Origin of the sequence: Streptomyces sp. SID12488 (genome assembly GCF_010548275.1) — a bacterium.
Taxonomy (GTDB): Bacteria; Actinomycetota; Actinomycetes; order Streptomycetales; family Streptomycetaceae; genus Streptomyces.
The window spans coordinates 1-57,671 of the sequence record NZ_JAAGLT010000002.1 but is presented as its reverse complement, the minus strand read 5'-3'; the positions used below and the strand labels follow the sequence as shown (position 1 = coordinate 57,671).

The 57,671-nt window shown below is 71.3% G+C and carries 43 protein-coding genes and 1 pseudogene (1 of these 44 running past the window's edge); 24 read left to right on the top strand and 20 right to left on the bottom strand.

Annotation, left to right across the window (positions count from 1 at the left end; genetic code table 11):
• The 4 genes from fxsB to fxsT (G3I56_RS04415) all read left to right on the top strand — a co-directional run.
• A protein-coding gene (gene fxsB, locus G3I56_RS04430; protein ID WP_164407314.1) for a radical SAM/SPASM protein FxsB, inactivated metallohydrolase extension form crosses the window boundary here: on the top strand, positions 1-2,144 show its 3' portion. The gene continues 16 nt to the left of window position 1, outside the view; the window shows 2,144 of its 2,160 coding nt (coding positions 17-2,160); the start codon falls outside the window, past its left edge; its stop codon occupies positions 2,142-2,144.
• 136 nt (positions 2,145-2,280) lie between these two features.
• Positions 2,281-2,988, top strand: a complete 708-nt coding sequence (locus G3I56_RS04425) for an AAC(3) family N-acetyltransferase (protein WP_343239874.1) — start codon at positions 2,281-2,283, stop codon at positions 2,986-2,988.
• A gap of 93 nt (positions 2,989-3,081) precedes the next feature.
• Positions 3,082-4,443, top strand: a complete 1,362-nt coding sequence (locus tag G3I56_RS44975; protein ID WP_164407312.1) for a TIR-like protein FxsC — start codon at positions 3,082-3,084, stop codon at positions 4,441-4,443.
• On the top strand, positions 4,440-8,375 hold the full coding sequence (gene fxsT / locus G3I56_RS04415; RefSeq protein WP_164407311.1) for an FxSxx-COOH system tetratricopeptide repeat protein: 3,936 nt from the start codon (positions 4,440-4,442) through the stop codon (positions 8,373-8,375). The genes G3I56_RS44975 and fxsT (G3I56_RS04415) overlap by 4 nt, the downstream gene beginning before the upstream one ends.
• 104 nt (positions 8,376-8,479) lie before the next feature.
• Here the strand turns inward: fxsT (G3I56_RS04415) and G3I56_RS04410 are convergent, their stop codons facing one another.
• Positions 8,480-9,358 carry an alpha/beta hydrolase gene (locus G3I56_RS04410; RefSeq protein WP_164407814.1) on the bottom strand — a complete coding sequence of 293 codons (879 nt, stop codon included), beginning with the start codon at positions 9,356-9,358 and terminating at the stop codon, positions 8,480-8,482.
• A 284-nt stretch (positions 9,359-9,642) separates the two neighbouring features.
• Between G3I56_RS04410 and G3I56_RS04405 the strand changes: the two genes are divergently transcribed.
• Both G3I56_RS04405 and G3I56_RS04400 read left to right on the top strand, forming a co-directional pair.
• A complete protein-coding gene (locus G3I56_RS04405) occupies positions 9,643-10,740 on the top strand; it encodes a magnesium and cobalt transport protein CorA (protein ID WP_164407310.1) in 1,098 nt (365 codons plus the stop codon).
• A gap of 73 nt (positions 10,741-10,813) precedes the next feature.
• Positions 10,814-11,293: a hypothetical protein gene (locus tag G3I56_RS04400; protein WP_164407308.1), complete on the top strand. Its 480-nt coding sequence runs from the start codon at positions 10,814-10,816 to the stop codon at positions 11,291-11,293.
• 49 nt (positions 11,294-11,342) lie between these two features.
• On the opposite strand, the gene G3I56_RS04395 is transcribed toward G3I56_RS04400, so the two are convergent.
• The 4 genes from G3I56_RS04395 to G3I56_RS04380 all read right to left on the bottom strand — a co-directional run bounded on the left by G3I56_RS04395 (position 11,343) and on the right by G3I56_RS04380 (position 14,505).
• On the bottom strand, positions 11,343-11,852 hold the full coding sequence (locus tag G3I56_RS04395) for a DUF6174 domain-containing protein (RefSeq protein WP_239134703.1): 510 nt from the start codon (positions 11,850-11,852) through the stop codon (positions 11,343-11,345).
• A 107-nt stretch (positions 11,853-11,959) separates the two neighbouring features.
• On the bottom strand, positions 11,960-12,703 hold the full coding sequence (locus G3I56_RS04390; RefSeq protein ID WP_164407307.1) for a type 1 glutamine amidotransferase: 744 nt from the start codon (positions 12,701-12,703) through the stop codon (positions 11,960-11,962).
• Positions 12,704-12,737: 34 nt separating this feature from the next.
• On the bottom strand, positions 12,738-13,313 hold the full coding sequence (locus tag G3I56_RS04385) for a MarR family transcriptional regulator (protein WP_164407306.1): 576 nt from the start codon (positions 13,311-13,313) through the stop codon (positions 12,738-12,740).
• A gap of 112 nt (positions 13,314-13,425) precedes the next feature.
• On the bottom strand, positions 13,426-14,505 hold the full coding sequence (locus G3I56_RS04380; RefSeq protein ID WP_164407305.1) for a LacI family DNA-binding transcriptional regulator: 1,080 nt from the start codon (positions 14,503-14,505) through the stop codon (positions 13,426-13,428).
• A gap of 573 nt (positions 14,506-15,078) precedes the next feature.
• Between G3I56_RS04380 and G3I56_RS04375 the strand changes: the two genes are divergently transcribed.
• The 4 genes from G3I56_RS04375 (at position 15,079) to G3I56_RS04360 (ending at position 20,957) form a co-directional block, all read left to right on the top strand.
• Positions 15,079-16,278, top strand: coding sequence for a hypothetical protein (locus tag G3I56_RS04375; protein WP_164407304.1), 1,200 nt, complete (start codon positions 15,079-15,081; stop codon positions 16,276-16,278).
• A gap of 332 nt (positions 16,279-16,610) precedes the next feature.
• Positions 16,611-17,426 (top strand): hypothetical protein, encoded by an 816-nt coding sequence (locus G3I56_RS04370; RefSeq protein WP_164407302.1) that lies wholly within the window; start codon positions 16,611-16,613, stop codon positions 17,424-17,426.
• The gene (locus G3I56_RS04365) at positions 17,423-18,517 is read left to right on the top strand and encodes an ATP-binding protein (protein ID WP_164407301.1); all 1,095 of its coding nucleotides are present in this window, start codon (positions 17,423-17,425) and stop codon (positions 18,515-18,517) included. Before G3I56_RS04370 ends, G3I56_RS04365 begins: the two co-directional genes overlap by 4 nt.
• Positions 18,518-18,629: 112 nt before the next feature.
• Positions 18,630-20,957 (top strand): hypothetical protein, encoded by a 2,328-nt coding sequence (locus tag G3I56_RS04360; RefSeq protein WP_164407300.1) that lies wholly within the window; start codon positions 18,630-18,632, stop codon positions 20,955-20,957.
• A gap of 34 nt (positions 20,958-20,991) precedes the next feature.
• Here G3I56_RS04360 and G3I56_RS04355 read toward each other — a convergent pair whose 3' ends face one another.
• The 3 genes from G3I56_RS04355 to fxsA all read right to left on the bottom strand — a co-directional run bounded on the left by G3I56_RS04355 (position 20,992) and on the right by fxsA (position 26,164).
• Positions 20,992-22,005: a hypothetical protein gene (locus G3I56_RS04355; protein ID WP_164407299.1), complete on the bottom strand. Its 1,014-nt coding sequence runs from the start codon at positions 22,003-22,005 to the stop codon at positions 20,992-20,994.
• A gap of 127 nt (positions 22,006-22,132) precedes the next feature.
• Positions 22,133-25,804, bottom strand: coding sequence for an FxSxx-COOH system tetratricopeptide repeat protein (fxsT, locus tag G3I56_RS04350; protein ID WP_164407297.1), 3,672 nt, complete (start codon positions 25,802-25,804; stop codon positions 22,133-22,135).
• Between the two features lie 135 nt (positions 25,805-25,939).
• Entirely contained in the window at positions 25,940-26,164 is a 225-nt protein-coding gene (fxsA, locus tag G3I56_RS04345; protein ID WP_164407296.1) for an FxSxx-COOH cyclophane-containing RiPP peptide, read from the bottom strand.
• Positions 26,165-26,501: 337 nt separating this feature from the next.
• On the opposite strand from fxsA, the gene G3I56_RS04340 reads away from it, so the two are divergent.
• The 4 genes from G3I56_RS04340 to G3I56_RS04325 all read left to right on the top strand — a co-directional run bounded on the left by G3I56_RS04340 (position 26,502) and on the right by G3I56_RS04325 (position 31,307).
• Entirely contained in the window at positions 26,502-27,761 is a 1,260-nt protein-coding gene (locus tag G3I56_RS04340; RefSeq protein WP_164407295.1) for an FxsB family cyclophane-forming radical SAM/SPASM peptide maturase, read from the top strand.
• Complete coding sequence (locus G3I56_RS04335) at positions 27,758-29,158, top strand: HEXXH motif domain-containing protein (RefSeq protein WP_164407294.1); 1,401 nt, start codon at positions 27,758-27,760, stop codon at positions 29,156-29,158. Before G3I56_RS04340 ends, G3I56_RS04335 begins: the two co-directional genes overlap by 4 nt.
• Before the next feature lie 143 nt (positions 29,159-29,301).
• On the top strand, positions 29,302-30,405 hold the full coding sequence (locus G3I56_RS04330) for a cellulase family glycosylhydrolase (RefSeq protein WP_203689195.1): 1,104 nt from the start codon (positions 29,302-29,304) through the stop codon (positions 30,403-30,405).
• 29 nt (positions 30,406-30,434) lie between these two features.
• Positions 30,435-31,307, top strand: a complete 873-nt coding sequence (locus G3I56_RS04325) for an LLM class flavin-dependent oxidoreductase (RefSeq protein WP_164407292.1) — start codon at positions 30,435-30,437, stop codon at positions 31,305-31,307.
• A gap of 12 nt (positions 31,308-31,319) precedes the next feature.
• Here the strand turns inward: G3I56_RS04325 and G3I56_RS04320 are convergent, their stop codons facing one another.
• The 3 genes from G3I56_RS04320 to G3I56_RS04310 all read right to left on the bottom strand — a co-directional run bounded on the left by G3I56_RS04320 (position 31,320) and on the right by G3I56_RS04310 (position 33,813).
• Entirely contained in the window at positions 31,320-32,318 is a 999-nt protein-coding gene (locus tag G3I56_RS04320) for an RlpA-like double-psi beta-barrel domain-containing protein (protein WP_164407291.1), read from the bottom strand.
• A gap of 234 nt (positions 32,319-32,552) precedes the next feature.
• A complete protein-coding gene (locus G3I56_RS04315; protein ID WP_164407290.1) occupies positions 32,553-32,726 on the bottom strand; it encodes a hypothetical protein in 174 nt (57 codons plus the stop codon).
• A gap of 139 nt (positions 32,727-32,865) precedes the next feature.
• Positions 32,866-33,813, bottom strand: coding sequence for a DMT family transporter (locus G3I56_RS04310; protein ID WP_164407289.1), 948 nt, complete (start codon positions 33,811-33,813; stop codon positions 32,866-32,868).
• Between G3I56_RS04310 and G3I56_RS43575 the strand changes: the two are divergent.
• Positions 33,787-34,026 (top strand): annotated as a pseudogene (locus G3I56_RS43575) (hypothetical protein); the annotation flags it as partial. The gene G3I56_RS04310 and the pseudogene G3I56_RS43575 overlap by 27 nt on opposite strands.
• Before the next feature lie 100 nt (positions 34,027-34,126).
• On the opposite strand, the gene G3I56_RS04305 reads toward G3I56_RS43575, so the two are convergent.
• Together G3I56_RS04305 and G3I56_RS04300 are read right to left on the bottom strand one after the other, a co-directional pair.
• A complete protein-coding gene (locus G3I56_RS04305) occupies positions 34,127-34,342 on the bottom strand; it encodes a hypothetical protein (protein WP_203689193.1) in 216 nt (71 codons plus the stop codon).
• Positions 34,343-34,382: 40 nt separating this feature from the next.
• Entirely contained in the window at positions 34,383-34,958 is a 576-nt protein-coding gene (locus G3I56_RS04300; RefSeq protein ID WP_164407288.1) for a GNAT family N-acetyltransferase, read from the bottom strand.
• Between the two features lie 272 nt (positions 34,959-35,230).
• On the opposite strand from G3I56_RS04300, the gene G3I56_RS04295 reads away from it, so the two are divergent.
• The gene (locus tag G3I56_RS04295) at positions 35,231-36,847 is read left to right on the top strand and encodes an MFS transporter (protein ID WP_164407286.1); all 1,617 of its coding nucleotides are present in this window, start codon (positions 35,231-35,233) and stop codon (positions 36,845-36,847) included.
• Positions 36,848-36,880: 33 nt separating this feature from the next.
• On the opposite strand, the gene G3I56_RS04290 is transcribed toward G3I56_RS04295, so the two are convergent.
• On the bottom strand, positions 36,881-37,216 hold the full coding sequence (locus G3I56_RS04290; protein WP_164407811.1) for a hypothetical protein: 336 nt from the start codon (positions 37,214-37,216) through the stop codon (positions 36,881-36,883).
• Between the two features lie 318 nt (positions 37,217-37,534).
• Between G3I56_RS04290 and G3I56_RS04285 the strand changes: the two genes are divergently transcribed.
• Positions 37,535-38,935: a DUF2252 domain-containing protein gene (locus tag G3I56_RS04285; protein WP_164407285.1), complete on the top strand. Its 1,401-nt coding sequence runs from the start codon at positions 37,535-37,537 to the stop codon at positions 38,933-38,935.
• 63 nt (positions 38,936-38,998) lie between these two features.
• Positions 38,999-39,409, top strand: a complete 411-nt coding sequence (locus G3I56_RS04280) for an SHOCT domain-containing protein (protein ID WP_164407284.1) — start codon at positions 38,999-39,001, stop codon at positions 39,407-39,409.
• A gap of 49 nt (positions 39,410-39,458) precedes the next feature.
• On the opposite strand, the gene G3I56_RS04275 is transcribed toward G3I56_RS04280, so the two are convergent.
• Positions 39,459-40,943: a cation:proton antiporter gene (locus tag G3I56_RS04275; protein ID WP_343239860.1), complete on the bottom strand. Its 1,485-nt coding sequence runs from the start codon at positions 40,941-40,943 to the stop codon at positions 39,459-39,461.
• 27 nt (positions 40,944-40,970) lie between these two features.
• Here G3I56_RS04275 and G3I56_RS04270 point away from each other — a divergent pair, with 27 nt between their 5' ends.
• Positions 40,971-42,311, top strand: a complete 1,341-nt coding sequence (locus tag G3I56_RS04270) for a hypothetical protein (protein ID WP_164407283.1) — start codon at positions 40,971-40,973, stop codon at positions 42,309-42,311.
• 4 nt (positions 42,312-42,315) lie between these two features.
• Here the strand turns inward: G3I56_RS04270 and G3I56_RS04265 are convergent, their stop codons facing one another.
• Positions 42,316-43,512 (bottom strand): DMT family transporter, encoded by a 1,197-nt coding sequence (locus G3I56_RS04265; RefSeq protein ID WP_164407282.1) that lies wholly within the window; start codon positions 43,510-43,512, stop codon positions 42,316-42,318.
• A gap of 442 nt (positions 43,513-43,954) precedes the next feature.
• On the opposite strand from G3I56_RS04265, the gene lepB reads away from it, so the two are divergent.
• Positions 43,955-44,671, top strand: a complete 717-nt coding sequence (gene lepB, locus G3I56_RS04260) for a signal peptidase I (RefSeq protein ID WP_239134702.1) — start codon at positions 43,955-43,957, stop codon at positions 44,669-44,671.
• A gap of 115 nt (positions 44,672-44,786) precedes the next feature.
• On the opposite strand, the gene G3I56_RS04255 is transcribed toward lepB, so the two are convergent.
• Entirely contained in the window at positions 44,787-46,133 is a 1,347-nt protein-coding gene (locus G3I56_RS04255) for a polysaccharide lyase family 1 protein (protein ID WP_164407280.1), read from the bottom strand.
• A gap of 240 nt (positions 46,134-46,373) precedes the next feature.
• On the opposite strand from G3I56_RS04255, the gene G3I56_RS04250 reads away from it, so the two are divergent.
• Positions 46,374-47,435: a LacI family DNA-binding transcriptional regulator gene (locus G3I56_RS04250; protein WP_164407279.1), complete on the top strand. Its 1,062-nt coding sequence runs from the start codon at positions 46,374-46,376 to the stop codon at positions 47,433-47,435.
• A 60-nt stretch (positions 47,436-47,495) separates the two neighbouring features.
• Here the strand turns inward: G3I56_RS04250 and G3I56_RS04245 are convergent, their stop codons facing one another.
• Positions 47,496-48,980: a ricin-type beta-trefoil lectin domain protein gene (locus tag G3I56_RS04245; protein WP_164407278.1), complete on the bottom strand. Its 1,485-nt coding sequence runs from the start codon at positions 48,978-48,980 to the stop codon at positions 47,496-47,498.
• 872 nt (positions 48,981-49,852) lie between these two features.
• On the opposite strand from G3I56_RS04245, the gene G3I56_RS04240 reads away from it, so the two are divergent.
• Entirely contained in the window at positions 49,853-51,160 is a 1,308-nt protein-coding gene (locus G3I56_RS04240) for a DUF3500 domain-containing protein (RefSeq protein ID WP_343239859.1), read from the top strand.
• Complete coding sequence (locus tag G3I56_RS04235) at positions 51,157-52,587, top strand: HupE/UreJ family protein (RefSeq protein ID WP_164407277.1); 1,431 nt, start codon at positions 51,157-51,159, stop codon at positions 52,585-52,587. The genes G3I56_RS04240 and G3I56_RS04235 overlap by 4 nt, the downstream gene beginning before the upstream one ends.
• 79 nt (positions 52,588-52,666) lie before the next feature.
• On the opposite strand, the gene G3I56_RS04230 is transcribed toward G3I56_RS04235, so the two are convergent.
• Complete coding sequence (locus tag G3I56_RS04230; protein WP_343239858.1) at positions 52,667-55,999, bottom strand: BTAD domain-containing putative transcriptional regulator; 3,333 nt, start codon at positions 55,997-55,999, stop codon at positions 52,667-52,669.
• Between the two features lie 156 nt (positions 56,000-56,155).
• On the opposite strand from G3I56_RS04230, the gene G3I56_RS04225 reads away from it, so the two are divergent.
• Positions 56,156-56,863, top strand: coding sequence for a hemerythrin domain-containing protein (locus G3I56_RS04225; RefSeq protein ID WP_343239857.1), 708 nt, complete (start codon positions 56,156-56,158; stop codon positions 56,861-56,863).
• Positions 56,864-57,164: 301 nt separating this feature from the next.
• Here G3I56_RS04225 and G3I56_RS04220 read toward each other — a convergent pair whose 3' ends face one another.
• A complete protein-coding gene (locus G3I56_RS04220; RefSeq protein WP_164407275.1) occupies positions 57,165-57,503 on the bottom strand; it encodes a MerR family transcriptional regulator in 339 nt (112 codons plus the stop codon).
• Positions 57,504-57,671: the final 168 nt, after the last annotated feature.

The following is a 57,671-nucleotide window of genomic DNA, read 5'->3' as shown; positions in this document are numbered from 1 at the left end:
TCCAGCAGCTGGTTCTCAAGGTGCACAGCAGATGTGACCTGGCCTGCGACCACTGCTACGTGTACGAGCATGCCGACCAGGGATGGAAAGCCCGCCCGGTCGTCATCTCCGAAGAGGCACTCACCCGGACTGCCCGCCGGTTCGCCTCCTACGCCGAGGCCCACAAGCTCCCTTCCGTGGCGATCATCCTTCATGGGGGCGAGCCGCTCCTCTGCGGCCCCGCCCGGCTCAGAAGAATCTGCGCGGAACTCACACGGACCCTCACCCCGGTCACCACACTGGACCTCCAGATTCACACCAACGGAATCCAGCTGAGCCGGCGACATCTGGACGTCTTCGCGGAATTCGGCGTCAGAGTGGGCATTTCGCTCGACGGTGACCGCATGGCCAACGACCGGCACAGACTCGATCGCAGAGGCCGCAGCAGCTACGACCGGGTACTGCGCGGAATCGATCTCCTGCGCACCCCCGAATACCGCCCCCTCTTCGGCGGCCTGCTCTGCACGGTGGATGTCGCCAATGACCCCGTAACCGTCCACGAAGCACTCACCGCTCTCGACCCTCCCCGTATCGATTATTTGCTACCGCACTCAACATGGGAGCACCCGCCGCCGAACCCCGCCGGATCAGCGACCCCGTACGCGGACTGGCTGCTCACGGTTTTCGATCTCTGGAGCGAGCAGGGGCGCCGGATTCCTGTACGTACGTTCGAGTCGGTGCTGAGCACCCTGCGTGGCGGGCCCAGCCTGACCGAGGCGATGGGACTCGCCCCGTCCGACCTCGCGGTGGTCGAGACTGACGGCAGTTTCGAGCAGGCGGACTCCCTGAAGACTGCTTTCGACGGAGCCGCGGCCACGGGTTACGACGTCTTCCGGCACGGTTTCGAGGAGTTCGCCCGGCACGAGGGGGTGCTGGCCCGCCAGCGCGGGCTCGCCGGTGTCAGTGAAGCGTGCCGCCGCTGTCCGGTGGTCGACTCCTGTGGCGGCGGGCTGTACGCCCATCGCTACAGCGCCGAACGTGCGTTCGACAACCCTTCCGTCTTCTGCGCCGATCTGCGCGCCCTGGTGGACGGTATCGCCGAGCGGGTGACGCACCGGGCACTCGCTCCGGCGGTCTGCCGTTCGGACGAACTCAGCTTTTCCCAGCTGGAGTTGGACCGGACCCTGTTGCGGGTCACGCACGACGGCCCGATGCCGGAGCCGGGCTGGGACGACGCCTGGCGGACCCTGCTGGAGCTGGACTCCGGGTACGGCACCAGCAGGCACCTCGATGGCGTTCTCGCCCACCCCTACGTCCGCACCTCGCTGCTCCGGTCCCGGCACGAAGCAACCGTCGACCTCCCCCGGTTCATGGCCCTGGCCTTCGCGGCGGCAGTGCGGGCCGGCGCCGATGTGGTGCTCGGCTGGGACCAGCCTGATCGAGCCCTCCATCTTCCGACGCTGGGCACGTTCACGCTGGCGGAGCCGGGCCGGGTCGAGGTCAAGGCGACACCGGGCGGCTTCTGCGTGTTCGGCGCGTCGGGCCCCGTACAGGTACAGCTCACCGACGCCGCTGCCGCCTTCCAGTGGCGTCCGCTGGACACCGTGGAACTACCGGGCCGCCCGGCCCTGTTGGTCGACGACGCCGATCCCTACCGCGACTGTTTCCCCGTCCCCCTCGCCTCCGGGCCGACCCTCGCGTCCTTCGCCGAGCGCCTGCGGCGAGCGTATGAACTGCTCGACGCCCGGCTGCCACGGTGGTCCGAGGACCGCAACGCGTTCGTCGTCACCACCGTCACCCCGCTCGCACCGGGCAGCGGGCTGCGGCTCGGCACCCACGGACCGGGAGCACTGGGCCTGGCGGTCGACTTCACTCCGGAGGAGTTCGCGCGCGAACTGCCGCGTCTGGGGCGGCGGGTCAGGCTCGCTTCCCTCCGCGAGACAAGTGACCTGAACGTCCTGGGCAACCGGGCGGGTCGCCTTCTCGACGAGGCCTTCGAGCACCTCGGCAGCTCTCGTCGCGAGGACGCCGTACGCGCACTGGTCGAGCTGACCGCACTTCCCGAGCGTGAACTCACCGAAACGGGCGGGGTGTTGGCCGCCCAGCTGTGGACGGAATGGGCGGAGCACGCGGACACACCGGACATGCGGGCTCACCATGACTGACCGGCCCCTCCTCCCGGCGACCGCCCCGGACCACCCACCCCGACCGACCCCGTCAGCCTCAGCCCAGCCAACCGACCCCGCCGCCCGACTAAGGGACGTACTCGCCGAGTTGGGCATCCGCCCTGCCGTCCCCCTCATCGTGCACGCCTCCCTCCACGGCACCGGTCTCGCTCCCTTCCTCGTGCGGGACGCCCTGCTCGCCGCGTCGGGGGTTGCCGGCACTCTTGTCGTGCCTGCCTTCACGCCCGAGAACTCCGACACCTCGCGGGAGTACCGGGCCGCCACCCACGGGCTGACCGAGCGGGAGAAGGCGGCCTTCCGGGCTTCGATGCCGCCCTTCGCTCCGGACAGCTCGCCGTGCCACTCCATGGGTGCGCTGGCCGAATGTGTGCGGACCACCCCCGGTGCCGTGCGTAGTACGCATCCGCAGACCTCGTTCGCCGGACTCGGGCCCAGGGCCGCGGAGTTGCTCGGCGGGCACGATCCGCACTGTCATCTCGGTGAGCGCTCGCCGCTGGCCGCGCTGTACGCGGCGGACGCCCAGATCCTGCTGCTGCGCGTCGGGTTCGAGGTGTGCAGCGCGTTCCATCTGGCCGAGTACCGGACGACTCCGCCCGCGCCCCGGCGTACGTACCGGTGTGTGATGGGCGAGCGGGGAAACTGGATCTCGTACGAGGATCTCGCCCTGGACGACGGCGACTTCGGTGTGATGGGGCAGCGACTCCCGCGTGAACTGGTGATGGAGCGGGAATGGGCCGGAAAGACGGTCACGCTTTGCGCCATGCGCGCCGTTGTGGACCACGCGGTTGATCAGATGGCCGGTTATCGCTTCGGAATGACGTAAAACAAGCAACCCGGGCAAGCCGACCGTCGGGCACATTAGTTGGTTCCGGTCAGGTGACCCCGACGTCGGGGCGCACCACGGGCAGGGGGGCGTGTGGAGAACACCGAACGGGGTCGGGACCGGGTGCCGGACACCCAGCCCTACTTCTTCCTTTCCTACGCCCACACACCACCGTGGGGCACGGGCGGCGGCGGAGACCCCGATCACTGGGTGCACGTCCTGTACCGGGATCTGTGCAACCACATCATGGCGCTCACCGATCTGCCCGCCGGTTCCCAGGCCGGTTTCATGGACCGGGAGATGCACTCCGGCGAGGGCTGGCCGGAGAAACTCAGCGAGAACCTGGCCAAGTGCCGGGTGTTCGTACCGCTGTTCTCGCCGCGCTATTTCACCAGCGAGATGTGCGGACGCGAGTGGTTCGCCTTCCACGAACGGGTTCTGCACGCCAAGGCCACCGGCACAGGCTCCACGTCCGCCATCGTCCCCGCCCTGTGGACCCGGGTGGACTACGACCAACTCCCCGACTCCGTGCGGCACATCCACCTCGACCACGCGACCTACGGCGACCGCTACGCCGCCAACGGGATCTACGGCCTGATCAAACTCAACCGGCTCCACGACGAGTACGAGGAGACGGTGCTGGGCCTGGCCCAGCGGATCGTGCGGGTCGCCCACGAGTCGCCGCTGCCGCCGAGCAGGCCCCGCAACTACGAGAGCACGCCCAGCGCGTTCAAACCGCGCGGCACCGGCCCCAGGCACATCCACCTCACCGTGGCCGCGCCGACCCGGGACAGCGTCCCCGAGCACCGCGACAGCCGGCCGTACGGCGAGGACGCGCAGGACTGGAACCCGTACCACGGTGAGTCCAGGCGCTCGCTGCCGTCGCTCGCCGAGGAACTCATCCGTTCCCTCGACTACCGGATCACGGTCTCCTCCTTCGACGACGAGGACACCGAGGAGCCGTCGGAGCTACCCGCCGACGGCGCCCCGGACGACAGCGGCGGTCGTGGCGACAAGGACGACAAGGGGGTGGGCAGGCCGGGCATCCTCCTCGTCGACCGATGGGTGCTGACCGACGAGGAGCGTCGGCGGCGGCTGAAGATCTTCGACTCCCACGCCCGGCCGTGGGTGAGTGCGATCGTCCCGTGGAACCGCCTCGACCTGCAGTGTCACAGTTCGGAGGGGCGCCAGCTCACCGAGGAACTCGAGCGCACCCTCCCGCTGATCCTGGACCGGGGCCGGCGCACCGACTGCCGGATCGCGGTGACCGGGGTGCCCACGCTCAAGGCCTTCACCGACGTACTTCCCTCCGTCGTGGCCCATACGACCCGGCAGTTCCTCAAGCACGCGGAGGCACATCCACCACCGGGGCCGCACATCCCGAGGCCCCGCCTGATGGGCCCCGTCCAGCCGCAGCACCCGGAATCGGGATCCAACAACGGAGGAGAAGCATGACGGCCGTGCAGAACGGACGCATCATCACCTTCTACTCGTACAAGGGCGGTACCGGGCGCACGATGGCCCTGGCCAACACGGCGTGGATCCTCGCCGCCAACGGGTTGCGGGTCCTGGCCGTCGACTGGGACCTGGAGGCGCCGGGCCTGCACCGTTTCTTCCACCCGTTCCTGGAGCCCAACGCGCTGGTGGCGACCACCGGAGTCATCAACATCATTCACGACTTCGCGTGGGCCGCGACCACCGGCCCGCAGCGTTCCGGCGACTGGCAGGACGACTACGCGAACGTCGAGCAGCACGCCATCTCCCTCACCCCGGAACGGTTCGGGCTGAGTTTCAAGGACGGCGGTTCGCTCGACTTCCTGTCCGCCGGCCGTCAGGACCGGGCCTACTCGGCGACCGTGTCCTCGCTGGAATGGGACAACTTCTACGACCGGCTGGGTGGCGGCGCCTTCCTCAAGGCGCTGCGCACCAACATGAAGAAGTCGTACGACTACGTCCTCATCGACAGCCGCACCGGACTGTCCGACAACGCGGACATCTGCACCATGCAGATGCCCGACGTCCTGGTCGACTGCTTCACCCTCAGCGACCAGTCCCTGGACGGCGGCGCGGCGGTGGCGCGCAGCGTCGAGGACGGGTCCCTCCCGCATCCGATCCGGGTGTTACCCGTGCCGATGCGTATCGACGAGGGCGAGAAGGACAAGGTCGACGCCGGCCGGGCACTGGCCCGGCTGCGCTTCCAGGGGCTGCCCAAGGGTCTCAAGGGCGAGAAGCTGGGCCCGGACGAGCTGACGGCCTACTGGGGCAGCGTGGAGATCCCCTATCGGCCGTACTACGCCTACGAGGAGACCCTCGCCACCTTCGGCGACGCGAAGGGTGACCCCAAGTCGCTGCTGTCCGCGTTCGAGCGGCTCACCCAGGTCATCACCGACGGCGACGTCACCTCGCTGCCGCCGATCCCCGAGCCGGTGCGGCTGCGCTGCCGCGACGCGTACCTCAGGCGACGCCCGCTGACCAGCACGGCCAATGTGGTCGTCGCGTACTCGGCGGAGAACCGGATGTGGGCCGACTGGGTCGAGTCACTGCTCAAACGGGTCGGCTGCAACGTCGTGGCGCACGACATCTCCGGCGGACCCGTCGAGCGCGCGGACGGGGCCACCCGCACCCTGGTCCTGCTGTCGACCGCGTTCCAGAAGTCCCGGTACGCCGACACCGTCTGGCGCACCCTCACCGAGAGCGGCGTGAACTCCCCGCCCGGTACGACGGTTCCGCTCCGGGTCGACGAGGTGCGGCTCCCCGAGGCCTACCTCGACCACAACCCCGTGGACCTGCACCGGTTCGACGAGGCGCAGTGCGCCGCCGCGCTGCTGCGCGCCCTGGGACTGCCCGGGCAGGCGCCGGAGGCCGGCCCGCACGCGGCCCGCTTCCCCGGCAACATTCCGGCGTATCTGAGCGCACCGCAGCGCAACAACACGTTCACCGGGCGCAATGTCATTCTGGAGCGGATCCGCGACCAGCTCGGCGGCGGTGTCCCCGCGGGACCCTCGCAGCCCCAGGTCCTGTTCGGGCTCGGCGGTGTGGGCAAGACCCAGGTCGCGCTGGAGTACGTACACCGCTTCATGGGTGACTACGACCTGGTGTGGTGGACGTCGGCCGAGCACGAGGACGACGTCGTCGCCTCGCTCGCCGAACTCGGCACCCGCATCGGCGCGCCCGGCCGCGACGACATCACCATGGCCAGCAAGGAAGCCCGCCAGATGCTGTCCCGGGGCACCCCGACCAACCGCTGGCTACTGGTCTTCGACAACGCGGACGACCCGGCCGCGCTGACTCCGTACTTCCCGACCGGCGGCAGCGGGCACATCCTCATCACCTCCCGCAACCAGGCCTGGGCACAACAGGGTTCGGCACAGCTCGTCGACGTGTTCCTCCGTGAGGAAAGCATCGAGCACCTCACCCGACGGGCCAGGGGGCTGACCCCCGAGGCGGCCGACCAGGTGGCGCTGGCGGTGGGCGACCTGCCGCTGGCCGTCGAGCAGGCGGCGGCCTGGCTGGCCGAGACGGCCACACCCGTCGAGACGTATCTGCGGCAGCTGGCCGAGCAGACCACCGACGTGCTGGACCTCAACCAGCCCGCCGACTACCCCAAGACGGTCGCCGCGACCTGGAACGTGTCCATCTCCCGGCTGAAGGAACGTTCTCCCGCCTCGGTACGGCTGTTGCAGCTGTGCGCGTTCATGGCCCCGGAGCCGATCTCCTCCGACCTGCTCTACAGCAAGGAGATGATCGACGCCCTCAAGCCGTACGATCCGGCGCTCCAGGAGCCGCTGCTGCTCGGCCGGGTCGTCCAGGAGATCGGGCGTTTCGCGCTCGCCAAGGTCGACCAGGTCAGCAACAGCATCCAGGTCCACCGTCTGGTCCAGGCCGTGATCCGCGCGCAGTTGACCGAGGAGGAGCAGCGCCACGCCCGGCACGTCGTGCACACGGTGCTCGCGGGCGCCCGTCCCGACGGCGACGAGCCGATCGACGACCCCGAGAGCTGGCCGAGGTTCGGCGTCATCTGGCCGCACCTCACCGCCTCCGACGCCCGCAACTGCACCGAGTCCGAGACTCGCCGGCTGCTCATCGACCGGGTCCGCTACTACTGGAAGCGCGGCGACTTCCCCAACGCGCAGAAGCGTGCCGAGGACCTGCTGGAACACTGGAAGCCGCTGCGCGGCGAGGACGACGTGCAGTATCTGTATCTGCGCTGCCAGCTCGCCAACGTGCTGCGCTCGCAAGGGCGTTACATCGAGGCCCGGGACATCGACACCGCGCTTCTGGATCGCCAGCGCCGGGTTCTCGGCCCCACCCACCCGCACACGTACGTCACCACGTCCAGCCTCGCCAGCGACCTCGCCGCCCTCGGTGACTACCGGTCCGCGGTGGATCTCGCCCGCGAGGCGCACGACGGGTTCAGCGAGATCTTCCACGAGTCCCACCCCAGGACCCTGAACGCGGCCAACAACCTCGCCCTCGCACTGCGCATGGTCGGCCGCTACGGCGAGGCCCGCGACCTGGACCAGGAGACGCTCGACCGGCGCCAGCGGGTCCTCGGACCGGACCACCCGTACACACTGGCCTCGGCCGAGGGGCTGGGCCGCGACCTGCGCGAGGTCGGCCGGTACGCGGAGTCGGTGGCGGTGCTGTCACAGGCGTACGACACGCACAAGCGGATCCTCGGCAAGGAGTTCCCGGGCACCCTGCGGTGCGCCAAGTCCCTTGCGGTGTCGCTGCGTCGGGCCGGGCAGTTCGAGGACGCCCGCCGGCTGACGACGGCGACCCAGGACCAGTACCGGAGCCAGTACAAGGAGCCGACGCCGGACTCGCTGGCCTGCGACCTGAACATGGCGGCCGACCTGTTCGCGGCGGACGAACGGGAGCGGGCGCGCGAGGTCGCCCGGGAGGCGCTGGCCAGGTACATGGAGGTACCGGGCGAGGCGCACCCCTACACTCAGGCCGCGTTCAACAACCTCGGTATCTACCACTGGGGTTGCGGCGACACGGAGAAGGCGGACACGGTGTTCCGGCAGGTACTGCGGCGCATGGGTGAGGTGCTGGGCCCGCAGCACCCCCACTCCCTGTTCTGCGGCGTCAACTACGCCAACGTGCTGGCCGGCCAGGGCCGTCTCGACGAGGCCCGGGAGCTGGAGGAGACCGCGATGGTCACCCTGCGTCTGGTGCTGGGGCCGCATCATCCGGAGACACTGGCCGTGGTCGCCAACTCCGCCCTGACATTGAGTGAGTTGGGCCACGTGGTGGAGGCGGAACGGCGGCACGCCGAGGCACTGACGGAACTGCGCATGCTGCTCGGCGACGAGAACGGGATCACCCGGTTCGCGCAGAGCAGGCGGCGGGTGTACCGGGACCTGGAGCCGCTGGCGGTATGAGCCGGGGTGAGGCCGGCTGAGGCGCGGCGGCACGGGGGCACGGGAGGGGTGGCATCGCCGACGGCCGTTCCGGCAGCGGGCTCAGGCCTGAGTGGCGAGCGGGCTCAGGGCCGAGTGGCGCCCGAGAGCAGCCAGTTGAGGGCGGTGGGCAGTGCGCGCAGGGACGCGAAGTGGGCCGCCGCCGGTTCCAGGACGGCCGTGACACGCGGGATACGGGCCGCGAGCCAGGAGGAGTGCGAGGCGGGCGAGAAGACGTCCTTCCCGCCGTGCCACAACAGCACCGGCACATCGATCTGTGCCGGGTCGAATCCCCACGGACGGGTCAGCGCGAAGGCGTCGTCGATCCAGCCGTACGGTGAAGTGCGCAGCGCCTCAAGGTAGTTGCGCAGCAGCATCGAGCGGATGGCGTTGTCGGAGACGATCATCCGGTCGTCGTCGGTGAGTTCCAGGCGCAGTTCCTCGAGCAGCTTCGCCGGGTTGCTCCGGATGGCCGCCGAGCGTGGGATCAGCCGGGCCGCGAACCGCTCCGGATCGGTGAACGCGGTCTGGAACTCGCTGACGTTGGAGGGGGCCATGCCCGCGAACCAGTCGAGGCCTTCCGCGTCTCTCGGCGCGAGCCCCACCAGCGCGGCGACCCTGGTCACCCGGTCCGGCAGCAGGGCGGCGCAGGCAAGGGCGTGCGGGGCGCCGCCGGAACGCCCGGCCACCGCGAACCGGTCGAGCCCGAGGGCGTCGGCGACCACGGAGACGTCCTGCACCACGTCGGCGATCCGGCGACCCGCCTTGCGGTCCGAACCGCCGTATCCGGGACGGTCGTAGCTGATGAGGCAGGCGCCGTGCTGATAGAGGAACATCGCGCGGGGCCGGGGACCGACCCGGCTGCCGGGTGTGCCGTGCAGGAGGAACACGGGGTGCCCGTGCGGGTCGCCCGAGATCTCGACCCGTAGTCGCCGCCCGTCCGCGGTCCGCACATGGTCCGACACCACCGGCGCGTCTCCCTCCCCCTGGCCGATTCACTCGACCGGGACCACGCTGCCCGATCCCTGCCCGGATGCACAGAGGGCGAAACGGGTATGTCCGGCGCGGGACGCCCGGGCCCGGGGCGGCCGGATCTTCGTTCAGCGCGGCCCGGGGGTCTGGGGGCAGCGTCTCCGGGTACGGGACGGGACAGGTCGAGCGGCGAGGGCGAGGTCTCCCGGCGCCTCCCCTGACCACGTCTTTACCCCCACCTGGCACACTGTCCGGACCCGGAGAAGGAGCAAACCGCATGTCGATGGTCGGCAGCCTGCGCAAAGTGGCCCGCCTGGCTCGGCGTGGGCGGCGGCGGGTGGACCTCAGTCACCCCGCCCGCTCACCGCTCGGCTCGACCGTCGTCAACTGCGTGATCTACCGCGAGGGTGTACGCCAGCCCACCGCCCCCTCCGTCGAGGAGTCCGTCGCCCGCGTCCGCAAGCACAACCGCGGTTTCGTCTGGCTCGGACTGCACGAACCCTCCGAGTCGGAGTTCGGCCGCGTCGCCGAACTGTTCGGGCTGCACCCGCTCGCCGTCGAGGACGCCGTCCAGGCCCATCAGCGCCCCAAGGTGGAGCGGTACGGCGACGTCCTGTTCGCCGTGTTCAAGACGGTCTGCTACGTCGAGCACGAGGAGCTCACCGCGACCAGCGAGGTCGTCACCACCGGCGAGATCATGGTCTTCGCCGGCCCCGACTTCGTCGTCACCGTCCGACACGGCCGGCACGGCTCCCTCGGCCCGCTGCGCGAGGACCTGGAGTCCGACCCGGAGCAGCTGGGCAGGGGCCCGGCCGCGGTGCTGCACGGTATCGCCGACCATGTCGTCGACGACTATCTGCACGTCACGGACTCCGTCCAGGACGACATCGACCAGGTCGAGTCGGACGTCTTCTCCCCGCAGAGCCCGCGCACCGCCGACGCCGGCCGTATCTACCAGCTCAAGCGTGAACTCCTCGAACTGAAACGGGCGGTGGTCCCCCTCGGCCGCCCCCTCCAGCAACTGGCCACCGAGCCGATGCCGTCCGTCGAGCCGTCGATACAGGCCTACTTCCGTGACGTGTCCGACCATCTGATCCGCGCCACCGAGCAGATCCACGCCTTCGACGCGCTGCTCGACTCGATCCTCCAGGCCCACCTCGCCCAGGTCACCGTCGGCCAGAACGAGGACATGCGGAAGATCACCGCGTGGGCCGCGATCGTCGCCGTACCGACGATGGTCTGCGGGATCTACGGCATGAACTTCGAGCACATGCCCGAACTCCGCTGGCGATACGGCTACCCGCTCGTCCTCACCGTCATCGCCACCGCCTGCTTCTTCCTCCACCGGGGTTTCAAACGCAACGGCTGGCTGTGAACGTGGCCGACCGCCCGCTCGTACCTTCTGTCGAGTCGTACGTCCGCCGTACCACCCGATCTGGAGCAGCGCAGTGTCCCAGCAGCAACCCCGGCGATCGTCCTCCCGGAGGGCCGTCGCGCTCGCCGCGCTTCTGACGGCCGTCGCCCTCCCCCTGGCCACGGCCTGTACGGCGGACTCGGACACGGATCTGGGCACCGGGAAGAAGGCGTCGGCGTCGGAGTCCGTGCCGCCCGCTCCTGTGGCCGCCGTGGTCGCGCCGGCCAAGGTCGAGGTGATCGCCAAGCTGACGGGCTGCGAGGTGACGATCCGTACCGACGCGGACGAACTGCGCGAGGGTGTCTGCCACACCGCCGGCGGCGACTACCTGATCACGACGTTCCCGGCGGAGAAGTACAAGCTGACCTGGCTGGACAGCGCGGCCATCTACGGCGGCAAGTACCTGGTCGGCCCCAAGTGGGTCATCAGCGCGCCCCCGAAGCTCCAGGAATCGCTGCGCCAGAAGGTCGGCGGCACGTTCGAGGACCTCAACGACCACGACGCCCAGAACTAGACGCCCGGAACCAGACGCCCGGAACCAGGGCCGATCCCCGTCAGGACTTTCATCCCCCGGGCACCGGATCCGGCTCGTAGCCGCTGATGACGTACGACTGCTCGTCGTCGATCGCGTTCTCCTCGGGGTCCAGGGTGATCCGTACGGGGTGCCCGTCGGGCGCGTACTCCGCCTCCGCCGTGTCCGCGCGCTCGTCGTGGGCCCGCGCCAGCTGGTCCAACAGCCCGCCGATGGTGGGCACTTCCTCGGGTGCGCGCTCCACCGCGCCCCGCCCGCTCTCGTCGAGCCCGACCACCTTGGCCACCCTCCCGTCCCGGACCGTCACCCGGAACGTGCCGATCAGGCTGCGCTCGCCCTCGCTCGACGTCAACGTGTAGACGTACGAGGCGGGTTCCTCCCAGGACTCCGCGAACGACGAGAACGAGGAGGAGGGGGCGGGCGAGCCCACCGACGAACCTTCCCCCGACACCGAGGCCCCGGAATCCCCGTCGCAGCCGACGGCCGTGCACACCAGTCCCGCGACCAGTACGACGGACGACAGCAATCGGACCGAAGCCATGGTGATCCCCCTGAACAGTGAACGAGTGTGCGGCTACCGATACCGATTACCGCTAACCGCTACGACGCGTCCTTGCCGGGAAACGTTCATCCGAGAGGCGGAGGCTCTCAGGCCGCGTGTCCCCGCTCGTCGGCGGCCGGGCCCGTCGTCACCCCGGCGATTTGCGCGAGGAACGCGTCCACGAGGTCGTACGCCCGCTGCCGTGACTCCTCGTGCCGGGCGCGGGTCTCGGCGAGCAACCGGTCCGGATCCTCGCCGTGCGCCCTGGCCTCACGGCGGCCGGCGGCGTCCAGCCACCGGAGCAGGGTCTCCTCGTCGAGCTCGGGGTGGAACTGCACCCCGAGAGCCCGCCCGGCCCGGAAGGCCTGTGGACCGACCGCGCTGCGGGCCAGCTCCACCGCGCCCGGCGGGACCGTGAACCGGTCGAAGTGCCACTGGAACCACGGTCCCGCCGGAATCAGCCCGGGTACGTCGGACTCGACGGCCGTCCAGCCGATCTCGTGCCGGGGCGCCGCCTCGACGCTCCCCCCGAGGGCGGTGGCGAGCGCCTGCGCCCCGAAGCAGATGCCGAGCACGGGCAGCTCGGCGGCGTACGCGGTGCGCAGCAGCTCCAGCTCGCCGTCGATCCAGGGCCCGACCGAGGCCCTGTCGTAGACCGACCAGGGCGCGCCGAGCAGCACGACCAGGTCGTAGCCGACCGGGTCGGGGAAGTCGAAATCGACGCCGGGACTGTCGTACCGCTCGGCCGGTACGACGGTCAACTCATCGATGTCATAGCCAAGTTGGGCGATACGGTCGCCGACGGGACCGGACAGCGAGAGATGGTCGTGACGTATGACGAGGGCGCGCACGGGGTTCTCCACTTCACTTCTGAACGACAGGGGATCAGCTTTTGGGGCGCCGTCCGCTGCGGCGCGGAGCGGGTTCGGCGCCGTCGAGCAGCTCCAGCCGGCGATCCTCCCCGTGGGTCTCGACCTGGACGACGATCTTGCGCAGCGCGTCCGCGGTGGCCCGGCATTCCTCGGCACTCAACGGGGCGGCGACGAACGCCTCCTCGGCGTTGAAGTCCGGGAAGAGCGTCCGCATCAGCGCCTCGCCCTCGTCCGTGAGGCCGAGCAGCACCCGCCGCCCGTCCGAAGGGTGCTCGATACGCCGGACCAGTCCACGCGACTCCAGCGTCCGGGCCACCCCGGTGAGTGTCCCCTTGGAGATCCCGGCCTCCTCGGCCACGAGCCGTGTCTCGGTCTCCCCGGAGATCCAGACGACCCACAGCACGACGAACCCCGTCCACGTGAGATCCACCCCGCGCAGCACGGAGTTCTCGACATGCTGGCGCACTGCGGAGGCGGCCCGGTGGATGTTCGCGACGACGGCCATCTGGTCGTGCCGGATCGAAATGTCCCCGAGCTTGGCCTTGACCAACTGCTCGGTCTCGACGATCGGTCGCTGCGTCACCGGCATTCCCCTCCAACGACACGATGTCGTTCGGTACCAAATTGTACGGAGGGTGCGACGAGCCACATCACCCACCGCACCGGCATCAAGGATGTGCGTTCGTCGACGAGACGCCGGGTCAGGCAGTGGTCGTCGAGGTCCGGGCGGCCGGGGGCCGCGAGGTGGCTTCCAGGTCCCGGCAGCCGCAGGACGCGCGGACGACCAGGCGGGACGGGAAGCGGCGGGTGCGGTCCGTCTCGCCGGGGGTCGCCGCGTCGAGTTCCGGGTCGAGCGCCATGTCCACCGCCGTACGGGCCATCGCCTCGCGGTCGGTGGCGACCGTCGTCAGCGGCGGGTCGGTCATCGCCGCCTCCTTGAGGTCGTCGAAGCCCACCACCGCCAGCTCGCCCGGTACGTCTACGCCGAGTTGACGGGCCGCCCGCAGCAGGCCGATGGCCTGGTCGTCCGTCGAGCAGAACACGGCGGTCGGCCGGTCCGGGGCGGCGAGCAGGCGCAGGGCGGCCTCGTAGGTGTCGTACCGGTTGTAGGGGGCGTGGAAGAGCAGCCCCTCGGTGGGGCGGCCGGCGTCCGCCATCGCCTTGCGCCAGCCCTCGACATGGTCGGCGACGGGATCCCCGGCCACGGGAGCCGACTCGGGGCCGCCCAGGCAGGCCACGGCGGTGTGACCGTGCTGGAGGAGATGCCGGGTGGCGAGCCGGGCACCCTCGACGTCGTCCGTGACCACGGCGAACTTCCGTACGGACGCGGACCGTTCGTGCATCAGCACGACCCGGGTGTCCATGGTGTCGAGCTCGGCGGCGATCCGGTCGCCGAGCCCCAGACTGACCAGGATCAGCGCCGACACCCGCATCCCCAAAAAGGCGTGCAGGTAATGGATTTCGCGCTCCTCCTGGTAATCGGAGTTGCCGACGAGCACCATTTTTCCCCGGTCGGCGGCGGCACGTTCCAACGCGTGGGTGATTTCCCCGAAAAATGGCTGACGGGCGTCCGGAACGATCAGCCCCAGCAGGTCCGTACGGCGACTGGCCATGGCCTGGGCCACCCGGTCGGGCCGGTAGCCGAGTTCCCTGACGGCATCGAGAACGCGTCGGCGCTTCTCCGCGGATACGGGCCGGGGGCCATTGTTGACGACGTAACTGACGACCGCGCTGGAAGTTCCCGCGAGCCTGGCGACGTCGTCCCGTGTCACCTTTGTCACCGGGTGAGTCTACGGGCGTCAAATAGCTTGCTGGAAAGGACCGTTGGCTTTCGGCCAGGGTGCCGAAACGGTTTCGCGGGTGGCCCGGGCCGGGCATCGTGAGGACAGGACGGACAGGAACGGACAGGACGGGACGGCGGGGGCGCCGGCCCGTCGGGTCGTGCACCGGCCGGGGGGCGTCGCCGGGCCGGGGAGGACAGACCGGTGTGCGGCTTCTCCCCCGGCATCAGGGCCCCTGGGGCCTGTCGTCACATTCCCGTCGTCCGCCCGGAGGGCGGGCCGGGCGCCCGCCGCGGCAGCGGCTGATGTCCGGGTAGGTGCGTGCTCTCGGCGTGCCGGGCGCAGGCCCTCGTACTGGTTGTACGTGGGTCTGTGTCCGGTGCAGCGAGTGGGGGTCCCCCCTCTGGGGGAGCGTGCATGGCGTCGCCCGGCAGGCGGGAATTTGGCGACAGGTCCTAGCATTCACCTGCCCCACGTCGGTCGCACACGTACCGCCGGGCGAACCTCTCCGGCTCGTGCCGGACGGCGCGCGGGGCCGGAGCGGAGGGGGGGGACAAGGCCATGGGGACATCCTTGCGCACCCGTTTACGAAGGCTGCCGGAGGTGGTCCCCGGGATCGTGCTCGGCGCGGCGGGCCTGCTGGCCGTCGGAGTGCTGGCCGGTCTGGCGGTGGACGTCTCGGCGCTGGTGCGTTCCGACGGCTATGCGCTCGGGGCGGCGCTGCTGCTCGCGGTCGGCCTGTACGGGAGCACGTACTCGATCGATCTCAGGGCGCTGCGGGCCGATCTGCCCGGTGTGGTGGCCGCGGTCACCCTGGGCGTGGTCCTGAAGGCCGGGCTGATCGCCGGCACGATGGTGCTGGTGTTCCGGCGGCCGGAGTACCTGGTGCTCGGCATCGCCGTCGCCCAGATCGACCCGCTGTCGGTCGCCGCCCTGACCGGCAAGGGACGGATGTCGCCGCGCGCCCAGTCGCTGCTGACTGCGTGGGCGTCGTTCGACGACCCGATGACGGTCCTGCTGACGCTGTATCTGGCGGGGTACGCCTACACCGCGGCGGGCCACGAGGGCGCCCCCGGGATCAGCCGGGGCGCGGGCGGCGACTACGCGACCGGTCTCCTCTTCAACGCCGTACTCCTGGCCGTCGTGGTGCTGTTGTGGTGGGCCGGGCGGCGTGCGGTGTCCAGGCTGCCGGACGTCCCGGCGGTCCGGCGCGCGAAGGCCGGCGGCGCGGTGCTGCTCGTCGGGACGATGGTGGTGCTCGCGGCGCTGAACCAGCTGATGCTCGGGGTGGCGCTGGCCGGTCTCGTACTGCGTGCCACGGTGCTCGACAAGGCGGTCGGCCGGGCGGTGGGCGGCGCGTTCCTCGCCGCGTTCCTGACCCTCGGGCTGCTGCTCGCGCACGGGGTGGCGCTGTGGCCGGGGTTCGTGCTCGGCGTGGCGGCGTTCGCCGCGCAGGCGGTGGTGGCGCTGGGCGTACTGCCTTTGTTCGTACGGGGGTTGGAGCGCCGTGACCGGATCGCGCTCGGCCTCGGCCAGCAGAACGGCATCACGGCCGTGCTGATCGCCCTGACTCTGGAGCGGGACTTCCCGGGCACCGCCGCGACCGTCGGCCCGGCCGTCATCACCGTCAACCTGCTGCACGGCACCTCGCAGGCACTCCTGGCGCATCCGCCCCGGCGATGGCGGGCGCGCTCCCGCCGGGAACTCTCCACCGACGCCGGGCGTCACTCTCCGTACGACCAGCATACGGAGGACGAACAGCCGGTCGCGTAACCGGAGTACGGAGTTCTGGACCACAGGGTTCCGGACTGGGGAGTTCCGGAGTGCGGAGCGCAGAGTTCCGGCGGGCCGGAAATGTAGGACGGGCGGCGACCGCGGGGAATGCAAGACGTACGAGACCTACCAGGCGTGTGAAGTGCCGGCACCGGACGGGGGAGACGCTGATGAGGCGGGCGAGGAGATCAGGTGTGCGAGGGGTGCCCTGCGACGGCACCCGGCCACTGACCCGGAGCGGCAGGAACAGCAGGAGCACCCAAAGCACCCAGAGCACTCGAAGTGTCCCTTCCCCGGACCGCCGGCCGCGCGCACGGTACGCCCGGCACACGGTGACCGGGGCGGCTCTCCTGCTGCTGGCCGCCGGTGCCGCGCCGGCCTTCGCCGCAGCCGCCGGGGGCGCCGACTCCCCTGAGCGGGATGCCCAGTTGGTGTACTGCCTCGACCCCGTCCACCGCACCGACCTGCTCACGGCCGCCGTCCGGCTGGGGCTACTGAAGGCCGACGCGGAGGTTTCTCCGGAGCGGTGGGCCAAGGACCACGACAAGGACTTCGGGCGGGCCTGCGCCGCGCTCATGGCCGCCGGGTCGGACTCCCCGGCGACGGCCGCGCGGGAGGACAAGGGCGCCGGCGAGGACGGCTGGGTCGTGACCCTGCTGAAGCAACTGCCCCTGCTCCTGGCGGGTGCGCTGCTCACCCTGGGCGGCCAGTCCTACGAGCGCGGGCAGTCGGAACGGCGTTCGCTGCGGCAGGAGTTGGGGACTGCGGAGAGCGCGTACCGGGCTGCTGTACGGGAGTACCTCGCCGACTACCGGCAGGACGAGCGGGCGGACCACACGGCGGTGCGGGCCGCGCGGGACGCCCTGGCCGTCACCCTGTCCCGGGTGCCCGATCCCCCGGCCCGGCGTGCGGCGGCCGAGCGGCTCGCCGACGGGCTGCCCCTGGCCGAGCCGTTGCCGCGGACCGCCGGCCTGTATCTGCCCGACTCGCAGACCCGCGCTCGTACGGCGACCGGGGAACAGGAGTCCGTGGACCGCTGCCTGCGCTCCCTGCCCGCACTCAACCGCACTTCCCTGTACTGGAGTTGGCGCACCGTCCGAAACCGTCCGGCACTCCCGGGGACAACTGGAACGGGGGGCGCGCGATGACCGGGCCGCAGGACGAGTACGACGAGAACCCGTTCGGCGTTTTCCTGCCGGAGATCAGGGACCTGCTGCCCGCGGGGCACGCCCGGCCGCAGGACGACCATCCGCTGGTGCCGTGGAAGGACGGGAGCCACGTCCACCAGTGGGTGGACGTCGACCACGCGCAGGAGCAGCTCGACCTGTTCGAGGAATGTCTCCGGGCCCAGCTGACCGGACTGCTGCTGCCGGGCGTGGGCGGACATCTGGTCGTGGTGACCGGGCCGGTGGGCATGGGCAAGACCACCCTCATCCACCGGTGCGTGCACCGGGCGCACGAGTATTTCCAGGAGCTCGCGCGGCAGTTCAGGGAACAGGAGCGGCCCCACCTCGCACCGCGTCCCATCGTGGCGATGGCCGGCGGGTACGTGAACGGCGGTGAGGACGTCAGCTGGGACGGCAGCGGACACTTCGCCAGCACCCAGAAGATCAACGCCGCCATACGCAACAAGCTCGTCGAGACCCTGGAGGCGGAGTTTCCCGGGGTACCGCTCGACCCGTCGGTCACCGGGGACGACATCCGCGCGGCGTTCAGGGGCATCAGCAGACTTCTCGTCCAGCAGAACAGTCTGCTGTTCGCCATCGTCCCGCACATCGACTGGCGGGACGCCGGGGGCGAGGTGCGGACGAACTTCCTCAAGACCTGGCTGAGCCACGCACAGAGCCGGATCGTACTGTTCGTCGAGATGAGTCACCAGGACCGGAGTACGGCGCGTGAGGTGATCGCGGGACTGCCCATGGACACGGCGGTCACCCTTCTCTCGCTCGGTTCGCTCGCCACGGAGGACACCGTGAAGTTCACCGAGGCCGCTCGCGGCGGCCATCCCGACCACGGGAACGCACCGCCGCCACCCGCGGTTCCGGGGCAGGCGCAGGACCCGAAGCCGGACCCCGACCCGTGGTGCGATGCCGACGTACGGTACCTGCGCCAGCAGTGCTTCCGGATCGCCGAGCAGCAGAGACTCGCGGACGGCCGGGTGCGGGTGACCGCCCGTCATCTCACCCCGCCCGGCCTCGTCCTCGGGGACCTGACCCGCGCGAACCTCAGATCCGACTAGCCGCAGGACTCCCGACGCGCCCGTTCCGCCCGTACACAGGAACCGAACAGATGTCCCGCCGCACCCGCTCGCCGCTCCCAAGGCCGACACCGGACACACGAGGAGTGCCATCGTGACACCGACCAGTGGACACACCTGGCACCGGAATCCCTTCCCGCTGATCCCGGTCGTGCGCCTGGGGCCCTCGTCCGACCTGGGGGACGCGCGGGTCCAGGCCGCCAACTCGGGCAACGCCCACATCGACACCCCGCTGATCACGGACGTCGAGTCGCTCGTCGACGACTACTTCGCGCCGCCGGCCGCCGGTGGCCGGCGGGGCCGGGCGATCGCTCTGGTGGGCGAGTTCGGCCTCGGCAAGAGCCACGCCCTGCGCCGGACCTACCAGACGATGCAGAGGCAGCACCCCGAGGCGGCGACCTGGATCGTGGACGAACCGGCACAGGACATGGGGCGGCTCTACCGCGACCGGCTGCGCGGACCCGGCGACACCGACCAGGGCAAACGGTCCTTCGAGGAGCTGGTGCGGGACTACTACGCGTATGTGACGGCCGGCTGGGTGGGCACCGATGACGACGACCCGCGCCGTGGCACCCTGAACGACATCGCGACCGGGCTGCTCAGCCGTGAACTCGACCCGGACAAGGTCGTCTCCGCGCTGCGCTACGACCCCGAGGTGATCCACGCGGATCTGCGCGGCAAGCTGGGCGAGGTCACCGAGCACCGCATGTTCTCCACCGCGCTCGCCCTGCTCCTCGAACCGCCGTTCAACCGGATGGTGTGGAACTGGCTGAACGGCGCGGAGCCCGCCGAGCCGCTGCGCGAGCGCGGCATCACCGAGGCGATCGGCCCAGCGGGCGGGCGCCCGGACCTCGCGGCCGGTATCGACCGGGTCTTCGACGCGCTGGCCGTGCAGGGCTTTCTGCACGGCCGGGTCGGGCGCCCGTACGTCCTGCTCCTCGACTCGCTGGAGAAGGTGCTGGACTGGCCGGACGACAACCGGCGCGCGTTCATGGACGCCTTCGAACGCCTCATCAACATCTATACGAGCCTCGGCGGTCTGTTGGTGTTCTGCACCTCGCCCGACGGACTGCGGGCGCTGCGCCAGAGCGTGCACGAGCGGGTGGTGCAGCTGTGGCCGACGGGGCTCGCCCAGGAAGGCACCAGGGACCTGGTGGCGGGCTATCTGGCCACGGGTGACGAGGCGACCGGCGGAACGCCCGGCGGGGAACCGCCGCCCACCGGGCCCTTCGACGACGAAGCCATGCGCCTCCTCCACGAGTTGACCGAAGGCGTGCCCCGCGAAGTGCTCAAGACCTCCCGGCGCGCCTGGCAGCTCAGCGAGGAACCCAACGCGCCCGACGACAGCGAGCCCGTGGTGCGCCGGGTGCCCGGTGCGACGATGCTCAGGGCTGTCCGGGAGCTGCACGAACTGGTGTCGTACCAGCGGGTCCTGGGCGATGTGCACGACGCCCTCGACCTGGGCCAGTGGCGGATCGCCTCCCGCGATCCGGTGCCGGCGAGGCTCACGCGCTCGGCGGGCGGCCGGGAGGAGGTCCTGTACTGGCTGTCGCCGGCGCCGAACGCCTACATCGCGGTGGTCTACGCCCGCTCCCTGCTCCTCGCCGACGACGTCGAACGGATCGTCACCCAGGTGAACGGGCTGCGGAGCGCGGTGCGCCCGGGGCGCTTCGAGGCACTGCTGGTGGTCAACGGGCTGGTGTCGCACGCGATGCAGGACCGGCTCGGGCGGTCGATCGGCTCCCGCCCGCTGGTGTACCGGCAGGGCGTGTTCCCGAAGAGCGTGCACGAGGCGCTGCTGCAGCTGGAGCGACGGCTCGTGGAGGAGGGCCGGGAGGAGGACCTCGCCGAGCTGGGCGAGCGGATGCGCCGCAACCTGGACCAGCAGACGGCCCACCTCGACGAGATGCGCCGCAACCTGGCCGCGATGACGCTGGAGGTGCGTCCGGGCTCGACCGGGCCGGCGGGGGTGCCCGCGCTGGTGGCGCGGCCCGGTCTCGCGACCGCCGACGAGGAGCCGGCCGAGGAGCTGCCGGGCCCGGTGCGGCGGCGGTTCCGGGACGCGCTGGCGATGCTGGAGTCGGTGACCCGGCGGGTGGCCGGCCGGAGCGTGAACCGGCGGGCGACGGCGACCTCGGCGGATCTGAGCGTGCTGGGCTGCGCGACGCTGGTGCGGGCGCTCACGGAGGAGTTCCGGGGCGCGGTCGCGACCTGGGCACGGGCCGCGACTCCGGGTACTCCGACCGAGGTCCAGCTGCGCGAACTGCGCCGGATCTGCCGCGAGTACGAGAGCGCGGTCGAGGTGCTGCCGGTGCATCTGCTGGGCAGCGCGGAACATCAGCACCCGCTGACCCCGGCCCGCACGGTGGAGGTCCTCGCGGAGGAGGTCTGGGGCACCCTGAGCACTCCGGCGGTGCCCTAGAGACCGGCGCAACTCCCTTATCCTGTAAGGGTGTTCAGCGCGGCGGCGGCACGGTCACAGCGCCCGTGGCCCGGGCGAGGGCCGCGAGCCGCTGTTCCGCGTTGGCGACCTGGCGCTGGTCGAGGGTGACGCCGAGGAGGAAGGCGCGGGGCGAGGTCCAGTGGACGTACACCGCCCCTTCCTGGACGTCGAGGACGAGCCGCTCGACGGAGGCGCCGTTGACGGGGGGCGGGGCGATCAGGTCGAGCGCGTCCTTGAGGCGGATCAGATGGCCGCGCAGGCTGCGCGAGAGGTCCCGGTAGGCCGTCCGCCGGGTGCGCACGCTGACGTCCATGAAGCGCGGGCCGAGTTCCTGGCTGTCGAAGACGTCACCGACACAGACCAGGGTCCAGTCCCGGTAGTAGCCCGCGTACTGCAGGTCCGTGGTGTTCACCTGGGTGCGCCACAGATCGCGCAGCCGCTGCTCGTACACGGCGTTCGGGGCGGCGGCCGTCCCGAAGTCGACATGCGGGCCCGCCGGTGCCTCCCCGCTCTGGAGATGGGCCTTCGCCTGCGCGTCGCCGCCGAGCAACTCGTCGGGCAGCCCGTGCACTTCGGTGCGGATACGGGTGACGAGCCGGTTCATCGCGTCGTCCATGTCGGGCACGCCGCCGGGTACGTCCGTCACCGCCGCCAGGAACTCGTCGGGGCGGGCCCGTCCGCCCCACAGGCCGGCGCGGGTGCCCGCGAGGACCGTGCGCATCAGCTCGCCGGTCTTCAGCGGGCGCAGGACGGCGCCGAGGTCCTGGGTGCACAGCAGCAGCCTGGAGCCGGGCAGCGACTCGTTCTGCGCGTCGTCGCCGATCTCGGTGACCAGGCTGGAGAGCGGGGCGCGGTCCGCCCTCAGGGCGACGAAGTCGAGGATGCCGTTGCTGTAGTGGGCCAGGGAGCGGATCGCGGGCGTCCGTTCGAGGGTCTCCTCGCACAGCGCGGTTATCAGGCCGTGGCGCTTGGGAGTCCAGTGGGACTCCTTCAGCGTGGTGCTCCGGTGCGGTACGGGGGCTGCCACGGGTGCTCGCCTTTCACTGGTCGGTGCGTTGCTGATCAGTGCGTTGCCGGTCGGTGCCTTGCCGATCGGTGCCTTGCCGGTCGGTGCCTTGCCGGTCGGTCTCCGGGAGGGCCGCCGTACGGGCGGGTCACACGTCGGGCAGTTCCAGGTCGATGTCGTAGCCCGAGGGCGGGACGGGGCGGGTGGGGTCGACGCCGGTGAGGCGTTCCACGTGGGCGCGGACCCGGCGACCGCCGACGCGGTGGGCGATGCCCAGGTCGCCGAGGCGGGCCAGGGCGGTGCGGGCGAGTTCGACGGCCTCCTCGTCGCGGCCCGCCGAAGCGAGCGTGGCAGCAAGGGAGTTCTCCGCGATGGCGACCCAGGGGTGGGCCCGGCCCAGCTTGTGGGTGAGGAGGTTGAGCGTGCCCCGGCCGACCTCCTCGGCCAGCCGCAGCTCCCCGGTGGCCCGCAGATAGACGCCGTGGCGCACCTGCGCGACGCCCGTGTAGGGGTGCCCCGGCCCGAACCAGCGGGCGAGGGTGTCCACGCACTGCCGGGCCTGCTGTTCGGCCTCGTCGGCCTTGCCGAGGGCGTGCAGGTCGGCGGCGTAGCTGAACCGGCAGCGCACGGTGTCGAAGCGGTCGGGGCCGAACCTGTCGACGTAGAGGCCGAGGGCGCGCAGGTCGCGCTCATGGGCGAGTTCGTAGCTGTACAGGGGGTCCTTGAGGGCGGGGAAGCCGTCGGCGAGCCGGCGTTCGCTGACCGCGAGACCGACCTCGGTACGCAGCCGGACGAGGTCCCAGGTGTCGCCGTACCGGCGCAGCTTCTGACGCAGCAGGTCGCGGGCCTCGCCGTCGCGTCCGGCGGAGCGGTACAGGTAGGCGAGCAGTTCGGCGGCGTTCCAGGCGACGGGGTCGTCCGTGCCGCCGACGGCCTGCCGGTAGCGGAAGCGGTCCTGGATCGCGGTCAGGGCGGGGGCGACCCGGCCGGTGAGCGCCTCGGTGAGGGCAAGGTTGTGCTCGGCCTGGATGGTGGCCGGGTGCTGCGGGCCGAGCAGCAGGGTGAGGCCCTCCAGGACGGGCCGCAGTTGCAGCAGGGCGTCGTCGAAGCGGCCCAGTGCGCGCAGGGTGGCGGCGTAGGAGTCGGCAGAGAGCAGGGTGCGCGGGTGGGTGAGGCCGAGGAGCCGGCGGTGGCCGCGCAGGGCGTCCTGGGCGATCCGGCGGGAGAGGTCGTAGTCGCCGCGCAGCCGGTGGGCGCGGGCGACGAAGTTGAGCAGGCGCAGGTACTCGGGTGACTGTTCGTCAGCGTCTGTGTCGTCGTAGGCTCGCCACTCCTCACGGGCCCGGCCTGCGATGTCGAGGAGGCGGTCGAGGTCGGCCGCCTCGGCGCGCTGGCTGAGGGCGTTGAGGTGGCGCAGCAGTGAGCGGCGCACCCGTGGCCGGGGGTCCTCCCACAGCCGAAGCGAGAACACCTCGCGGGCCCAGTCGGCGGGCAGGTCGGGGCCCTGCGGGGCGTGTTCGGACAGGACGCCGCGCAGGACGGACTCGATGTGCGCGCGTTCGGCGGGGTCCATGCCGGCGCGGATCAGGTCGCGCAGCCCGTGGTGCTGGACGAGCGGCTGCCGGGTGCGGTCGAAGTCGACGTCCAGCAGGCCCACCTGGGCCAGGGCCCACAGGGCGACGCTCACCATGTGCTCGTCGGGCAGCAGGACCTCGGTGCCGGCGGGTGCGGGCGCCGACGACTCGTCGTCGCGGGCGAGTTCGGACAGGATGCGGCGCGAGCGCAGCAGCTCCAGGCCCATGCCACGCCCGGTGAGCAGGGAGGCGGCGCCCAGCAGCCAGCCCACGGCGTCGTGTTCGGGGCTCTCGGCGCGCCAGGCGACGGCGCCGGGGGTGGCCTGTACGACACGCCGGGCGACCTGCACCATCACGGCCACGGGCGACACGGCGTCGGTGGTGCGCAGCAGTTCGGTCTTGGCGGCGCGGTACTCGGCGAGGAGGTCACCGACGGCGGCGCGGACGGCGGCGTCCTGGTTCATGTGGTCGTCGCGGCGGTGCGCGGCGGTGCGCTCGGCGAGGCAGTGGGCGGCGAGGTGCAGTGCCTGCGGGACGGAGTCGACGACGCTGCCGATCTGCCGGGCCTGCCGCTCGCCGATCTCCGGCACCTTCTCGGCGAGCAGCGCGCGGCTCTCCTCGGCGTCCATCGGGCCGATGGCCAGGGGCCGCAAATGCGGCGGCCGTGGCTCCTCGGCGGCGTCGCTCTCGGCCGGTGCGGTCCGGCTGGTGATGAGGACGTGTCCGCGCTCGTGCGGTACGGGCAGCAGGCCGTGCAGTTCGGCGGGGTCGGTGACACCGTCGTAGACGATGAGCCAGCTCTCCGCCTCGGCGTCGGTGCGGGAGAGCCGGGACAGCAGCCGGGAGATGCCGTCCCCGTCGGTGCCGAGCCGGTCCTCGGGTGCGCCGAGGCGTCCGGCGAGCCGGCCGAGGCCGCGCTCGACGCGGGTGCGCTCCCAGGCGCGCACCCACCACACGACGTCGTACGAGGCCCCGATGCGGTGGCACAGTTCGTGCGCGGTGTCGCTCTTGCCCCAGCCGCTGGGGCCGTGCAGCACCAGGCAGGCGCCGTCGCGGGCGGCGCCGCGCAGCTCCTCGTGGAGCGTGCCGAGCAGTCCGGCACGGTCGGCGAAGGCGCTGTCGCGCGTCCCCACGTTGGTGGTCTCCGGCAGCCGTGGGAACCCGGCCCCGCCGGCGCTGTCGCCGGGTTCGGGCGCGCCGAGGCCGAGACCCGTGTACAGCAGCCGCAGCGCCTGGTCCTCGGTGGTGTCGCGCAGGTCGATCCGCTCGTGGTGGGCGGCCGCGGTGTGCGGGAACGGCTCGTCGACGAGCAGGATGCGGACGTCGGTGTGGGAGAGGGCGCCGATCTGTTCGAGCAGTGTGTCGTCGGCGTCGTCGGGCGACAGGAAGAGCAACGCCGCACCGGAGCCGGGGCGTTCACCGGCGTAGGTGTCGGCGCGGCGCAGCTCCGTGCGCACCCCCTTGAGGGCGAGCCGGTCGCGCAGCCACGCGGCCCACAGGGCGTGCCGGGCCGAGTGGACGACGGTGACGTCGGTGAGGCGGGCGGCGCGGCGGGCGCGCAGCTGGTCTGCGAGCTGCTCGTAGTAGGGGCGCAGTCCGCTGATCGTGCCGGCGTCCTCCGCGTCCACGGCGAGGCTGAGGCTGTCCTGGTAGAGGGGGTTGTACGGGATTTCGAGGAAGGGGATGTCGGTCCTGCCGAGCGCGGCGGCGACCGGGGCGAACTTCCTGCGCACCCGTTCACGGGAGTCGCGCAGCCGGTCGTGCACGCCGGTGTCGCTCTTCAGGCCGAGGGTGAGCAGCCGTACGGGCCGGTCGCCCCGGCGGACCATCAGGTCCTCGGCGAGCGCGGCGGCCCCGTCGATGGACCAGGCGGTCATCGCGAAACAGACGACGAGCGTGTCGGCGTACGCGGCGGAGCGCACCGGTTCCGTCTCCTCGGAGGAGTCCGGTACGGGGGCCTCGACGAGGAGATGGTCGTACGCGGCGGCGACGGGGTCCTCGGCGAGCGCGGCGAGCGCGGGGCCGCCGGGGGCGGTCGCGGTGTGCACCCGGCCGGGTTCGGGGCGGGGCGGGAGCGCGCTCGCGTCGGGTTCGCCGGAGCGGCCGTCGACGAGGAGGACGCTGCGGTTGGTGTCGGCGAGGATGTCGGCGACGTTGCGCAGGGTCGTACTCAGGCCGAGGTTCTCGGAGGTGGCGAGGAAGACCGCGAACGGCCCTGGACGGTCAGGGGTGTTGGCGTCTGGCATGGCTTCTCCGCTCGGCACGTCTCTGCTCGGCACGGCGGTGAACAAGGGGGACAAAAAGGGCGGCCGAGGGGCGCCAGTATAGGACGCCGCGCACCTGGCGCCCGGCGTCCGGACCGCTCCCGCGTGCCCCGTGTCTCATACGCTCTCGCTGTGCCCGGTGACGAAGGGATTGCCCTCGGCGCAGCTGCCGTACACCTGGCGCAGCAGCGCGCCGAGCACCGAGTCGGGCAGGGCCCCGATGTCCTCGGGCGACAGGGCGACGAGGTCGAGAACGACCGACTCGACCTCGGAGGCCGGGCCTTCGCCCGCTCCCGCTCCTGTGCACGCCCCGGTGGGGGCGGTGCCGTCGGCGACTGCCATGCAGGTCACTCCAGAGGTGTCGGAGGATCTGGTGTCGAAGAACTCGTGTCGGAGGATCTCAGGAAGGCCTTCCAGCGTAGCGCCGCCAACTGCCCTTACGGCAGAAGCCGGAGGCCGTGAGCGTCGCTCAACTTCCGAGCAGTCGACCTTCGTTGGCTCATTCGTGATGTTGACGCTGAAGTTGACACGCCCGAATACTGGTCGCACGTCGGACAAGTGTGCCGTCGGCAACGCCCGGACGGGTACAGGACAGGCACTGGACGGGCACTGGACGGGCGGGCAGGACAGGCCCCGGACAGGCCCTGGGTCCGCGACGTACGCCTTCGGGGGGAAGCGGATGAGTCGACCGCCACTGGGCCGCGCCGAACCGCCCTGGCCGAGGGCCGCCGACGTGGCGGCGCGCCGGGCGGCGGGCTGGCGGCCGTATCCGCTCGACTCCTTCGTCCTCAAGGTGCACAGCCGCTGCGACCTGGCCTGCGACTACTGCTACATGTACCGCTCGCACGACCAGAGTTGGCGCGCCCAGCCCCGCACGATGACCCCGGCGACCCTCGCCCGCACCGCCGAGCGGATCGCCGAGCACCTGTCCGCGCATGGGACGACCGAGGCGGGCTTGGTCCTGCACGGCGGCGAGCCGCTGCTGATCGGCGACGAGGCGCTCGCGCGGACGGTCCGTACCCTGCGCGGTGCGGTCGGCGACGGGATACGCCTGCACCTGACCCTCCAGACCAACGGCCTCCGCCTCACCGAGCAACGCCTGGATCTGCTGGGCGAGTTGGAGGTCACGGTCGGGGTGAGCACCGACGGCGGCCGGGCCGCCCACGACCGGCACCGGCGGGGCGCCGACGGCCGCGGCAGCCACGCCCGGGTCGAGGCCTCCCTGCGCCGCCTGGCGAGCGAGCGCCACCGCCGTCTGTTCGGCGCGCTGCTCTGCACGATCGACCTGCGCAACGACCCGGTACGCACCTACGAGGCCCTGCTCACCCACGGTCCCCCGGCCGTCGACTTCCTTCTCCCGCTGGGCAACTGGCAGAGCCCGCCGCCCGGCCTGGACCCGCGCGGCCGGCGCACGCCTTACGCGGACTGGCTGTGGGCGGTCTTCGAGCGCTGGTACGACGCCCGGACCAAGGAGACCTCGGTCCGGTTCCTGGACAACCTGCTCGCCCTGCTGCTCGGCGCCACCCCGCGCACCGAGGCACTCGGTCTGTCGCCGGTGCGGTACGCGGTGGTCGAGACGGACGGCTCCCTCACCCAGGACGACACGCTGCGCACCGCGTACGACGGCGCCACCCGCACCGGCCTCGACGTCCACCACCACTCCTTCGACACCCTGCTGCTCCACCCCGGCATCGCGGCCCGCCAGTGGGGCATCGACGCCCTGTCCACCCCCTGCCGCGCCTGCCCCCTGCACCGGGTCTGCGGAGGCGGCCACTACGCGACCCGCTACGCCCACGGCACGGGCTTCGCCAACCCGAGCGTGTACTGCGCCGACCTGACCGAACTGATCAACCGGGTCCGGGGACGCGTGAGCGCGGACCTGGAGACCCGCGGCATGTCGATGTCGTCTACGTCGTCTACGTCCTCGGGGCCCGCATGAGCCCGTCGCCGTACCGGATGCCGGGGGCGCTGTTCGACGCCGTGGCCGCGGGGGGCGGTGGGGCGGCGGCCCTGCGGCTGCTGGGGCGTGCCGAGCACAGCAGGCGGCTGGCCTGTGCGTACGCCGTGACCGTGGCGGCTCGGGAGTTCGGGGGCGCCGTCGCCGAGGCGGCCGAACACGCCTGGGGTCTGCTCGGCGACGCCACACGCAGCTCCCCCGAGGCGGCGACGGCTGTACTGACCCACCCGTCGGCGGGCCCCACCCTGTTCGGCCTGCTGGCCCAGCTGCACAGCCCGGACGGTCAACTCCCGCCACCCGTCCACTGGTTCACAGGCCTGGCCGTGTCGGCGGCGGTCCGTGCGGGCCTGCCCACCCGGGCCGGGCTGCCCCTCACCGGCCCCTGGGCCGTCCTGCCGTCCCTGGGTCGCGCCCGCTTCCCCGGGGCCCGCCCCGGCGACCGCGCCGAGGTGCGTATCGACCGGACGGGCCGCTGCCGCGTCACGACGGCGGGCGAGACAGTCACGGTGCCCGGACTCCCGTACACAGGAGGCCCGTTGGGCAGCGCGCCGCACGGACCCGCCCGCGCCGACGGCTTCCACGGCACCACCGGCCGCTGGTTCGGCGCGCATCTGCTCGCCACCCTCGACGGCGGCGCCCCGCTGCTGCTGGACACCCTCGACCCGCCCTGCTTCCCCCACTCCGCGCGCCACCCGGACGGCATCTCCGCCGCCGAGGCGCGCCGCTGGGCCACCCCGGCCCGGGGCGCCTGCCGCCTCCTGCGCGCCGACCATCCCGAGGCGTACGCCGAACTGGCCGCCGGACCACACCTGTTGGTGCCGTTGACCCGACCCGGCCACGGCAACAGGAGCGGGAGCAGCGCGGAGACGTTCGGCTGCATGGCACTGTCTCCGCCGACCTCGGCGACGGGCCTCGCGGTGACGCTCACGCACGAGACCCAGCACAACAAACTGGCGGCGCTGCTCCACCTCTTCGACCTGTTCGAACCGGGCGGCCCCGAACGCTTCTACGCCCCCTGGCGCCCCGACCCGCGCCCCCTCCCAGGCCTGTTCCACGGGGCGTACGCGCATCTCGGCGTCGCCCGATTCTGGGAGCGCCGCCGGGAGACGGAACCCGACCCGGCGCTGCGCGCCACCGCGCACGCCCAGTTCGCCCGCTGGCGCCTGGCCTCCCACGAGGCGACCACCGTCACCCTGTCCTCCGGCCGCCTCACCCCTCTCGGCCACCGCTTCGCCGCGCACATGCTGACCACCCTGGACCTCCTGTGCAGTCTGCCGGTGCCCGCCCCGGCCCTGCATCACGCCGAATCGGCGGCCCGCGCGCACCGCGCCGACTGGCAGAACCGGAACGGAGACACGGCCCGCAGGCTGTCGGCGTGAGGATCACGGCGTTCGACCTGTCGACATTCGTTCCACCTGCCGGACGCGTAACGCGCCGGAAACCTTGACGGTCTCTGTGTCGGGTGCAACGATTCCGGCGCCACGATGTTTACGTAAACATCGCCCCTCGGTCCCTGACCGGCATGCGAAAGGGCAAGTTGATGCGCAACATCCTCGGCGGCACCCGCCCCTCCCCCCGACTGCGTGCCGCTCTGGTGGCGCTCGCGATCGCCGCGACCAGCGGCACGGCCGTCGCCGCGAGCCCCGCCTCCGCCTCCACCCCTGCCACCGCCCTCGCGGGCGGCGCGCCGAGCAAGGACACGACACAGTTCAAGGGCGTCAACTGGGCCGATCCGCGCGACAACTTCGCCGACGACCTGCTCCAGCTGTCCGGCCTGTCGACCTCCGAGAACTACGCCCGGACCTACTCCAAGGCGAGCCGGATCATCTCGGCGTTCCGCGCGAACCTCGGCGCCAACACCGTGCGGCTGCCGATCAACCCGTACACGGTCAACGGCTCCTACTGGAAGTCGTACCGCGCGGTCATCGACGCGGCGTCCGACCAGGGCTTCAAGGTGATCGTCTCCTACTGGGAGGGCACCGGCGTCCAGAAGGACGGCTTCATCGACGACACGGCCACCTTCTGGCCCATGTGGGACAGGGTCGTCAAGACCTACAAGAAGGACAAGCACGTCTACTTCGAGCCGATGAACGAGCCGCACGGCTACACCGACACCGAGTGGGCCGACATCGCGGCGAAGTGGCTCGCGAGGTACAAGTCCGTTCCGCGCAACCAGGTGTTCGTCAGCGGCGCCGGCTACAACGACCACGTGACGTCCGTCTGCGCCGACCCGCGGCTGAAGGGCACGTACCTGTCGCTGCACCACTACGGCTTCTGGAAGGAGTACGCGACCTACGACCAGTGGGTGGCCGACCTGAAGGTACGTATCGGCAACTGCGCCAACCGGACCGTCGCGGACGAGTTCGGGGCCTTCATGACGACGGGCCTCGACTACAACAAGAAGACACCCGACAACAACTTCATCAACTTCATGCAGGCGGTCACCGACACCTTCCGCGAGCTGAAGATGGGCTCCGTCTACTGGCCCGGCCTGCGCACCGACGACATGTACTCGGTCCAGAAACTGGTCGGCGACCCCAACCGCCCCTGGCTGGCCACCACCAACCAGTCCGGCGCCGACCGCCTCGCCTGGGGCTGGGGCCGCGGCAAGCCCGTCAAGGGCTGACCCACTGCCGACCACGTAGGTTCGGGAGCATGACGAACCTTCGGATCGGTGTGATGTACGACCGCGACTGGGCCCCGGAAGGGCTGCCCGGGTTCGCACGGCAGGCCGAGGCCCTCGGCGTGGACGATCTGTGGGTGGTCGAGGACCTCGGCTGGAACGGCGGCGTGTCCGCAGCCGCCGTGGCGCTGGGCGCGACGGAGCGGCTGCGGGTGGGCATCGGGATCACCCCGGCTCCGTTGCGCAGCCCGGCACTGCTCGCGATGGAACTGGCCACGCTGGCCCGGGTGTTCCCGGGCCGGCTCGTCGCCGGGATCGGGCACGGGGTGCGGGAGTGGATGACGTCGGTCGGCGTCGCGCCCCGTTCACCGCTGGCCCTGCTGGAGGAGACGATCACCTCCGTACGCGCTCTGCTGCGCGGCGAGCGGGTCGAACTGGAAGGGCGCGAAGTGCGCCTGGACGGAGTCCAGTTGGTGCACCCGCCCACTCAACCTCCGCCCGTGGTCGCGGGGGTGGTGCGAGCCCGCTCGCTGGAGCTGTCCGGCCGGGTCGCGGACGGCACCCTGATCGCCGAGGGCCACGGCCCCCTCGACCTGGAGAACACCCGGGTACTGACCGCGAAGGGCGGCGCCGGTCCCGAACACACCCTGACGGTGCTGGCCTTCGCTTGCGTGGGCGACGACCCCGGCGAGGTGGCGCGGAGCCTGCACCCGCTCACCGAGGGCCAGGGCAGCTGGCTGGGCCGCCCGCAGGAGGACTTGTTCACCGTGTCCGGCAGCGCCCAGCAGGCCGCCCAGGACATCGGCGCGCTGTCGGCGGCGGGCGCGGACACCGTCGTCCTGCGTTTCGCGGGCGCCGAGCCGCTGCGCCAACTCGAAGCCGTACTGGGCGCCTTGGGGCGCTGACGGCCGGTCGGGTCAGTGGGCGGCGAACTGGACGCGGGTGGCCTGGACGACGTCCGGCCGTACCGCGATCCCGTCGAGGGTCAGCTGCTCCCCGTAGATGTCGCTGATCCTGATCGAGCCGCCGCATCCGCTGCCCTGCTCGGAGAGGAAGTAGTTGTACTCGGTGCGCGCCAGCCGGGTCCAGCCGCTGCCGGTACGGACTTCGAGGCGGGCCAGCGGATTGCGGTGGCCGATCACCTGGATGCCGCACCAGTACTGGCTGGACCCGGTCTTGTAGCGGATCGAGAGCGGCTCGGCCGTGGCCGGGCTCAGCAGGCTCCACGTGATCGGGATCCGGCCGGCCACGGGGTCGGCGATCTTGGCGAAAGCCGGGGCGCTGAGGTCGAGTTGACCGGGGGCGCAGTCCCCCGGGCACTCGTTGGTGATCCGGACCGTGACGGAGGCCCCGCTCGCCGCGCGGACGAGGACGTACGCCCCGCACGCCTTGGACGTCTCGTAGTCGGCGGTGTTCATCGCGGCGGTCATGACGTCGGCGCTCGGGCCGTACGAGCAGGCGTGGCCGTCGCCGTTCCCGGCACCGTAGAAGGTGGCGACCCCCTGGTAGGTGGTGCCGGGCCGGATCCGGCCGGCCAACGGCGCGTCTCCCGAGGCCGGGCGGACCGCGGCACCGCCGCCGCCCCCTCCGCTCGGTGCCGAGGGCGTGGGCGTCGGCCTGGGCCTCGCCTTCGGAGCCGCCGCGACGCTCGGGGTGGCCCTCGGGGTCGGGGACCGGGTGACCGAGGGCTTCTTCGGGGAGGACGTCGTCGGCTCCGGCGTCGTGGGCGGGAGGATCACCCGGGCGCCGGCAGCGGACGCGGCGGCCCCGTACCCGTCGTCGGCCTGGTGGTCCGGACGTAGAGCCATGACCAGGGATATGACGAGCGCGACGGCCACCGCGGTGGCACCGACGAGAACGCCGCGCCGCCGAAGAGGAGCGGGGCGCGGGGAACGGCGCGGGGAGTGGGACGCCACGGCAGAGGTCCTTACCTGGTCCGGGAGGTGCGTGTGCGCGATGCGAGGCTCCAGTCGAGGCAGCTTCCGGCCCATAGTCTCCACGGCGCCCGAAAAGGTTGCCCCGGTTTCACAGATCCCGTGACCACCCTCACCTCGGCGGGGCCTTGGCGGGACCTCTTCAGGACGTCAGCCGGATCGAGCTCCGGCTCCGGCGCCCGCGTTCCATGGCCCAGCGGCGTGCCGTCCCGCAGGTCACAGGCGTATCTCCCGTCCCGTCGCCCCGATCCGGAGCTGGAGGATCCGCTGCGGGACGGCCGCTGCGGGCATGCCCGGAATCCGGAATCCGGAATCCGAGGGCTCCCGGCCGATGCGCCTGTACGGCACCACGGCCGGCCCCGGCGTGCCCGGCGTGCCCGCATTGGCCACCAGGACCGTCTACCGGAAGACGGAGGGAGACCTGCGGGTTCTCCGGGTCGGCGAGGTGCTCCGTCGACCACCAGTGCGTCGACAGCAGGGCCGGCCCGGGCCGCGACCGGGGTGGGAGAGCGGCACGGGCTGCCGGGTTTCAGCTCCTGGACACGCCCTTCGCGGTGCCGGCCGGGGCGGCCAGCAGGACCAGGCCCAGCGCGAGGACGGCCAGCCCGCACCAGGAGGCGGTCGGCAGGCGCTCACCGAGGACGGTGACACCCAGGACCGCGGCGACGGCGGGTTCGGCCAGGGTGAGCGAGGTGGCCGTCGACGCGGGGGTGCGGCGCAGCCCGTACCCGAAGAGCCGGTAGGCCAGATAGACGGTGAACAGGGCGAGGTACCCGGCCACCGCCGTGCCCCGGATGGTGGCGAGCCAGTGCGTGTCGACGCACAGCACCAGCGGCAGGACGAGCAGCCCGGCCGCGCCGAACAGCACGCCCATCACTGCGCCCGAGGGGTGTCCGTGGGTGATGAGCCTGCCGCCGATCAGCGAGTAGACGGCGTAAGACAGCCCGGCGCCCGCCGCGAGCGCGATGCCGCTCGGGTCCATCGGCGTGGCGTGTCCGGTGAGTTCGGGGCCGAGTGCCAGCAGGGCGCAGCCCAGTACGGCGGCGGCGGTGGCGGCGCTCCACCGGGCGGTCGGCCGGGCCCCTCCGGTGATCCAGGACAGCAGTCCGGCGAAGACGGGCGCGCTGCCCAGTGCGATCACGGTGGCCACGGCCACGCCGGTACGGGCGACCGCCGGGTAGAAGGTGACCGGATACAGGGCCACGGCCACCGTGCCCAGGACGAGCAGCCATCGCTCGGGGCGGGTGCAGGCGGCCGGCAGTGCGCGGGCGCGGCGCGAGGTGAGGAACAGCAGGATGCCGCCGAGGGCGAGACCGGCGCACCCGATGGCCGCCGCCGGTGCGCCGGCGGGGGCCAGGGAACTCGCGGTCCCGGTCATGCCCCACAGCACGGCGGAGGTGAGGATGGGCGCGGGCCCGCCGAGGAGCGGGGTGCGGGAGGGGCGCGGGCCTGGTGCGGCATCCAGGCGATCGGTCACCGCAACCCGCTCGCCCGACTGGAGGTCCGCTCCGGCAACAGCTGGCGCAAACTGACCCGCACCAGCTACAACTACTTCCTCTCCCCCAACGGCAGCGGGTGCGGCGGCGCGATAAGGATCACCGACATCTACGGACAGCAGCTGACCGTCAACGGGATCGCTCTGCGCCCGGATGTCGTGCAGCCGACCCGGGTCCAGTTCGCCCACCACTGACACCGGCCCGGTCTCTCACCTCAGGAAGGCCGACTGGTCCCGCCGACGGGCGCCATGCGGGCGAACCAGGTCCGCGACTCGCCCGCGGTCAGGACGCGGGTCACCTCGGCCGCGCCCGGAAGATGCGGAGGAATCGGTCGGCGTTCCAACTGCGCTTATATGTCGGCTCGTCGAGCAGGAGCAGACGATGCCCCTCCACCATGGGGATGCGGTCGGGCAGTCCCTCGTTCCAGATCCGCTCGCCGTCCGGGGCGAGGAGTTCGAAGGCCCCGGTCTCGACGGTCCGGGTGCGACCCTCGGCCGACTCGATCACCAACGCCGCTCCACTCATTGCTGACCGATTTCGTGGAACGATCTCAGAGGTGGCCCGCAGGTGCGGCGGCCTCCGCTGTGAGGTCGTCGGGCACCAGGGAGAACAGGACGGCATCGATGCGGCCGGCGTGGATGACGTCCGAGTTCCGCAGGACGCCTTCGCGATGCAGCCCGGCCTTGAGAGCGACCTTCTGGGAGGCGATGTTCTCGGTGGCGGCTCGTAGTTCCAGACGCTGGAACTTCTGATCGCCCAGGAGCCACTGGGCCAGGGACCGAGTGGCTTCGGCAGCTATGCCGCGGCCTCGTGCCCAGGGGGCGACCCAGTAGCCGACTTCGCTCACCAGTGCTTGCCAGTTGGTCTTCTTCAAGCCGATGGTGCCCATCAGCCGTTCGGTGTCGGAGTCGACGATCGCGAAGTGGATGCCGTCACCGGACTCACGCAGTGCGTGGGCGACGGACGTGCACCAGGAGGTGGCGTGATCCAGGGTGTAGGGCTGGGGAAGGGGCAGCCATCGCTGGGTGAGCGGATCCGCGCAGCTGGCCTGTGTGTCGGGGATATCGGTGCTGTTGAACGGGCGCAGGGTCAGTCGTTCTGTGTGAAGGGTCGTCTCGGGGAACATGTTCGGCTCCGCTCTTTCATGATCGCTGAGTGCGGAAGACGGTAACAGCGGCGGCCGGTCCCAGATCCGGCGGGCAGCCGCAGCCGCAGCCGCAGCCGCAGCAGCAGCCGCAGTCGCAGTCGCAGTCGCAGTCGCAGTCGCAGTCGCCAGGCATGGCGGCCGTGTCGGGGGGGTGTCGCAGAACCAGGGGCTCCCCGCACGGGAGTCCACCAACCGGTTGACTTCGCGGCGGGTCGCGGTGCGCCCTCCGGGGCCGCTGGGACGATTCGCGGATGGCACCCACGGCAGGCACTGCTAAGAGTTCCACGACGGCGCGCGTCGTCCTGCTGACGCTCGCGGCGGGGCAGTTCCTGATGGCGCTCGACAGCGCGGTCATGAACGTGTCGATCGCGACGGTGGCCGACGACGTGGGCACGACGGTGACGGGTGTTCAGGGTGCCATCACGGCCTACACCCTCGTGATGGCGATGTTCATGATCCCCGGCGGCAAGGCCGGTGCGCTGATCGGCCACAAACGCGTGTTCATGATCGGTTGTGGCGTCTACGGCTGCGGCTCCCTGGTCACCGCGCTCGCGCCGAACCTGCCCGTGCTGCTGTTCGGCTGGGCGTTCCTCGAAGGGATCGGTGCAGCGCTCATCCTGCCCGCGATCGTGACGCTGGTGGCGAGCAACTTCCCCATGGAACGCCGTCCCGCCGCCTACGGACTCGTCGCGGCGGCAGGCGCCGTGGCGATCGCGGTCGGACCGCTCATCGGCGGTGTGGCGACGACGTACTTCTCCTGGCGGTGGGTCTTCGCCGGTGAGGTGCTGATGGTGCTCGGCATCCTGGTGCTAGCCCGCCGTATCGCGGACGCCCCGATCGGCGCACGTCCGCGCATCGATCTCGCCGGCGCCGCGCTCTCCGCGTGCGGGCTCGGGATCTTCGTCTACGGCGTTCTCCGCGCGGGTGAATGGGGCTGGTTCCGGCCGAAGCCCGACGCGCCCTCGTGGCTCGGGGTTTCGCCGGTGGTGTGGCTGATGCTGGCCGGTCTCCTGCTGATCTGGCTCTTTCTCCACTGGGAGGCCCGCCTGGTGGAGCGGCGGAGGGAGCCACTCGTCGACCCGGCCATGTTGCGGAACAGGCAGCTCACCGGCGGGCTGACCATGTTCTTCTTCCAGTACCTCGTCCAGATGGGCGTGTTCTTCGTCGTACCGCTCTACCTGTCGGTGGCCCTGGGTCTGTCCGCGCTCACGACCGGCGCCCGCCTCCTGCCGCTGTCGGTCGCCCTGCTGGCGACCGCGATCCTGATCCCCCGTTTCTTTCCGGACGTCTCTCCTCGGCGGGTGGTGCGGCTCGGGATTCTCGCGCTGCTCGCGGGCGCGGTGGTCCTGATGGCCGCGCTCGACGCGGACGCCGGTGCGGAGATCATCGCCGTCCCGCTCCTGCTGATCGGGCTCGGAATGGGCGCCCTGGCGTCCCAGCTCGGGGCGGTCACCGTGTCCGCGGTGCCGGAGTCCCGGAGCGCCGAGGTCGGAGGCGTCCAGAACGCCGTCACCAACCTCGGCGCCTCGCTCGGTACGGCACTCGCCGGCTCGATCATGATTGCCACGCTCACGACGTCGTTCCTGACCAGCGTGGACCAGAATCCGGCGGTCCCGGCCGACGTCAGCAGCAGGGCGACCGTGGAACTCCGCAGCGGTGTGCCCTTCCTGTCGGACGCCCAGCTCAAGACGGCCCTCGACGAGGCGGGCGTGAGCCCGGAGACGGCTCGGGCGGCGTTCGACGCGAACGCCGCCGCCAGGATCGACGGTCTGCGCGCCGCACTCGCCATCCTCGCCTTCACCGCTCTCCTCGCGATGTTCTTCACCCACCGAATTCCGAGGACCCAGCCCCGTTCGACGGGGCCATAGCCACGGGACGTCCGGAACCGAGTCGTCCTCGCCTCACCGCTCCGACGGGCTGGGAGCGGTGCACAGCGCCCAGATCACGAAGCCGTTGATCGCGATCAGGACGACGGCCCACAGCGGCGCGTACGGGATCCAGAGGAAGTTCGCGAGCATGGCCAGGCCGGCCAGTCCCACGCCGACGACCCTCGCCCAGGTGGCGCCCTGGAAAAGGGCGACACCGGCGAGGGTGATGACCACGCCCATGATCAGATGGATCCAGCCCCACCCGGTGATGTCGAACTCGTACACGTAGTTCCGGGTGGTGACGAACACGTCGTCGTTGGCGATGGCGGCGATGCCCGCGAGGAGGGTCATCAGGCCGCCGAATACCATCAGGACGGCCGCGAAGACCAGCCAGCCGCTGCCGAGCCCGATCCCGGTCCCGGTCCGCGCCGAACTCCGTACCGCCGCACCCGAGCGGCTCCCACTCGCATGACTGGCCATCGCAGGCTCCTTCGTGTCGTACGGCCTCACCCGACCGCGCGTGCGCGCTGGACCGTTCGGGTTACTTCCAATCTCGTCCCGTGGAGTGCGCCGCGCACCTCGAGATGCCGGCCGGTGCGGGTTGTGGAACGGTGGGAGGGCCCAAAACGGGCCGGGACCGGGGCAGGTGTCCTCCAGGGACGGCTCCGTTCAGGAGGTGGTGGCGTCATGACCGACCAGGTCGGCGGAGGACTTCCGAAGGAGCGGGCGGCGCTGGGCCGGGCCGCGCGGGCCGACGCACCGCGTTCCGCGCACGCGGACTACCAGCCGTCGGTGAAGCGACCGGACCCGGTGGACGTCATCGAGACGCAGTCCGCCGCCCGGGTGCCGGAACTCGTGCCCATCCGCTACGGCCGGATGCTGGAGTCCCCCTTCCGCTTCTACCGGGGAGCCGCCGCCATCATGGCCGGTGACCTGGCCGACACTCCGCGCTCGGGATTCACCGCGCAGCTCTGCGGAGACGCGCATCTGCTGAACTTCCGGCTGCTCGCCTCGCCCGAGCGGCACCTGATGTTCGACATCAACGACTTCGACGAGACCCTGCCCGGCCCCTGGGAGTGGGACGTCAAGAGGCTGGCCGCCAGTCTGGCCATCGCCGGCCGCGAGAACGGCTACACGGATGCCGAGCGGGCCTCCGTCGTACGGACCGCCGTACGGTCCTACCGCGAGCGGATGCGCCACTTCGCCGGCCTGGGCCATCTCGACGTCTGGTACGCAAAGGCCGACACGGACGTGCTGTGGGAGCTGGCGGACCGGAGGGTGGGGGCGCGGGCCCGCGAGCGGACCCGGCGGGCCATGGCCAAGGCGCGTGGCCGCGACAGCCTCCAGGCGTTCGAGAAGCTCACGCGGATGATCGACGGCCGACGCAGGATCGCCCCCGACCCGCCCCTGATCGTGCCGCTCCAGGATCTGCTGCCGGACGTCGAACGCGACGCCCTGGAGGAACAGCTGTACGAGCTGATCGAGCTCTACGGTCACAGCCTGCAGTCCGACCGCCGCCATCTGCTGCGGCAGTACCGGGTGGTCGACATGGCCCGCAAGGTGGTCGGGGTCGGCAGTGTCGGCACCCGCTGCTGGGTCATCCTGCTGCTCGGCAGGGACGACGAGGATCCGCTGCTGCTCCAGGCCAAGGAGGCCGACCGGTCCGTGCTGGCCCCGTACGCCGGGTCGAGCGTCTACGACAACCAGGGCCATCGGGTCGTCGCCGGGCAGCGCCTCATGCAGGCCGCCGGCGACATCTGCCTCGGCTGGGCACGCGTCACCGGGATCGACGGACGCCGACGCGACTTCTACGTACGCCAGTTGCGGGACTGGAAGGGCATCGCCGCACCCCAGCTCATGACCCCCAAGGACATGCGCGCCTTCGGTGAACTCTGCGGCGCCACTCTCGCCCGCGCCCACGCCAGATCCGGGGACCGTATCGCCATCGGCGCCTACCTCGGCGGCGGTGACGTCTTCGACCGCGCGCTCGCCGTCTTCGCCGAACGCTACGCGGACCAGAACGAACGCGACCACCAAGGACTCACCGACGCCGTACACACCGGCCGGGTCCGTGCCCTGAACGCGTAGCGCGTACAGGGGGCCGGCGACGACTGTCGCGCCGCGAGGCACGGCACAGGCAGGAGGACGACCATGAGGGACAACCTGTACCTGGCATACGACTATCCGCTTCTCGGCGCGTTCTGGACGATGATGTGGATCTTCCTGTGGATCCTGTGGATCTCCCTGCTGTTCCGCGTCATCGGCGATGTCTTCCGCGACGACTCGCTGAGCGGCTGGGCGAAGACGGGGTGGACCTTCTTCATGATCGTCATGCCGTTCCTCGGAATCTTCGTGTACCTGGTCGCCAGGGGCCGTGACATGGGCAAGCGGGAACACCAGGCCGCCCGGGCACGGCAGGAGTCGCTCGACGCGTACATCCAGGGACGCGCGGGCGCCGGCGGTCCCGCGGACGAGCTGACCAAGCTCTCCGAGCTCAAGAGCAGGGGTGTCCTCACCGAGACGGAGTTCCAGCACGCCAAGGAGAAGGTCCTGGCTTCCTGAACTCCTGAGCTCCTGACCGCGACCTGGGCGCCCGTGCGGCTTCCCCGCCTCACTTCTCGGGCTGTACGGGATCCCCCTCGCGCAGGTCGCGCGTGGTCGTCGCGGTCCTCCCGAGCCAGCGGCCGTACCGCTCGGCGAGGGCCACGGCGGAGACACCGTGCAGGAGGACGCTGAGGCCGACGGTGATCGCGACCACCCTGCCCAGCTGTTCCACCCCGGGGACGTGCTCCTCCACCACGAGCAGTGCCAGCACGACGGAGGCGAGACCACGCAGCCCGAACCATCCGACGTACGCCACGGTGGGGAGCCGCAGCCCGCTCCCGGCGAGGGACAGGGCCACCGGCAGCATCCTGACGAGGGTGAGACTGAGCACCGCGTACAGGAGGATCCGCCAGTTCAGGTGCTCCAGCGCGGGGCCGAGGAGCACGGCCCCGAAGACCAGCAGGCTGATCGCCGCGAGGAGTCCCCCGAGGTTCTCGGCGAACTCGGCCGGGCGGTCAGGGTCTTCCTGATCGAATGCTTCCCGGACCTGGCCGGTCCGGTAGCGGCGCAGGGCGAACCCGAAGGCGAATCCGGCGGCCCAGGCGGCGATGAAGCCGCTGCCGTCCGTGACGACGGCGAGTTCGTACGAGGCTGCCGCGAGGGCCAGCGGATAGGCCTGCCGCCACTCCCCCGTGGCCCATCCCCTGGCCCGGGACCACTGCAGCAGCCGACCGCCGAGCCCGCCGACGAGGAGACCGAGCACGGTGCTCAGGACGAGTGCGCGCCAGAAGACACCCGCGACGCCCTCCTCCGCGTAGTGCGTGCCCGGAATCGCCGCCAGGAACAGGACGAAGAAGGGCAGCACCATGCCGTCGTTCAGGCCGCTCTCGACGTTCAGGCCATGACGTACCAGCGCCGGGACGCGCGGATGGGAGACGGCGGTACCGCCGAGGGCTGCGTCGGTGGGGGCGAGGATGGCGCCGACCAGGGCGAGTTCCCACACCGTCAGGCCGGGCAGCAGGAGCCAGGCGAGCAGCCAGCCCGCGCCGATGCTCAGCGGCAGCCCGATGCCCAGCAGTCGGCCCGGCAGAAAGCCGCCGGTCACCAGGTCGCGTCTGCGGACGGTCATGGCGTCGGTGAACAGCACGAGCGCCAGGGCGGTTTCGAGGAGCGCGATGATCGGTGCCGCGTCCTGTCTCAGGTCGACGAGGTCGAGCGCGGCCGGCCCGAGGAGGATCCCGGACCCGACGAACACGATCGCCGACGACAGCGGCGTCGAGGACAGCCGTCGCGAACCCAGTGCGTAGGCGGCCGTGACGCCCGCCACCGCCACAACAGTCCAGGCGCCACCGCTCATGTTCTGGCCCTCCGGATCCATCCGCTTCCGCGCTGCCGTGTGCGCGCCGGTGGCCTCCTTGATACAGGCCGCCGAGGGTCGCCTCCCGACGCCGACGCGGACACGCCGAACTCGTGCCCGTACGGCCCGTACGGCCCGTACGGCCCATCCGGGCAGGCCGTCCCGCCGTAGAGCGGCGGAAATGGAGGGAGGCACCCGCACAAGACGTCTTGGAGCCCCCTCATGGCCGCCAGCCCGTACGAATCGTCCGAGCCCGCCGCCACCCCGGAGGGGAAGGCGGGTGACACGGCAGGGAGCGACCGCGGGCATGGCTCGGCTGCCGTGCGGATCACGCGGAACACCGCCTCGGCGGTGCTCATCGTGCTCACCTGCGTCCTGGTGCCGGTCGCCCTGCTCACCGTGTGGGTGCACGACATCGTGCTGGACACCGACCGGTACGTGGCGACGGTTGCGCCGCTGGCCTCGCATCCGGCGATGGAGGACGCTGCGGTCGGGCGCATCACCCGGGCCGCCGACGTGCGGGCGGACGGCACCCGGGCCGCCGCGGACATCGCGGGCTGGCTGCGGTCGCAGGGGCTGCCGTCGCGCGCGGCCGAGGCCGTGAAGGGGCTGGGCCCGCAACTCGACTCGGCGGTCGCCGACACGGTCGAGAAGGTGGCCACCCGTTTCGTGCGCGGCGACCGCTTCGAGCGGATCTGGACGGAGGCCAACCGGGCCGCCCACGCCGGGGTCGTGCACGCGCTCACGGGCGAGGGCCGGGGTGCGGTGGGGGTGAACAGCGGGACGGTCACCCTTGATGTCGGCGAAGCCGTCGATCAGGTCAGGCAGGCGCTCGTCGAGGCCGGATTGTCCCCGGCCGCCGGGATCCCCGAGGTCGACAAGCAGATGGTGCTCTTCCAGTCCGACCAGCTGGCGAAGATCCGCGAGGGCGCCCGTCTGCTGGACGTGATCGGGAACTGGCTGCCCGTGCTGGTCGTGGCGACCGGTACGGCCGGTGTGCTGCTGGCCCGGTGGCGGCGCCGGGCCCTGGCCCGTACGGCTCTCGGCGCGGCCTTCGCCTGCCTGGTCGTGGCCGTCGTCCTGGCCGTCGCCCGCCGTTACTACCTGGACCATCTCCCGCCCCAGGTGCAGTCGGCTGCCGCCGCGGCAGCCGTCTTCGACACCCTGCTGCGCTTCCTGAGGGCCGGCCTGCGCACGGCGATCGTGCTCGGTGTGGTCATCGCGCTGGGCGCCTACCTGGTCGGCCCGGGACGGCTGCCGCTCGCCGCCCGGGGGGCCTCCGAGCGCGCCGCCGACTCCGCGGCGCGATGGGCGTACGCACACCAGGCGCGTACCGGCCGGGTGGGGATCTGGGCCGAGGCCCACCGGCGGTGGATCGCCCTGGCCGCCCTGCTGACCGTGGCCCTGCTCTTCGCGCTCTGGAACCGGCCGACGGCCCCGACCGTCCTGCTGCTGGTCATCGCCTTGCTGACCGCACTCGCGCTGCTCGCACTCCTCGCGGCGACCGGCCGCGCCACCGTCGATGCCGAGAGGGGCCCACGGCCGGGCCCCTCCGGGCCATGAGCGTTCAGCGTCGCCGGGTGGGGACCGCGAGTGACACGGTGGGATCGTCGACGAACGGTTCCTCTTCCAGCGGGGGGCGCGGTTTGCGCATATGCAGGGTGTCGAACGCCCCGGCACCGTGATAGGTGAGCGTGACCGTCGGATGCTCGGTGTACGTCGCCCAGTCCAGCCGGGGGTCCCGCCTCACCTTGCGACGGAACGTCAGATGCCGTGCCACAGGCGTCGGTTGGGGTATGTGCGGGGGATACGCCGGCCGCGGTATCGCCACGCCGAGGTCGTCCGGTGCCGACGCGAGCTGCTCCCCGCCGCTGGTCACCACGACCGTGACGCCGACGATGATCAGCAGCAGCCCGGGGATCGTGGCGATCGCGACGTTCTGGTCCATGAACCACCAGGCGGCGAGCGCGGCCACGGGGGTCTCCAGCAGGAGCAGGACGCTCATCGTCGTCGCCGAGGTTCTGCCGAGGACGAAGTTGAGTGAGCCGAGCCCCAGGATCTGCGGGAGGAGCAGCAGTCCGAGCAGCGACAGCTGGGTGGACCTGTCGAAGCCGGTCAGCGGGATGTCGGCCAGCCAGCAGACGGCGAGGAGTTCCATGCCACAGACCAGCGAGGTGAACGTCGAGTAGAGCGGGGTGCTCACATCCGCGCGCGACTTCTCGCTCAGGGCCGTGTAGCCGGCCTGGGCGATGGCCCCGACCAGCGCGAGCAGGTCGCCGAGGAGCGCCGTACCGCCGGACTTGATGTCGAGACCCGCGGCGGCAGCCGCTCCCACCACCGAGAGCGAGAGTCCCGTCCAGGTCCTGCGGGAGGCCTTGACGCCCTGACCTGCGGCGATGAGGGCCTGCCAGACGGGCTGGGTGGCCACCAGGGCCGTGGACATGGCGACCGAGGTGAGCCGGGTGCTCGTCATGAAGGCCGCGAAGTGCAGGGCGAGTGCGGTGGCGGCGAGGAACCCGAAGACCAGGGGCCGCCACTGTTCACGGCGCAGGATGCCGCGCTCACGGCGCACGACGCGCACCACCTCGCGGCGGCGCAGAAGCAGCAGGAGCGGGACGAGTACGGCGAAGCCGAGGCAGTTGCGCCAGAAGGCCATGGCGAGCGGTGAGGCCGTGGCGGCGGCGGTGAGGGGGGCGGTGGCCGAGATGGAGACGACGGTGACCGTCATCGCCGCGATGGTCAGCGGATCGATCCTGGCTCTCACGCGCGCGTACCGCCGGCCGTGCGGGTACCGCTGTCCTCGGATGCCGGTGCCCGGCATCCGTCCACTGGCTGTCCAATGCTGATCATCTTGGTACGCGGTTCCTGTGCCGTGAGAAATGACGGAGGGGAGGACGACGACGGAGAACGACGAGGGAGAAGGGTGGGGGCGGGACGAGAGCGGCGCCGGTGGGCAGGTGCTCTGGTGGGGCTCGTAGCCCGGGTGTCACCGCGCTCGCGGTGGCTGTGCCGCCTTCTGCCGAGGTATGACGGGCCCAGTTGACCGGCCGGTACCGGAACCGGGCAACCCACTGCGGGCCGCGCTGCCCCGCAGGACGAGGATCTTGCACATCAGTGCCGGTCCGCCCTGGGGCGATGGCAGGGGTCACCCGCCTTCTACGATGCACTCGGTCACCCGATGGGCGGGCGACGAGGGGGAGAGTGACATGCAGAGCGAGAGCGACATACGGGGAACAGGGACGGATCCGGGGGCCACGGCGGTCGGACCCCCGCCACCCGCGAAGGCGTCCGGCGCGCGGGGCCGCGGCGCCCTCATCGCCGGTGCGGTGGCCCTGACCATGGGACTGCTGATCGTGGTGAGCGCGTTCGCGCTGTTCAAGGCCAATGTCATGGTGCTCCGTTACTCCGGAAGCAGCATGACCCCCACGATCGCGGACGGGGAGGTGGTCTACGGCAAGCGGATCTACGGCAGCGAGGTACGGCGTGGTGACGTCGTCGTCATCGACTCGCCGGAGGGACCGGACGGGGTCGTCTCCCTGCGGCGGGTGATCGGTGTCGGCGGCGACCGGGTGGCCTGCTGCACCGACGGGAAGATCGTGCTCAACGGCGCCGCGCTGGAAGAGCCCTACCTGAAGGGCGTCGACCCCGACGGACTCGGCCTGGCCTACTACGTGACCGTCCCGAAGGGGCGGCTGTTCCTGCTGGGCGACAAACGCAACGACTCGATCGACTCACGAATGCACCTCGTCGACCATCAGGGCAGCGTGCCCGCGTCCGGCGTGCAGGCCCGGATCATCGCCGAGGACACCGCGGTACGCCCGTATCTGCTGCTCGGAGCGGGCGGCTGCGCCCTGGCCCTGGCCGGGCTGGTCGGTGGCGTGCTCGGCTGGACGGTTTCCCGCAGGCGGGCAGCGGCCCGGTGACGTAACCGGCCGCTCGGCAGCACTTCGCCCCGCCGGACAGATCCGGCGGGGCGAAGCAACCGGGCCCGCATCGGTCAACGGTGTCGCACCGCCGGTCCCGGGCCCGCTTCTCTCCCTAGGAGAGAACCCCGGCTCCCGTGGTCCCCGCCAGCTCCGCCGCCAGGTTCTTCGCGGTCGTCTGGAGGCCTGCCGTCAGGGCCGGCTTCCAGTTGACCGTCGTCTTCAGCTTCTTGGAGCTCGCGGCGTTGTACGCGGCCACGAGATCCGTCGCCGTGCCGTTGACGAGGTTGCCGGTGCCCGCGACCGAGCCGGTGCCGTCGCCGCTCAGCAGCTTCGCTGTCTTGCCGCCGGCGGGGACCTTCCAGGCGTTGTACTCGGCGACGACCTGCGCCTTGGCCCGGGAGTTGACCGTGTAGAGGGGCGCGTAGCCACCCAGGGTCGTCGTGTCGAAGTAGTTGTTGTAGATGTGGACCTGGCCGATCCGGGCCAGCGGGGCACGCTGGACGATGCCCTTCCACACGTTGTGGTGGATGGAGACCCGCAGCTTGCCGACGCTGTCCTTGTCGCTGCTGCCGATCAGCATGGTCTTGTCATGGTTGGTGAACTGGTTGCGCTCGACGGTCACCAGGTCGGAGCCGTTGGTGATGTCGAGGGCGCCGTCGTGGATCTGGTACTCCCGGCCGTAGTACTTCGGGTTGGTGCTGTCGAGGTGGGGCGCGTCGGTGAACGAGTTGTGGTCGGCCCACACATGGGTCGCCCCGCGCAGGGTGACGGCGTCGTACGCGGAGTTCCAGTTGCCGGTCGAACCGTCCGTCGGGTCCCACTGCGGGAAGCAGTCCTCGGTGGCGCTGAAGCTCAGGTTGCGGATGATGACGTTGTCGACGCCCTTCACCTGGAGACTGCCGCCGGTGATCCCGGCCTTGGTGCCCGGCACGCCCACGATGGTGGTGTTGGCCGGCACCTTGAAGACGATGTTCTTCGCCTGCGCGGCCTGGGCGGCGGCCCGCGCCTTCTCCTGCGTACCCGAGGGCAGCTTCGAACGGCCGTACGTGGCCGGGTCGTACGCCTTCAGATAGGCGGCGAGCGAGTATCCCGTACCGGCCGCGTAGTCGGCGCAGGTCAGCTTCTTGCCCGCGTCGTTCGTGTTGGCGTCGATGGTGCCCTTGATCTTGATGATCTTCGCCGTCGAGTTGGTCGCGCTGCCCAGCGCCTTCACCAGCTGCGCGCGGGTGCTGACGGTGAGGACGTGCGCGGCGTCGGCCCGCGCGCCACCGGTCGTGCCGGCGCCGGAGGCGGCCCACCCGTCCTTGGCGGGCAGCACCTGGTGAGCCAGGTCGACGGCACCCGCGCTCGCGTTCATGGCGAACACGGCGGCACCGAGACCCGCGGCGGCCACGGCCGCTGTGGAGACCAGAACCGTGCGGCGCGTGCGGAGTGAGCGGCGATGCGAAGGGGAAGCCACGGATGAGTCCTTACGTGGTGGCGGAACGCTTGCGGTGTGTGAAGCTCCCGTGTGCGGGGCCTTCGACTCGTCAGTGGTCGCGGAACACCGGAAAGGTTGCCCCCCGACGCGGATGATTTTCCCGGCCGCCCGCGGGCCGGTCCCTTGACAGCGCCCCACCCGGTCCCGTCCGCTACGGCGCGCCCGGGGAGTGGGCCTAGGCTGTTGTCAGGGCCCGAGAAACAGGGGAAACAAGGGATCATGGCGATTGGGGACAAGCCCATGTCCGGACGGCCCCGGCCGTCGATGGCGGACGTCGCCCGGCACGCGGGTGTCGCGCCGCAGACGGTTTCGCGCGTGTCCAACGGACACACCAACGTCGACCCGGCGACCAGGCAGCGGGTCGTCGAGTCGATGCAGGCGCTGGGCTACCGGCCGAACGGAGCCGCACGCGCGCTCAAGAGCGGGCGGTTCAACACGATCGGTGTCATCACCTTCACGCTCAGGACGTTCGGAAACACGCGCACTCTCGACGCCATCGCCGAGGAAGCCGCACGCGCCAAGTACGCCGTCACCCTCATCCCCGTGTCGGACCCGACCATGGGCAGGGTTTCCGGTGCCTACGACCGGCTCAGTGAGGCAGCCGTCGACGGAGTGATCCTCATCTTCGAGGCCCATCTCCTGGACGATGCGGAGTTCAGCCTCCCACCGGGGATTCCGATGGTGGTCGTCGACTCCGACACCGGCCCCGGCTACACCGTGGTGGACACCGACCAGGCACAGGGCGCCCGGCAGGCGACGGAACATCTGCTGGAACTCGGCCACCAGCAGGTATGGCACATCGCCGGGCCCCCGACCTCGTACTCCGCGACCCACCGGGTCGAGTCCTGGCGGCGCACCCTGCAACAGGCCGGCATCGCCGCGCCCCCGGTGCTGTACGGCGACTGGACCACCCGGTCCGGATACCGGCACGGGCTGACCCTGGGGCGAAGACCGGAGGTCACGGCCATCTTCGCCGCGAACGACCACATGGCGCTCGGTGTCATGCGTGCCCTGCACGAACTCGGCCGCCGGATTCCCGACGACGTCAGTGTGGTGGGGTTCGACGACATGGAGGAGACCCATGCCTTCTGGCCGCCGCTGACCACCGTGCGGCAGGACTTCGCCGCGGTCGGCCGGCTCAGCCTTCAGAAGCTGCTGAGCAAGATCGGCCGCACCGGGCCCGACACGGTCGACAGGACCCTGGTCCCGACCCGGCTGGTGGTCCGCGCGAGCACGGGAGCGCCGCCGGCCTCGCCCGGGGGCGAAGTGCGGCGGCGCTGACCGGCGTCAGTGGTCGAGTTCAGTCGACGAGCCGGTGGTCGAGGGGAACAGGTGCCGGAATCAGCTCCTGGCCCACTGCTGGTTGGTGCTTCCGTTGCAGAACCAGACATCGACCGACGTGCCGTTGCCGGTGCCCGCTCCGGCCGCGTCCAGGCACAGCGCCGGGTTCGCGACGCTGGTCACGGAGAGGTCGGCGTTCACGTTCCACTGCTGTGCCGTCGCGCCGGTGCAGTCGGAGATGACCACGGGATCTCCCGCCGTGGCTCCGGTGCCTCCCACCGTCATGCACTTGTTGCCGTAGACGGTGAGCTGCTTGTCCGCGTTCCAGTTCCAGATCTGGTTGCCGCCCGCGTTGCAGTCCCAGAGGTCGAGCTGGGTGCCGTTGGTCGTGCTGAAGCCGGGCACGTCCACGCAGCGGGTGGAGCCCACTCCGCGCAGGACCTCGCCGGGAGGCGCGGGCGGCAGGTTGTTGACAGGCGCCTTCTTGCCGAAACCGTAGCCCCAGCGCAGCAGCGCGACTCCGGTGGCGCTGTTGTCCACCAGGTTGCCCTTGGTGTCCAGCGACTCGATCGAGTAGGCGTCGCCGAACCGCAGCCCCGGCCAGTACACCAGGCCCATCCCCTTGCTGCGGGCGGTGTTGGCCACCGCCGCGAGGTACGAGGTGTAGATGTTGCCGTTCCAGGCGCCGTAGTTCAGCCCGATGGTCATCGGGGAACCGGCCTCGTCGATGATGGTCCGGCCCGCGTACTTGCCGATCCGGGCTTCGAGGTCGGCCACCCAGTCCGCCTGCTGGGTGTAGCTGGCCCAGAAGCCGTAGAAGTGCAGCGACAGCAGCGTTCCCCGCAGTGCGCGGGCCGCGCCGACACCGGTGACGTTGTCGTTGTAGCCGGTGCCGCTGATCACGACACGGCCGCGCGGTACGTCCTTGTACTGGGCGAGCCAGCCGCTGGTCACGGACACCCACTGGTCCAGGGTGTAGCCGTGCGGCTCGTTCATCGGCTCGAAGTAGACACGCGGGTTGTGCTTGTACTCCCGCACCACCGTGTTCCACATCTTCTTCCAGGCGGCCGTGTCGTCGACCAGCCCGTCCTTGCTGGAGTCGGCCTCCCAGTAGCTGACGATGACCTTGTCGCCGTAGTCCGTGGCCGCGTCGATCGTCGCCCGGTACGACTTCCACCAGGTGGTGCCGACGGTCGCCGGGTTGATCGGCAGTCGCAGGGTGTTGGCGCCCAGGTTCTTCTTGAAGCCGCGCACCATGTGATCCGTGGTGCGGTACACGGTGCGGTAGTTGTCGGTCACCTTCAGACCGCTGGGCACCACGGCGTCACTGGCGTAGTTGTCGCGCGGGTCCGCCCAGTTCACCCCGCGGAAGTCACTGGTACGGCTCTTCGACGAGGGCTTCGCCGACGCGTGCGGGGCGGCCGAACTCTCGGGGGCCGACTGGGCGAGGGCGGGGGCCGGGGCGGTCAGGAACATGAGTGTCGCGCCGAAGGCGGCCGTGAGCACACTGGCCAGTCTTCTCGACCTCGTCGGGGTCTTGGTCATGTCGTCTCCAGTGACGGGAATCGCGGAGGGCGGAGTGCGGGTTCGCCGCCTGAGCCGAGGCAGTGATGAACCAGGGCCCGGATACAGACACTCGGACCCGCGTAAACCGGCCATGGTTACGTAACCATGGCCGGACACTTGCACGACGCCCGCACCGGTGACAAGACCCGTGACAGTTCCGAAATACGCCGGACTCTTTCACCGGCCCCGGAGCGTTCATCGGGCGGCGGAGCCGGGGCGGCCGTTCGGCGGGCTGTCGGCGGGCAGGGCGCTGACGCGCCGATCCCGTCGTGGGCGAGAAACGACGTCGGCGGTATCGCCTGTTGCTCGGAAAGTCACTGCTCCACCGTGGATGCCCTGGTCAGCTCGCCCTTGCGGAACAGGTGGAGCCTCGAAGGCCATTCAATACTGGAATCGCAACGGAAATCACGGCGGACCCGAATCTCTTACGGTATCCGAAATTCCGGATCCGAAAATGTTCTCCGGAATTCCGGAGCGGAACAGTGATTCCCTCGCGGATTCCCTCTTCCCGGTGACACCCGGACGGGACCTCGCCGGGGTCGGCGTGGCCCTCGATACCCCGGGACATGGCTCCCTGTCGGCGAAGCGAGCACTTGCCACACCTGAGGTGCGGGTCGTCATGCGAGTCCGTCCCGGCGCCTGAAGCGGGGATAAGAGCAACCTGTCAACAAGCCAAGTAATTCCCCTCAATATGAGGTGTACGCCATCCAAATGGGACGCTCCCCGGGACTCGCGTATTGAGCCGTCATCAATCTTGCTGATATTTCTCTGCTCAAGCGCGCGCGTGTCCTGAACGGTGCCGGCCCCCGAGTCGGAACACCGTTCCCATTCTTGCCATCAGGGAGCTGTTCGTGAGCAGAGAGAGAACACGTCAGGCGCGTAGCCGACGGACTTGGCGGGGTGTCGCCGGGGTGGCCGCAGGTGTGGTCCTCGTCGGTGGCGGTTTCGTGGCGGCCAACGCCGCCACGACCACGGGCGCCGCCAAGAAGGCCGGCGTCCACTTCCCGGTCGACAAGAAGGCCACCGGCGTCGCGGCCGTGGTCAGCGCCGCCAACACGTTCCTGAACACGCTGGACTCCGACCAGCAGGCGGCGACGGTTCTGGACTTCTCCCAGGCGAACGCGACCTCCTGGTCGAACCTGCCGTGCGGCTCGTCCTGCCGGCCGGGCATCCAGACCGGCTCGCTGAGCGACGACCAACTGGCCGCCCTGAAGAACGTGCTGAAGGCGGCCCTCGGGACCGGTAAGGACACCGGTTACGAGCACGTCCTGCAGACCCTCCTCGCCGACGACCAGCTGGCCGCGGCGGAGAGCTCCGGCTCCGGTCCCTCCGCGCCGTCGAGCAGCACGTCGACCGACGCCTCGGCCACCGCTTCGGCGGACCCCTCCGAGTCCACCTCGGCCGACCCCTCCGCCACCGCCTCGGCGGACCCGAGCGCCTCGGCCACCGACGCCCCGACGGGCGCTCCGCCGTCCGGCGCCCCGGGCGGCGGCGCCGGTGGCGGGTACGGCAGTGACATCTACTTCCTGGCCTTCCTGGGCACCCCGTCGGCGGACGGCACCTGGCAGCTGCACTTCGGCGGCCACCACCTCGCCGTGAACATCACCTACAAGAACGGCAGGGTGTCCGGCGCCAGCCCGTTCTTCACCGGCGTCGAGCCCACCAGCTGGACCGCGGACGACGGCACCACGTACGAGCCGCTGGCGAACTTCCGCGACGGCCTGCTCAAGCTGACCAGCAGCCTCAGCACGGAGCAGCTGGCCAAGGCCAAGCTGTCCGAGTCGTTCAGCGACGTACTGCTCGGCCCGGGCGAGGACGGCCAGTTCCCGGAGACCAAGGAGGGCATCAAGGCGAGCTCCCTGTCACCGAAGCAGAAGAAGCTGGTCCTGGAGGCGATCCACCCCTGGATCGCCGACGTGGACAACGCCACCGCGGCAAAGCTCACGAAGACGTACGCGCGTGAGCTCGACCAGACCTTCGTCTCCTACTCCGGCGGCACCGGTCTGGACACCCAGGGCGACTACGTCCGGATCGACGGCCCGAGCGTCTGGATCGAGTTCGTCTGCCAGAACGGCTTCGTCTACCAGGACAAGGTCCACTACCACACCGTGTACCGGGACCACACCCGCGACTACGGAAGCGAGTTCTCCTTCTCATGACCCGACCGCGAAACTGGCTGACCACAGCACTGCGTCTGGTGGCCGGGATCGCGATCGTGGTGCCGGCGGCGCTCCTCACCGGGGCGTCGCCGGCCGCCGCGCATCCGATGCCGCACTCGGTGGTGGAGCTCGACGTGCACCAGACCTCGGTGAACGCCCGCCTGGAACTGCCGACCGACGACTTCTCCCGGGCCAGCGGGATCGATCTGAGCAGCGCCACCGAGACCACCGCACCGACCCAGCAGGCCAAGGCCGTCCGGACCTACCTCGCCGAGCACATCCACCCGGTCACCGCCCAGGGCGGGGCCTGGCAGGTCAGCATCGGCGGCCTCAGTCTCAGCAGCACCGAGCAGACCTCCACCGGCCCCTACCGCGAGCTGGTCGCCGAGGCCGTGCTCACCCCGCCGGCCGGCACCGACGTACGCAACTTCACCTTCGGCTACGACGTCATCGTCCACCAAGTCGTCACGCACACCGTCCTGGTGACGGTGCGTCAGGACTGGGCCGCCGGGCAGGTCGACGGCGAGGGCACCACCCAGGTCGGCACCATCCGGACCGACACCCGGACCATGACCGTCCCGACCCTCAAGGTCGACCTCGGCGAAGGCAGCGCCTGGCGCGGTTTCGTCGCCATGGTGAAGCTGGGCGGCGACCACATCCTCACCGGCACCGACCACCTGCTGTTCCTGCTGATCCTGCTCCTGCCCGCGCCGCTCGCGGCCACCGGACGGCGCTGGGCCGGCCTGGTCGGCGGCCGGACCGCGCTCGGCCGGATCGGCCGCATCACGCTCGCCTTCACCGCCGGGCACTCCGTCGCGCTGGCCGCCACCGCGCTCGGCCGTCTGGACATCCCGGGCCGCCCCGTCGAGGCGTTCATCGCCGCGAGCATCCTCGTCGGCGCGATCCACGCCGTCCGCCCCCTCTTCCCGGGCAGGGAGGCGCTCGTCGCCGGGGTCTTCGGGCTCGGCCACGGCATGGCGTTCTCCTTCGTCCTGGCCGAGATGCACCTGTCCACCGGGCAGCTCGTGACCAGCCTCCTCGGCTTCAACCTGGGCATCGAGCTGGTCCAGCTCCTGCTGGTCTGCCTCGCCCTGCCCTCGCTGCTGGTCCTCGCCCGTCTGCGCGTCCAGCCCGCGCTACGGGTGACCGGCGCCCTGCTCACCGGCACGGCGGCCCTCGGCTGGCTGGCCGACCGCCTCGGCCTGCCCAACCCCGTGGCCCGGACCGCGGACGGCGCCGGATCCCACACCACGCTGATGCTGACCGCCCTCACGGTGACCGCGCTCACCGCCACCGCCTGGACCCTGGCCACCCGCCACCGCACCCGGCCGGGACCGCCCGAATCTCCCGCATCTCCCGCAGCGACAACGCGCGAACCGCACGACCGGGACCGGTCGGCGGCCACCGCCGACGCGACGGCGCCGTAGAGCCGTATCCCTCCGCCGTTCAGCGCCACCCCCGGAACGGGCGTCCTGCCAGTCCCCTGAACGGCTCGCCGTCAGGGGACTACGTCGCGAAGGTCCGCCGTCGTGCCCGGGCCGCGGACAGTTCCGCGGCGGCCCGGCACGCACTCTCGGCGAGGTGGAGCGAGCCCCAGGCGCGCGCGGTGCGTTCGGCCAGGGCGTAGTTCTCGGCCGCGGCCCGGTCCTCGCCCAGGAGGCGGTACAGGTCGGCGAGGGCATGGGCGAGAGGACGGGTCGCATAAGCCGCGCCGGCCGCACCGGCGAGCTGTTCCCGGATGGCCAGCAGATGCCCGGTCAGTACGGACGCGGTGTCGAAGTCGGCGTGGAGGACGGCGAGTTCGGAGCGATAGTCGAGTTCCACCCCGTAGAGGTGGTCGGCCACGGGCCGCGCGGGAAAGCTCACGGCACGCGCCTCGTCGAACCTGCCGAGGCGGGCCAGTATGAGGGCGAGCGCCACTCCGACGGGGGCGCCGACCGACTCGTACACGCCGCGCATCACCGGCTCGATCTCGGCCGTACGGCCCTGGGCGAGCCGGATGGTGGTCAGTCCCAGCGTGCGCAGACCCTTCGCGTGGTGCGCCCCGACGCGCCGCAGCAGCTCGTCGGCCTCCGCGTACCGGTCCTCCGCCTCCTGGAAGCGGCCCCTGACGCCCGCCAGCATGGCCAGGCTCGCGGCGTTGGCGCCCTGTGCCCACAGCATCCGGTAGCGGCGCGCGAGGGTCAGTCCTTCCGCGGTGTGGCGGCGCACCTCGGCCGGGTCGTTGCGGGCGGCGGCGGTCATGGCGTCGAAGTGCCGGCACACCCAGCCGTAGGCCGGGAGGTCGTGCTCGCCGGCGAGCTCCCGGAGTTCGGTGACCAACGGGGTGCGTGCCTCGGTCTGCACCTCGTGCGGGAGCAGTCTGGCGGACGTCATCAACGCGGCGGCCAGCAGGCGCGGTTCACCGTTCGCGCGGGCGAGCCGCAGCTGTGTGCGCGCCGCGTCCAGGGCCCGTGGCGCGTCCTCGGCCGCCACCGTGTCGACGAGTGCCTGCAGCACGCCGGTACGGGTCCGGTCGTCCAGGTCCGGATCGCACGCCAGTTCCTCCAGCCGGGCCAGCACGGCGGGGTCGTGGGCGCCGCCCAGCCTGCTGTGCCAGGGGGAGGGCTCGATCGAGGCGCCGTAGACCGCGGCGACCAGGTCGCGCCGCCCGGCCCGCTCGGCCAGTTCGACCGCGTGCTGCCGGGTGCGCCGGGCCGCGTCCGTGGAACCGGCCCGGACCTGCGCGCCGAGCAGCCGTACCAACAGGCCGACCGTGCGCTCGGGTTGTGTGTCGAGGTCGCCCGCGGCAGCGGTGTGTACGTCGATCGCCTGCTGGATCAGCCCCACGGCGACGTCGTGGGCGTAGCGTCGCTCGGCCGACTCGGCCGCCCGCAGCGCGTAGTCGACGGCCAGGGGCGCGTTCGCGAGGCTGCCCGAGCGGGCGAAGTGGTGGGCCAGCGCGGCGAGGTCGTCCGGGCGGTGCCGGCGCAGGACCTGGGCGATGCGGGAGTGCAGGCTGGAACGCCGTACGCCGGACAGGTCGGTGTACACGGTGTCGCGGACCAGCGCGTGTACGAACCGGACGCGCCCGGATCGCGGCTCGGTCAGCAGATCCGCGGCCAGCGCCGCCTCGAGCCCGTCCAACACCTCGTCCTCGCCGGTGTCGGCCGCGTCGACGAGGAGGGCCACATCGGCCTCCAGGCCCATGACGGCCGCGAGCCGTACGGCGGACCGGGCCCCGGCGGGCAGCAGGGCCAGGCGCCGGCGCAGGACGTCGCGTACGCCCTGCGGGACCTCGGAGATCGCGACCAGCGCGCCCTCGCTGGCCAGCAGGCGCGCGCTCTCCAGTACGTAGAACGGATTACCGCCGGTACGTTCGGCGAGTGCCGTCAGCGTCGCCGCGTCCACGGGCTCACCGCAGACGGCGTCGACCACGGTGGCGACGTCCCGCGGCGACAGGCCACGGAGCGCGATCCGGTGCGGGGCGCCGGGGGCGAGGTTGGCGAGGGTTTTCACCAGGTTCTCCCCCACCTCGGCGGGGCGGTAGCTGGCGACGATGAGCAGGGGGACGCCGCCGATCGAGGCCGCCGATTCGAGCAGGGCGAGCGTCTCGCTGTCGGCGCGGTGCAGATCCTCCAGGACGACGGCGAGCGGCGACTCGGTGGCCGCCGCCCGCAGCCACGCCTCGAACGCGCGATGCATCCGAAAGCGTCCCGCGGTCGCCTCGTCGCGGGTCGTGGCGGCCATGTTCTCCGGCTCGCGCAGCAGCATCGCCAGCTCCTCGGTCCGCGCGGGAGTCACGTCCCGGGCGAGCGCGCCGAGCGCCTCCACCCATGCCCAGGCGGGCGGCGCACCCTCGTACTCCGGGCAGCGCCCGATCACCACCTTCCAGCGGTCGGACCGCAGACGGCCGCCGAGCCGGTCGAGGAGCGCGGACTTTCCGGCACCGGCCTCGCCGGTGACCAGCACCACGCCACCCCCGTGCCGGGCGGCCCGCGCGGCGGCGTCCACGGCGCGCAGTTCACCGCTCCTGCCGACGAACAGGTCGCGCCCGCCCCGCGGCGGTTCGACGACAACGGGCGTCGGCTCCGGTACGGACACGCGCAGCACATCGAGTCGCTGGGCGAGCACGGCGCGCTCCAGCTCCACCAGTGCCGGGCCGGGGTCGCAGCCGAGTTCGTCGCGCAGGACCCCCGCGGCACGGCGCAGCGAGGAGAGCGCGTCGGCCTGCCGGCCGCAGGCCCAGTGGGCGAGGGCGAGCAGACGCCATCCCTCCTCCCGCAACGGGCTCTCCCTCACGAGGGCTTCGGCCGCCGGCGCCGCCTCGGCCAGGTGTCCGGTGCGAAGATCTGACGCTACGGCGAGTTCACGGGCCTCGGCACGAAGCTCGGTCAGCCGGGCCGCCTCCGACGCGGCCCACGCCTCGTCCGCGTGTTCCGCGAAGGCCGGCCCCTGCCACCACCCGAGCGCCTCGGCGAGCAGTACGCGGGCCTCCTCGGCCGGCGCGCGACGGGCACGGCTCACCCAGGCCTCGAACCGCCAGGCGTCCACCGCGTCCTCGGGCAGCCGCAGGGCGTAGCCGGGAGGAGCGGTGACCAGGACGCTCGCCGGGGTGCGGGGAGGCCGCCCCGGTTCGAGCGATCGGCGCAGGTTCGAGACGTAGGTGTGCAGGGACACCATGGCCTTCGCCGGCGGTACCCCCCGCCACAGCCCGTCCGTCATCCGGTCGACCGGCACGACGCTGCCGCGGGCCGCTGTCAACAGCGCCAGGACGGCTCGCTGCCGCGGAGCGCCCAGTTCGGCCGGCTTCCCTCCGACGTCGGCGCCCAGCGAACCAAGGACTCGAATACGCAGCACGCCGCGGGAATCTACCCGAACCATCGGCGCGGTCTGTCAACAGACGATAAACGCGGTGCGCATCGGCCCGCCAAGTCCGGCCCCAAGCAACCGACAAGCACACAGCAGCACCCTGGGAGGCTGTTGCCGATATCCGAGTCGTTGGAGCTAGCAAGCGTGTCCCCCAGCAGCACGACTGACGAACTTCCCGCCACCGAGCGGCCGTACACCCACGAGATGGTCGTGGTCCACCGGGTCTTCCGCCGCGAGTCGGCGTTCCTCCCCCGGCTGGTACGCGCCGTGCCCGACGGCGGGACGGCACGCGCGAGGAAGGTCGCGGACTCCCTGCGCGACTACATGTCAGGTCTGCACCACCACCACGCCGTCGAGGACGAGCTTGTCTGGCCGCTGCTGCGTGCCCGCGCCGCGCAGGACGACGGACCGGCCGTCAGGGAACTGGTCGCCAGGATGGAGGAGCAGCACCAGCGCATCGACCGGAGCCTGGCGGCCGTCACCGAGTGGACACCCTTGTGGGAGCAGGCCGGGGACTGTATCGCCGGGGAGGAACTGGCGCTGGCGCTGGACGAGCACCGTACCGCGCTGCTCGAACACCTCGACGACGAGGAGCGGTTGGTCCTTCCCCTGATCGCCGAGCACCTGACGGTCGCCGAGTGGGACCTGGTCGGACGACGCGGACTGGAGCGGATACCCGGGAACAAGCTCATGCTCGCCCTCGGCGCGATCCTCGAAGAGGCCACACCGCAGGAGCGCGCCCACTTCCTCGGCAAGGCCCCGCTGATCGGCCGCCTGCTGTGGAAGGCCGTCGGCCGACGCCAGTACGCCACTCACTGCCGGGCCGTGCGCGCGCCACTGAACGGGGAGTAGGAAAGGGCCCGCACTCGACTCCGCCCCTCCCGACGTCCCGGAACGCCTACCAGACCTGCGATTCACCACACTCGGCCGGGACGGCACGCCGCCGACGGGGGCGACGGGCGTGCGGCGCGGTGCGGACACCCGGGCCGCACATGCACACAGGCGGGTACGGACTCCCGTACCCGCCCCGACCCGACCCGGCCCGCTGCTTCGGGGCTGCCGCCTCTGGCTCGGGACGGGCCCTCACCGCATGCGGGCAGCCGTGCGGGCGGCAGCCGCGGCGTTCCTGGGCGGGCTACAGGTGGTGGCCGTCTCAGGCCGCGGCCTTCTGGTTCGCTGATTCGACCGCGCGGCGGTACTCGGCGTTGATGCGCTGGGCTTCCTCGAGTTGGTCTTCGAGGATGATGATGCGGCAGGCGGCCTCGACGGGGGTGCCCTGGTCGACGAGTTCCCGGGCCCGGGCGGCGATGCGCAGCTGGTAGCGGGAGTAGCGGCGGTGCCCGCCCGCGGAGCGCAGCGGGGTGATGAGGCGCGCTTCGCCAATGGCGCGCAGGAAGCCCTGGGTGGTGCCGAGCATGTCGGCGGCCCGGCCCATCGTGTAGGCGGGGTAGTCCTCGTCGTCGAGTCGGCCGTAGGAGTCGTCTGCGGTCATCGCACCTCTCTGTGGAACACGGGGAGGGGCCCTGGTGCCATTGGCACCAGGGCCCCGAAGGAACTGCTACACCATCTGCCGGCCCTGGTTACTGCGCCGGCCCTGTGTTTCCGCAAGCCCGACCGGAATGCCGTCGGGGCTGCTGGGATCGCGGTTGCTCGACCGGAG

What these genes read in the sequence shown, in the direction of transcription:
- fxsT (WP_164407311.1), top strand. Translation starts at nt 4,440, where the DNA reads ATGACGGCCGTGCAGAACGGACGCATCATCACCTTCTACTCGTACAAG.
- G3I56_RS04395 (WP_239134703.1), bottom strand. Translation starts at nt 11,852, where the DNA reads ATGGCTTCGGTCCGATTGCTGTCGTCCGTCGTACTGGTCGCGGGACTG.
- G3I56_RS04340 (WP_164407295.1), top strand. Translation starts at nt 26,502, where the DNA reads ATGAGTCGACCGCCACTGGGCCGCGCCGAACCGCCCTGGCCGAGGGCC.
- G3I56_RS04365 (WP_164407301.1), top strand. Translation starts at nt 17,423, where the DNA reads ATGACCGGGCCGCAGGACGAGTACGACGAGAACCCGTTCGGCGTTTTC.
- G3I56_RS04295 (WP_164407286.1), top strand. Translation starts at nt 35,231, where the DNA reads ATGGCACCCACGGCAGGCACTGCTAAGAGTTCCACGACGGCGCGCGTC.
- G3I56_RS04235 (WP_164407277.1), top strand. Translation starts at nt 51,157, where the DNA reads ATGACCCGACCGCGAAACTGGCTGACCACAGCACTGCGTCTGGTGGCC.
- G3I56_RS04325 (WP_164407292.1), top strand. Translation starts at nt 30,435, where the DNA reads ATGACGAACCTTCGGATCGGTGTGATGTACGACCGCGACTGGGCCCCG.
- G3I56_RS04290 (WP_164407811.1), bottom strand. Translation starts at nt 37,216, where the DNA reads ATGGTATTCGGCGGCCTGATGACCCTCCTCGCGGGCATCGCCGCCATC.
- G3I56_RS04385 (WP_164407306.1), bottom strand. Translation starts at nt 13,313, where the DNA reads ATGCCGGTGACGCAGCGACCGATCGTCGAGACCGAGCAGTTGGTCAAG.
- G3I56_RS04300 (WP_164407288.1), bottom strand. Translation starts at nt 34,958, where the DNA reads ATGTTCCCCGAGACGACCCTTCACACAGAACGACTGACCCTGCGCCCG.
- G3I56_RS04405 (WP_164407310.1), top strand. Translation starts at nt 9,643, where the DNA reads ATGTCGATGGTCGGCAGCCTGCGCAAAGTGGCCCGCCTGGCTCGGCGT.
- G3I56_RS04245 (WP_164407278.1), bottom strand. Translation starts at nt 48,980, where the DNA reads ATGACCAAGACCCCGACGAGGTCGAGAAGACTGGCCAGTGTGCTCACG.
- lepB (WP_239134702.1), top strand. Translation starts at nt 43,955, where the DNA reads ATGCAGAGCGAGAGCGACATACGGGGAACAGGGACGGATCCGGGGGCC.
- G3I56_RS04285 (WP_164407285.1), top strand. Translation starts at nt 37,535, where the DNA reads ATGACCGACCAGGTCGGCGGAGGACTTCCGAAGGAGCGGGCGGCGCTG.
- fxsA (WP_164407296.1), bottom strand. Translation starts at nt 26,164, where the DNA reads ATGGCAGTCGCCGACGGCACCGCCCCCACCGGGGCGTGCACAGGAGCG.
- G3I56_RS04270 (WP_164407283.1), top strand. Translation starts at nt 40,971, where the DNA reads ATGGCCGCCAGCCCGTACGAATCGTCCGAGCCCGCCGCCACCCCGGAG.
- G3I56_RS04250 (WP_164407279.1), top strand. Translation starts at nt 46,374, where the DNA reads ATGGCGATTGGGGACAAGCCCATGTCCGGACGGCCCCGGCCGTCGATG.
- G3I56_RS04220 (WP_164407275.1), bottom strand. Translation starts at nt 57,503, where the DNA reads ATGACCGCAGACGACTCCTACGGCCGACTCGACGACGAGGACTACCCC.
- G3I56_RS04330 (WP_203689195.1), top strand. Translation starts at nt 29,302, where the DNA reads ATGCGAAAGGGCAAGTTGATGCGCAACATCCTCGGCGGCACCCGCCCC.
- G3I56_RS04335 (WP_164407294.1), top strand. Translation starts at nt 27,758, where the DNA reads ATGAGCCCGTCGCCGTACCGGATGCCGGGGGCGCTGTTCGACGCCGTG.
- fxsT (WP_164407297.1), bottom strand. Translation starts at nt 25,804, where the DNA reads ATGCCAGACGCCAACACCCCTGACCGTCCAGGGCCGTTCGCGGTCTTC.
- G3I56_RS04280 (WP_164407284.1), top strand. Translation starts at nt 38,999, where the DNA reads ATGAGGGACAACCTGTACCTGGCATACGACTATCCGCTTCTCGGCGCG.